General features: G+C 66.9%; 54 protein-coding genes and 1 pseudogene (1 of these 55 only partly in view). 31 read left to right on the forward strand and 24 right to left on the reverse strand.

Features of this window, described 5'->3' with window-relative positions:
* On the forward strand, positions 1 to 394 hold the 3' portion of the coding sequence (gene ppk2 / locus CRO39_RS10660; protein ID WP_097121920.1) for a polyphosphate kinase 2. It extends 389 nt beyond the left edge of the window; only the last 394 of its 783 coding nucleotides appear in the window; its start codon lies off the left edge, out of view; it ends in the stop codon at positions 392 to 394.
* A gap of 445 nt (positions 395 to 839) precedes the next feature.
* A complete protein-coding gene (locus CRO39_RS21340) occupies positions 840 to 2,900 on the forward strand; it encodes a glycosyl hydrolase family 18 protein (protein WP_425479681.1) in 2,061 nt (686 codons plus the stop codon).
* Positions 2,901 to 3,059: 159 nt separating this feature from the next.
* On the opposite strand, the gene CRO39_RS10670 is transcribed toward CRO39_RS21340, so the two are convergent.
* The 3 genes from CRO39_RS10670 to CRO39_RS10680 are packed head-to-tail and all read right to left on the reverse strand — an operon-like array spanning position 3,060 to position 5,203.
* The gene (locus tag CRO39_RS10670) at positions 3,060 to 3,326 is read right to left on the reverse strand and encodes an acylphosphatase (protein WP_097121921.1); all 267 of its coding nucleotides are present in this window, start codon (positions 3,324 to 3,326) and stop codon (positions 3,060 to 3,062) included.
* A gap of 3 nt (positions 3,327 to 3,329) precedes the next feature.
* Positions 3,330 to 3,929 (reverse strand): TlpA family protein disulfide reductase, encoded by a 600-nt coding sequence (locus CRO39_RS10675; RefSeq protein WP_097121922.1) that lies wholly within the window; start codon positions 3,927 to 3,929, stop codon positions 3,330 to 3,332.
* On the reverse strand, positions 3,926 to 5,203 hold the full coding sequence (locus CRO39_RS10680) for a YihY family inner membrane protein (protein WP_097121923.1): 1,278 nt from the start codon (positions 5,201 to 5,203) through the stop codon (positions 3,926 to 3,928). The genes CRO39_RS10675 and CRO39_RS10680 overlap by 4 nt, the downstream gene beginning before the upstream one ends.
* A 114-nt stretch (positions 5,204 to 5,317) precedes the next feature.
* Between CRO39_RS10680 and wrbA the strand changes: the two genes are divergently transcribed.
* From wrbA to CRO39_RS10700, 4 genes are read left to right on the forward strand one after another with little or no spacing between them, the layout of a single operon-like run.
* Positions 5,318 to 5,917: an NAD(P)H:quinone oxidoreductase gene (gene wrbA, locus CRO39_RS10685; protein ID WP_097121924.1), complete on the forward strand. Its 600-nt coding sequence runs from the start codon at positions 5,318 to 5,320 to the stop codon at positions 5,915 to 5,917.
* The gene (locus CRO39_RS10690; protein WP_097121925.1) at positions 5,914 to 6,258 is read left to right on the forward strand and encodes a DUF2069 domain-containing protein; all 345 of its coding nucleotides are present in this window, start codon (positions 5,914 to 5,916) and stop codon (positions 6,256 to 6,258) included. The genes wrbA and CRO39_RS10690 overlap by 4 nt, the downstream gene beginning before the upstream one ends.
* Positions 6,259 to 6,263: 5 nt before the next feature.
* A complete protein-coding gene (locus CRO39_RS10695; RefSeq protein ID WP_097121926.1) occupies positions 6,264 to 6,974 on the forward strand; it encodes a hypothetical protein in 711 nt (236 codons plus the stop codon).
* Between the two features lie 23 nt (positions 6,975 to 6,997).
* Complete coding sequence (locus CRO39_RS10700) at positions 6,998 to 7,486, forward strand: asparaginase domain-containing protein (protein WP_097121927.1); 489 nt, start codon at positions 6,998 to 7,000, stop codon at positions 7,484 to 7,486.
* A 45-nt stretch (positions 7,487 to 7,531) separates the two neighbouring features.
* Here CRO39_RS10700 and pip read toward each other — a convergent pair whose 3' ends face one another.
* On the reverse strand, positions 7,532 to 8,473 hold the full coding sequence (gene pip, locus CRO39_RS10705; protein WP_097121928.1) for a prolyl aminopeptidase: 942 nt from the start codon (positions 8,471 to 8,473) through the stop codon (positions 7,532 to 7,534).
* Between the two features lie 555 nt (positions 8,474 to 9,028).
* Here pip and CRO39_RS10710 point away from each other — a divergent pair.
* Positions 9,029 to 11,353 carry an alpha-L-fucosidase gene (locus CRO39_RS10710; protein WP_097121929.1) on the forward strand — a complete coding sequence of 775 codons (2,325 nt, stop codon included), beginning with the start codon at positions 9,029 to 9,031 and terminating at the stop codon, positions 11,351 to 11,353.
* Between the two features lie 144 nt (positions 11,354 to 11,497).
* Entirely contained in the window at positions 11,498 to 13,723 is a 2,226-nt protein-coding gene (locus CRO39_RS21095) for a GDSL-type esterase/lipase family protein (RefSeq protein WP_202926310.1), read from the forward strand.
* Positions 13,724 to 13,874: 151 nt separating this feature from the next.
* Here CRO39_RS21095 and prmC read toward each other — a convergent pair whose 3' ends face one another.
* Positions 13,875 to 14,714: a peptide chain release factor N(5)-glutamine methyltransferase gene (prmC, locus tag CRO39_RS10720; RefSeq protein ID WP_097121930.1), complete on the reverse strand. Its 840-nt coding sequence runs from the start codon at positions 14,712 to 14,714 to the stop codon at positions 13,875 to 13,877.
* A 404-nt stretch (positions 14,715 to 15,118) separates the two neighbouring features.
* On the opposite strand from prmC, the gene ahpC reads away from it, so the two are divergent.
* From ahpC to CRO39_RS10745, 5 genes are all read left to right on the forward strand, one after another.
* Positions 15,119 to 15,682, forward strand: a complete 564-nt coding sequence (gene ahpC, locus CRO39_RS10725; RefSeq protein WP_097121931.1) for an alkyl hydroperoxide reductase subunit C — start codon at positions 15,119 to 15,121, stop codon at positions 15,680 to 15,682.
* Between the two features lie 248 nt (positions 15,683 to 15,930).
* Positions 15,931 to 17,514 carry an alkyl hydroperoxide reductase subunit F gene (gene ahpF / locus CRO39_RS10730; protein ID WP_097121932.1) on the forward strand — a complete coding sequence of 528 codons (1,584 nt, stop codon included), beginning with the start codon at positions 15,931 to 15,933 and terminating at the stop codon, positions 17,512 to 17,514.
* A gap of 207 nt (positions 17,515 to 17,721) precedes the next feature.
* Complete coding sequence (gene oxyR, locus CRO39_RS10735) at positions 17,722 to 18,684, forward strand: DNA-binding transcriptional regulator OxyR (RefSeq protein ID WP_097121933.1); 963 nt, start codon at positions 17,722 to 17,724, stop codon at positions 18,682 to 18,684.
* 112 nt (positions 18,685 to 18,796) lie between these two features.
* On the forward strand, positions 18,797 to 19,225 hold the full coding sequence (gene rnk, locus CRO39_RS10740) for a nucleoside diphosphate kinase regulator (RefSeq protein WP_097121934.1): 429 nt from the start codon (positions 18,797 to 18,799) through the stop codon (positions 19,223 to 19,225).
* 209 nt (positions 19,226 to 19,434) lie between these two features.
* On the forward strand, positions 19,435 to 20,418 hold the full coding sequence (locus CRO39_RS10745; protein ID WP_097121935.1) for a transaldolase: 984 nt from the start codon (positions 19,435 to 19,437) through the stop codon (positions 20,416 to 20,418).
* Positions 20,419 to 20,593: 175 nt separating this feature from the next.
* Here CRO39_RS10745 and msrA read toward each other — a convergent pair whose 3' ends face one another.
* The 3 genes from msrA to CRO39_RS10760 all read right to left on the reverse strand — a co-directional run bounded on the left by msrA (position 20,594) and on the right by CRO39_RS10760 (position 22,265).
* A complete protein-coding gene (gene msrA, locus CRO39_RS10750) occupies positions 20,594 to 21,244 on the reverse strand; it encodes a peptide-methionine (S)-S-oxide reductase MsrA (protein ID WP_097121936.1) in 651 nt (216 codons plus the stop codon).
* Positions 21,245 to 21,258: 14 nt separating this feature from the next.
* Positions 21,259 to 21,531: a putative signal transducing protein gene (locus CRO39_RS10755; protein ID WP_097121937.1), complete on the reverse strand. Its 273-nt coding sequence runs from the start codon at positions 21,529 to 21,531 to the stop codon at positions 21,259 to 21,261.
* A 65-nt stretch (positions 21,532 to 21,596) separates the two neighbouring features.
* Positions 21,597 to 22,265, reverse strand: coding sequence for a glutathione S-transferase family protein (locus CRO39_RS10760; protein WP_097121938.1), 669 nt, complete (start codon positions 22,263 to 22,265; stop codon positions 21,597 to 21,599).
* A 174-nt stretch (positions 22,266 to 22,439) separates the two neighbouring features.
* Between CRO39_RS10760 and CRO39_RS10765 the strand changes: the two genes are divergently transcribed.
* The 7 genes from CRO39_RS10765 to CRO39_RS10795 all read left to right on the forward strand — a co-directional run bounded on the left by CRO39_RS10765 (position 22,440) and on the right by CRO39_RS10795 (position 28,769).
* Positions 22,440 to 24,149, forward strand: a complete 1,710-nt coding sequence (locus CRO39_RS10765; RefSeq protein WP_425479688.1) for a glutamine--tRNA ligase/YqeY domain fusion protein — start codon at positions 22,440 to 22,442, stop codon at positions 24,147 to 24,149.
* A 70-nt stretch (positions 24,150 to 24,219) separates the two neighbouring features.
* Positions 24,220 to 24,642 (forward strand): hypothetical protein, encoded by a 423-nt coding sequence (locus tag CRO39_RS10770; RefSeq protein ID WP_176520192.1) that lies wholly within the window; start codon positions 24,220 to 24,222, stop codon positions 24,640 to 24,642.
* Positions 24,642 to 25,202 (forward strand): nucleoside deaminase, encoded by a 561-nt coding sequence (locus CRO39_RS10775; RefSeq protein WP_097121940.1) that lies wholly within the window; start codon positions 24,642 to 24,644, stop codon positions 25,200 to 25,202. The genes CRO39_RS10770 and CRO39_RS10775 overlap by 1 nt, the downstream gene beginning before the upstream one ends.
* A 150-nt stretch (positions 25,203 to 25,352) precedes the next feature.
* Positions 25,353 to 26,393, forward strand: a complete 1,041-nt coding sequence (rlmM, locus tag CRO39_RS10780; protein ID WP_097121941.1) for a 23S rRNA (cytidine(2498)-2'-O)-methyltransferase RlmM — start codon at positions 25,353 to 25,355, stop codon at positions 26,391 to 26,393.
* A gap of 99 nt (positions 26,394 to 26,492) precedes the next feature.
* Positions 26,493 to 26,831 (forward strand): hypothetical protein, encoded by a 339-nt coding sequence (locus CRO39_RS10785; protein ID WP_097121942.1) that lies wholly within the window; start codon positions 26,493 to 26,495, stop codon positions 26,829 to 26,831.
* A 53-nt stretch (positions 26,832 to 26,884) separates the two neighbouring features.
* Positions 26,885 to 27,781 (forward strand): SMP-30/gluconolactonase/LRE family protein, encoded by an 897-nt coding sequence (locus CRO39_RS10790; RefSeq protein WP_238394630.1) that lies wholly within the window; start codon positions 26,885 to 26,887, stop codon positions 27,779 to 27,781.
* A 265-nt stretch (positions 27,782 to 28,046) separates the two neighbouring features.
* Entirely contained in the window at positions 28,047 to 28,769 is a 723-nt protein-coding gene (locus CRO39_RS10795; protein WP_097121943.1) for a hypothetical protein, read from the forward strand.
* 92 nt (positions 28,770 to 28,861) lie between these two features.
* Here CRO39_RS10795 and CRO39_RS10800 read toward each other — a convergent pair whose 3' ends face one another.
* From CRO39_RS10800 to ubiH, 3 genes are read right to left on the reverse strand one after another with little or no spacing between them, the layout of a single operon-like run.
* On the reverse strand, positions 28,862 to 29,977 hold the full coding sequence (locus tag CRO39_RS10800) for a Gfo/Idh/MocA family protein (RefSeq protein WP_097121944.1): 1,116 nt from the start codon (positions 29,975 to 29,977) through the stop codon (positions 28,862 to 28,864).
* A gap of 60 nt (positions 29,978 to 30,037) precedes the next feature.
* Entirely contained in the window at positions 30,038 to 31,216 is a 1,179-nt protein-coding gene (locus tag CRO39_RS10805; protein ID WP_097122024.1) for a UbiH/UbiF family hydroxylase, read from the reverse strand.
* Positions 31,213 to 32,421 carry a 2-octaprenyl-6-methoxyphenyl hydroxylase gene (gene ubiH, locus CRO39_RS10810; RefSeq protein ID WP_097122023.1) on the reverse strand — a complete coding sequence of 403 codons (1,209 nt, stop codon included), beginning with the start codon at positions 32,419 to 32,421 and terminating at the stop codon, positions 31,213 to 31,215. The genes CRO39_RS10805 and ubiH overlap by 4 nt, the downstream gene beginning before the upstream one ends.
* A gap of 100 nt (positions 32,422 to 32,521) precedes the next feature.
* On the opposite strand from ubiH, the gene CRO39_RS10815 reads away from it, so the two are divergent.
* The 10 genes and pseudogenes from CRO39_RS10815 (at position 32,522) to CRO39_RS10860 (ending at position 42,632) form a co-directional block, all read left to right on the forward strand.
* Entirely contained in the window at positions 32,522 to 33,124 is a 603-nt protein-coding gene (locus CRO39_RS10815; protein ID WP_097121945.1) for a hypothetical protein, read from the forward strand.
* A gap of 7 nt (positions 33,125 to 33,131) precedes the next feature.
* Positions 33,132 to 33,689 (forward strand): cob(I)yrinic acid a,c-diamide adenosyltransferase, encoded by a 558-nt coding sequence (locus tag CRO39_RS10820; RefSeq protein WP_097121946.1) that lies wholly within the window; start codon positions 33,132 to 33,134, stop codon positions 33,687 to 33,689.
* Positions 33,690 to 33,694: 5 nt separating this feature from the next.
* Entirely contained in the window at positions 33,695 to 34,603 is a 909-nt protein-coding gene (locus CRO39_RS10825) for a histone deacetylase family protein (protein WP_097122025.1), read from the forward strand.
* 125 nt (positions 34,604 to 34,728) lie between these two features.
* Positions 34,729 to 37,182: an LPS assembly protein LptD gene (lptD, locus tag CRO39_RS10830; RefSeq protein WP_097121947.1), complete on the forward strand. Its 2,454-nt coding sequence runs from the start codon at positions 34,729 to 34,731 to the stop codon at positions 37,180 to 37,182.
* A gap of 5 nt (positions 37,183 to 37,187) precedes the next feature.
* Entirely contained in the window at positions 37,188 to 38,522 is a 1,335-nt protein-coding gene (locus tag CRO39_RS10835) for a peptidylprolyl isomerase (RefSeq protein WP_097121948.1), read from the forward strand.
* Positions 38,523 to 39,518, forward strand: coding sequence for a 4-hydroxythreonine-4-phosphate dehydrogenase PdxA (pdxA, locus tag CRO39_RS10840; RefSeq protein ID WP_097121949.1), 996 nt, complete (start codon positions 38,523 to 38,525; stop codon positions 39,516 to 39,518).
* Positions 39,519 to 39,691: 173 nt separating this feature from the next.
* Positions 39,692 to 40,480 (forward strand): 16S rRNA (adenine(1518)-N(6)/adenine(1519)-N(6))-dimethyltransferase RsmA, encoded by a 789-nt coding sequence (rsmA, locus tag CRO39_RS10845; RefSeq protein ID WP_097121950.1) that lies wholly within the window; start codon positions 39,692 to 39,694, stop codon positions 40,478 to 40,480.
* 286 nt (positions 40,481 to 40,766) lie between these two features.
* Entirely contained in the window at positions 40,767 to 41,147 is a 381-nt protein-coding gene (gene apaG, locus CRO39_RS10850) for a Co2+/Mg2+ efflux protein ApaG (RefSeq protein ID WP_097121951.1), read from the forward strand.
* Positions 41,147 to 41,962, forward strand: a pseudogene (locus CRO39_RS10855) (symmetrical bis(5'-nucleosyl)-tetraphosphatase); the annotation flags it as partial. The gene apaG and the pseudogene CRO39_RS10855, both read left to right, overlap by 1 nt.
* A 49-nt stretch (positions 41,963 to 42,011) precedes the next feature.
* Entirely contained in the window at positions 42,012 to 42,632 is a 621-nt protein-coding gene (locus CRO39_RS10860) for a DUF1287 domain-containing protein (RefSeq protein ID WP_176520193.1), read from the forward strand.
* A 210-nt stretch (positions 42,633 to 42,842) separates the two neighbouring features.
* Here the strand turns inward: CRO39_RS10860 and CRO39_RS10865 are convergent, their stop codons facing one another.
* From CRO39_RS10865 to CRO39_RS10885, 5 genes are read right to left on the reverse strand one after another with little or no spacing between them, the layout of a single operon-like run.
* Entirely contained in the window at positions 42,843 to 43,352 is a 510-nt protein-coding gene (locus tag CRO39_RS10865; protein WP_097121954.1) for a dihydrofolate reductase, read from the reverse strand.
* A 4-nt stretch (positions 43,353 to 43,356) separates the two neighbouring features.
* Positions 43,357 to 44,151, reverse strand: a complete 795-nt coding sequence (locus tag CRO39_RS10870; protein WP_097121955.1) for a thymidylate synthase — start codon at positions 44,149 to 44,151, stop codon at positions 43,357 to 43,359.
* Entirely contained in the window at positions 44,148 to 45,026 is an 879-nt protein-coding gene (gene lgt / locus CRO39_RS10875) for a prolipoprotein diacylglyceryl transferase (RefSeq protein ID WP_097121956.1), read from the reverse strand. The genes CRO39_RS10870 and lgt overlap by 4 nt, the downstream gene beginning before the upstream one ends.
* 57 nt (positions 45,027 to 45,083) lie before the next feature.
* On the reverse strand, positions 45,084 to 45,818 hold the full coding sequence (locus CRO39_RS10880; protein ID WP_425479682.1) for a TerC family protein: 735 nt from the start codon (positions 45,816 to 45,818) through the stop codon (positions 45,084 to 45,086).
* Positions 45,819 to 45,839: 21 nt separating this feature from the next.
* A complete protein-coding gene (locus CRO39_RS10885; RefSeq protein ID WP_097121957.1) occupies positions 45,840 to 46,220 on the reverse strand; it encodes a diacylglycerol kinase in 381 nt (126 codons plus the stop codon).
* Positions 46,221 to 46,500: 280 nt separating this feature from the next.
* Here CRO39_RS10885 and CRO39_RS10890 point away from each other — a divergent pair, with 280 nt between their 5' ends.
* Positions 46,501 to 47,202, forward strand: coding sequence for an SGNH/GDSL hydrolase family protein (locus CRO39_RS10890; RefSeq protein ID WP_097122027.1), 702 nt, complete (start codon positions 46,501 to 46,503; stop codon positions 47,200 to 47,202).
* Positions 47,203 to 47,270: 68 nt separating this feature from the next.
* Here CRO39_RS10890 and CRO39_RS10895 read toward each other — a convergent pair whose 3' ends face one another.
* The 8 genes from CRO39_RS10895 to CRO39_RS10930 all read right to left on the reverse strand — a co-directional run bounded on the left by CRO39_RS10895 (position 47,271) and on the right by CRO39_RS10930 (position 55,024).
* Positions 47,271 to 47,648, reverse strand: coding sequence for a VOC family protein (locus CRO39_RS10895; protein WP_097121958.1), 378 nt, complete (start codon positions 47,646 to 47,648; stop codon positions 47,271 to 47,273).
* Between the two features lie 26 nt (positions 47,649 to 47,674).
* The gene (locus tag CRO39_RS10900; protein ID WP_097121959.1) at positions 47,675 to 48,307 is read right to left on the reverse strand and encodes an RNA polymerase sigma factor; all 633 of its coding nucleotides are present in this window, start codon (positions 48,305 to 48,307) and stop codon (positions 47,675 to 47,677) included.
* 3 nt (positions 48,308 to 48,310) lie between these two features.
* Positions 48,311 to 49,264: an isoaspartyl peptidase/L-asparaginase family protein gene (locus tag CRO39_RS10905; RefSeq protein WP_097121960.1), complete on the reverse strand. Its 954-nt coding sequence runs from the start codon at positions 49,262 to 49,264 to the stop codon at positions 48,311 to 48,313.
* Positions 49,265 to 49,343: 79 nt separating this feature from the next.
* Complete coding sequence (locus CRO39_RS10910) at positions 49,344 to 50,579, reverse strand: ABC transporter permease (protein ID WP_097121961.1); 1,236 nt, start codon at positions 50,577 to 50,579, stop codon at positions 49,344 to 49,346.
* The gene (locus CRO39_RS10915; RefSeq protein WP_097121962.1) at positions 50,576 to 51,364 is read right to left on the reverse strand and encodes an ABC transporter ATP-binding protein; all 789 of its coding nucleotides are present in this window, start codon (positions 51,362 to 51,364) and stop codon (positions 50,576 to 50,578) included. Before CRO39_RS10915 ends, CRO39_RS10910 begins: the two co-directional genes overlap by 4 nt.
* The gene (locus tag CRO39_RS10920) at positions 51,361 to 52,893 is read right to left on the reverse strand and encodes an efflux RND transporter periplasmic adaptor subunit (RefSeq protein ID WP_097121963.1); all 1,533 of its coding nucleotides are present in this window, start codon (positions 52,891 to 52,893) and stop codon (positions 51,361 to 51,363) included. The genes CRO39_RS10915 and CRO39_RS10920 overlap by 4 nt, the downstream gene beginning before the upstream one ends.
* Before the next feature lie 116 nt (positions 52,894 to 53,009).
* The gene (locus CRO39_RS10925; protein ID WP_097121964.1) at positions 53,010 to 54,281 is read right to left on the reverse strand and encodes a sensor histidine kinase; all 1,272 of its coding nucleotides are present in this window, start codon (positions 54,279 to 54,281) and stop codon (positions 53,010 to 53,012) included.
* 41 nt (positions 54,282 to 54,322) lie between these two features.
* Positions 54,323 to 55,024 carry a response regulator transcription factor gene (locus tag CRO39_RS10930; protein ID WP_097121965.1) on the reverse strand — a complete coding sequence of 234 codons (702 nt, stop codon included), beginning with the start codon at positions 55,022 to 55,024 and terminating at the stop codon, positions 54,323 to 54,325.
* Between the last annotated feature and the right edge of the window lie 209 nt (positions 55,025 to 55,233).

Below are 55,233 nucleotides of genomic sequence, written 5' to 3' on the forward strand. Positions count from 1 at the left end.
AGCCCTGGTCGATGACGGCATCCTGCTGTTCAAGTACTGGCTGGCGGTGGACCAGGCGCAACAGGAAAAGCGGTTTGCCGAGCGCGCCGACGAGCCGCTCAAGAGCTGGAAGCTCTCTCCCGTCGATCTGAAGGCGCGGGAAAAATATGCCGAATACACCGCCGCCCGCGAAGCGATGCTCAAGGCCACGCATACGCGCCACGCGCCATGGGCGCTGGTGGACTGCAACGAACAACGTACCGGACGGCTGACGCTGATCCGGCATCTGCTGGACCGCTTGCCGGACATCGCGGTGCCGCAGGAGCCGCTGGGGCTGCCGCCGCTCAAGCGCCGGCCGCTCAAGGAAAGCTACGGCGTACTCAAGCCCTTGCCGGCTTTCGGCGCCACCGGCTAGCCACCGCCAGGCCGTCGGCCTTGCCGAACGAGACTGGCGGGACAGGCGCTGGCCGGCGCCGGCAATACGCAGCCATGCGCTGACATCAGCGGACATCCTCGATGTCCGCAACTGCGCGGACGCCAGTCCCTTGCGACATCGGCATCCGCACCGGCTGTCCGCACGCGCGCCCATCGATGGTTGCCACTGACCGTTTCGCTACCCGCGCAGACGCTGCAAGTCGCATCCCTTTCCGCTACATCCGCTTACCTGGCCAACTCTTCCGTTTCAGGCACGCAATCACATTCCGGCCGATCCGCGTCAGGCATACATGGCCCCGCCTGGCAGAGAACACGGCGCGTTCCGGCATTGCGGACGCCGCCTCCGCACAGGCCGGACCGTGCCGACAGCCCCCCGCCATCGTCGGCTCCTGATTTCAACCCTGCTATGCAACGGGAGAAGCATCATGTTGGTGAGACTGGGAATACGAGGCCTGCTGGCCTGCGCGTTGGCGATGGCGTGGCTTTCGAGCGCATCGGCGCAAACCGTCAGTTGCGCCGGCGTTCCGGCCTGGAGCGCATCGGCCATCTACAACGCCGGCGATAGGATGACCTACCAGAACCGGCTGTACGAAGCGCTCGTCAACATCTGGAATGCGCCGCCCACGCACTGCCCCAGTTGCGGCTGGTACCAGGATCTGGGCGCATGCGGCACCGGCGGCGGCAACCAGCCGCCCAGCGTGGCGCTGACCGCACCGGCCAACGGCGCCACGTTCGCCGCCGGCGCCAACATCACCGTCTCGGCCAATGCCAGCGACAGCGATGGCAACGTGACCCAGGTGCAGTTCTTCCGTGGCGGCACCTCGCTGGGCGTCGACAGCAGCGCCCCCTACAGCGTGACCTGGAGCAACGCCGCCGCCGGCAGCTACGCGCTGACCGCGGTCGCCACCGACAACAGCGGCGCCACCGCCACGTCGGCCACGCGCAATATCACCGTCAATCCGCCGCAGACCGGCGATGTCACTCCGCCCAGCGTGCCTGCCGGATTGAATTCGCCCTCGCGCACGTCCAGCAGCATCACCCTGGCGTGGACGGCGTCCACCGACAATCCCGGCGGCAGCGGCATGGCCGGCTACGACGTCTACCGCAACGGCAGCCTGATCGGCTCTCCCACCAATACCGGCTATACCGACAGCGGACTGACCGCGGCCACCGCCTACAGTTACCGGGTGCGCGCACGCGACAATGCCGGCAACGCATCGGCACAAAGCGCTGCCGTAAGCGTCAGTACCGCGCCTGGCTCCGGTGGCGGAGGCAACAAGCGCGTGCTGGGGTATTTCGTGCAGTGGGGCATCTACGCGCGCAACTACCGGGTCAGGAACATCGACACCAGCGGCACCGCGGCCAAGCTGACCCACATCAACTATGCCTTCGGCAATGTGCGCAACAACCGCTGCGAGGTCGGCGTCACCGTGCCGACCAACGAGGCCACCGGTGCCGGCGGCGACGCCTTTGCCGACTACACCAAGGCCTTCAGCGCGGCCGAAAGCGTCGACGGCGTGGCCGATACCTGGGACCAGCCGTTGCGCGGCAACTGGAATCAGCTCAAGAAGCTGAAAGCCAGGCACCCGCAACTGAAGGTGCTGATCTCGCTGGGCGGCTGGACCTGGTCGCGCGGTTTTTCCGAGGCAGCCAAGCCGGCCAACCGGCAGGCGTTCGTGGCCTCGTGCATCGATGCCTACATCCGCGGCAACCTGCCGGTCACCGATGGTGCCGGCGGCACCGGAGCGGCTGCAGGCGTGTTCGACGGCATCGACATCGACTGGGAATACCCCAACGCCTGCGGCCTGAGCTGCGGCAGCGCCGAGGACCGCGCCAACTTCACCGCGTTGCTGGCCGAGTTCCGCAGCCAGTTGAATGCCGTGCGCCCCGGCCTGCTGCTGACCGTGGCGGTCGGCGCCGGCATCGACAAGATTGCCGCCACCGATCCGGGCCAGTACGCGCAGCACCTGGATTTCATCAACGTGATGAGCTACGACTTCCACGGCGGCTGGGAATCGCGCACCAACCATCATTCGGCGTTGTTCGCCTCGCCCAACGACCCGTCCACCGGCGATGTGCGCTACTACAACAGCAACGACGCCATCGAGGCATTCCTGCAGCGCGGCGTGCCGGCCAGCAAGCTCAACCTGGGCGTCGGCTTCTACGGTCGCGGCTGGACCAACGTGGCCAACGTCAACAACGGCCTGTACCAGAGCGGCAGCGCCGCGCCGGGCACGTACGAGGCGGGCATCGAGGACTACAAGGTGTTGAAGGACCGGCCGGGCACGGTCTACACCGACGCCAATGCGCGTGCGACCTGGAAATACGACGGCAACACATTCTGGAGTTTCGATACGCCGGCGCTGATCACCGAGAAAATGGGTTACACCAAGGCCCAGGGCCTGGGCGGCGCGTTCTTCTGGGAGCTGAGCGGCGACGATGCGCAGGGCACCCTGGCCAAGACCATGGCCGCGGGATTGGAGTAACCAGTGCCAAACACGGGGAGGAAGCGGCCACGCAGCGCTTCCTCCCCATGCCCTTGTAGGAGCGATCTCAGTCGCGACTGACGTCGCTCCTGCACAGGGAACCCGTAGGGTGCGGCGCGCCGCACCATCGCCCCAGCGCGCTGTGCGCCCTGGCGCACCTCAGCCCGTCACGAAGCCCTCGTTGACGGGGCCGTCCCAGGCGCTGCGCTCGACCCGCTCCACGCGCGCGGCCGGCGGGCCCTGGTGCAACCAGGCTTCCAGCGCGTCCAGCGCGGTAGCCCCGCCCTTGGCCACCACTTCCACCCGGCCGTCGGGAAGGTTGGTGGCGCGGCCGGACAGGCCCAGGTCCAGCGCGCGCTCGCAGGTGGAGGCGCGGAAGAACACGCCCTGCACTTTCCCTGCGATCAGGAAACGCGCCGCAGCCACCGCTTACGCCCCGGTCTTCGGACCGCCGGCGGCCTCGATTGCGGCTTCGATTTCGTGGGCCGTCACCGGCCCGAGAAACCGTTTGGCAAGCCTGCCATCCGGTGCGATCAGATAGGTCAGCGGCAACCCGCGCGGGGTGGCGAAGTCGGCCGGCGGATCGTAGACGTCGAGGATCGCGATCGGATAGACCACCGGCCGTTCCCGCAGGAATGCGCGCATCGCCTCGGGCTCGATTTCCTCGTAGGCCAGCCCGACCACTTCGATGTGCTCGCGCATCGCGTCCAGCGCCGACAGCTCGGGCATTTCCTTCAGGCATGGCGCGCACCAGGTCGCCCAGAAATTGACCACCACCCAGCGCCCGCGGCGTGCGGCCAGATCGTAGGTCTGCCCGTCCACCGTTTCGACCACCAGCGATGGCATGGCCGCGGTTTTCCCGGTCTCGCCCTTGCCGGACTCCGCCGCAGGCGCCGGCGATGACGGCCCGGCCGGGGCCTGCTGCGCTGGCGGCGTCGCTGGCTGCTGCTGGCAACCGGTGAACAGCGCGCCGGTAAACAGCATGGCCGCCAATGCCGGCGCGAGTCCTGTTGCCTGTCTTCTGCTCATGGATGTTTCCCGCCCGGTTCCCGGTAGATGTCGCTGACTTTCCGCTTCAGCAGCTCGCGCAATGGTACCCGCAGTTCGTCCAGCGCCAGCCGCGTCTCCACGCCCAGCGGGTCGCTGTGGCACGGCAGATGCGTTTCGGCGATAGGAATCCGCAGCTGGCAGGCTTCGTAGAGTTCGGCCAGGCTCATGTCGTCCAGGTCGCGCGACAACAACCACTCGCCGTCTTCGGCCCGCCGCAGCAGGTTGATGTCGGCCAGTTGGCCGAGCATCTGCTGGATCAGCGAATCGGTCAGCATCGGCTCCAGTTCCAGGATCTGATCGCTGTGCAGGCCGCGGCCTTCGGCGCGCGCCTGGTTGAAACGGCCCAGCATGCGCAGCAATCCGTACAGTTCGTAGCCCAGCGGCAAGCGCATCGCGACCGGCTGGTAGCGGAACGCGGCCATCGACGATGCCAGCGACGCGCCCAGCAGCACCGACACCCAGCACAGGTAGATCCACATCAGCAGGATCGGCGCGGAGGCGACCGCGCCGTAGATCTTCTGGTAGGTGTTGAAGCTGCTCAGGTAGAACCCCAGCGCCCACTTCATGATTTCCAGCAACACCGTGGCCAGCAGCGCGCCGGCCACCGCGTAGCGGATCTTGATGGTCCGGTGCGGCACCACCCGGTAGATCATCGCGATGCCGGCGAACTCGATCAGCACCGGCGTCAGGGTCAGCGCCAGCCGCTGCAGTACCTGGCCTTCGGCGGTAGCGAACACCGGCAGCGCAAAGAACTGCGCCGACATCGCCAGCGAAGCCGCCGCCACCAGCGCGCCCAGCGTCAACACGGTCCAGTACACCAGAAAGCGGGTGAACCTGGGCCGGCTGGAACTGACCCGCCAGATCCGGTTGAAGGTGGTCTCCACGCTGTTGAGCGTGATCAGCAGCGAAATCACCAGCACGATCACGCCGACCGCGGTCAGCTGGCCGGCGCTCTCGGTGAACCGGCGGAGATAGATCTCGGCCGAGCGCGCCGCGCTGGGCACGAAGTTGGAGAAGACGTAGTCGCTGAGTTCATTGCTCCAGCGTTCGAACACCGGGAACGCCGACAGCACCCCGAACACCACCATCGCCAGCGGCACCAGCGCGAACAGGGTCGTATACGCCAGCGCCGCCGCGGCCTGGAACAACCGGTCGTCGAGGAAGCGCTTGGCCAGGAAGCGGGCGAAGGTGCCGGCGCGCGCCCTGTCGCGGATGCGGTCGCTCCAGCGGTTCAATGAGTCCAGTGGCTCCATCGGGCGAAGGGTAACCGATGCGCAGATGCCTTGCCTGCCGCCACAGGCCTTCGCACTCACTCCGGGCGCCAACATCGCCGATACTACGCGGGTATTCATCGTTCGAGTGGGGACATGCCCGAAATCCTGGTGCTTTACTACAGCCGCGGCGGCTCGGTCGCGCGGCTGGCCCGGCAGATCGCCCGCGGTATCGGCGAAGTCGACGGCATGAGCGCGCGGCTGCGCACGGTGCCGCCGGTGGTGGCGGCCACCCAGCAGGCGCTGCCGCCGGTGCCGGAGGAAGGCGCGCCGTATGTGCAGGCGCGCGACCTGGACGAATGCGTCGGCCTGGTATTGGGCAGCCCCACCCGTTTCGGCAATATGGCCGCGCCGGTCAAGCATTTCATCGACGGCCTGGGTGCCCAGTGGGCCAGCGGCACGCTGGTCGACAAGCCGGCAGCGGTGTTCACCTCCACCGCCACGATGCACGGCGGCCAGGAGTCGACGCTGCTGTCGATGCAACTGCCGCTGCTGCATCACGGCTGCCTGATCGTCGGTATCCCGTTCACCGAGCCGCTGCTCAGCACCACCCGCAGCGGCGGTTCGCCGTACGGCGCCAGCCATGTCGCCGGCGGCGACGACGATCCGCAACTCAGCGACGACGAAGCCGCGCTGGCGCGCGCGCTGGGCCGGCGCGTGGCGGCAACCGCGCGCAGACTGGAAACGGTTCGATGAGCGGCACCGGCAGGCGCCTGTCGCGGGCCGTGCTGGGCACGGCGTTGTTCGCCTTGTCGGTGCTGTACTCGGTGTGGTTCCACGCCGACAAGCACTGGCTGGCGGCGATGCTGGTATTCGTCGTGCCGCCGCTGCTGATGCTGCTGGGCGTGTTGCGCGGCAGCGGCAAGGCCGCATTCTGGGCCGGCGTGTTCGGGCTGTTCTGGTTCAGCCACGGCGTCATGTCCGCTTACAGCCAGCCGGCATCGGCGCTGTACGCATGGCTGGAGATCGCGCTGGCGGTGACCATCGTCCTCAGCGCCAGCTGGCCGGGGCTGCGCGGGCGGTTCGGCAAGCGATGAGATTTATGTTCCGGAGCCTGTCGCTTGCCGGCGGGCTGATATGGTCGTGCGCCGCCGCAGCCGCCGGCGAACAGGCCTGTCAGCCGCAGCCCGGGCAGGGGGTGAAGAATGCCGACCAGTCCACCTTGTGGCTGCGCACCGAATGCCCGGAGCCGCACACGCGCGCCTACATCATCGAACTGAGCGAGCAGAGTGGCGGCCATCGCGATCGGCTGATCGTCGAACAGGATGTCGAGGAGGCGCCATGGGGCCATGCCAGCCTTGTCGATATCGACGGCGACGGCATGCACGAGGTCGAAGTCCGCGGCGCCTGCGGCGCCGGCCCCAACTGCATCGGAGACCTGTACCGCATCGATCGCGGCAACCGGCGCCTCTATCACTTTTTCAGCGGCGGCTATGCCGACCTGCAGGTCATCGACGGCCACCTGGTCGAAAGCGGCCGTGCCAGTTGCTGCTCCTGGGAATTCCACGGCTGGCGGCTGGACGAGCGCCCCGTTCTGCGCGACTACGACAACATGGACCTGATGGCCTGGGTCAGCGCCAGCGGCGACGAGGAAGGCAATGTCGCCGCGGTGGATTGCGCTTTCAGCCGGCGGAACGGCGATAATTGGCAGACGGTGCCGCCGCCCTCGCCCGCCTGGCTGCAGATCTGCCAGCACTATGGCCAGGCGTACCGGCTGACCACCCCCGAACAAGACAGGCAGAAGGCCGAGTGAGGCCTTTTGCGGGAGCTGACACGATGGAAGAACTGCTGATCGTCACCACCGGCGGCACGATCGACAAGATCTATTTCGACGACAAGTCCGATTTCCAGGTCGGCGAGCCGCAGATCGGCCGCATCCTGCAGGAACTTGGCGTGGCCTTCCGCTTCAACGTCATTCCCATCATCCGCAAGGATTCGCTGCACATCAGCGATGCCGACCGCGAGCTGGTGCGCGCCACCATCGCCGCGCAGGCCGCCCGCCATGTGCTGATCACCCATGGCACCGACAGCATGGTCGAAACGGCCAAGGTGCTGGCGTCGATTACCGACAAGACCATCGTACTGACCGGCGCGCTGAACCCGGCCCGCTTTCGCGGCTCGGACGCCGAGTTCAACATCGGCTGCGCGGTCGGCGCGGTGCAGTCGCTGCCGGCCGGCGTCTATATCGCCATGAACGGCCGCATCTGGGACCCGGCACGGGTGCGCAAGAACGTGGCGGCCAACCGCTTCGAAGCCATCGGCTGACGGTTTCCGTTCCGCCCGGCATGGCGCCGGGCGGATTTGCCCGGCTCAGGCGAACGAATCGGTCGCGCGCACCAGCGCGTCGATGTTCTCGGGCTCGAACGCCGAATGGCCCGAGGCCGGCGAGATTTCCAGCCTGGCCTTCGGCCAGGCCTTGTGCAGTTCCCAGGCGTTGGCGATCGGGCAGACCACATCGTAGCGGCCATGCACGATGACGCCGGGGATGTCGGCGATCTTCGGCGCATCGCGCAGCAGCTGATCCTCGACTTCGAAGAAGCCGCCATTGACGAAGTAGTGGTTCTCGATGCGCGCGAACGCCAGCGCGAACTCGGCATCCTCGTGGCCGCTGACGAAATCCTGGTCCACGTGCAGGAAGCTGGTGGCGCCCTCCCACACGCTCCAGGCCCGCGCGGCCGCCAGCCGCGTCTGCGCGTCGTCGGACGTCAGCCGGCGATGGAAGGCCGAAATCAGATCATGCCGCTCCACCGGCGGAATCGCCGCGATGTAATGCTCCCAGGCGTCCGGGAACAGCCGCGAGGCGCCTTCCTGGTAGAACCATTCCAGCTCCCAGCGGCGCAGCATGAAGATGCCGCGCAGCACCAGTTCGGTCACCTGCGCCGGATGGGCCTGCGCATAGGCCAGCGCCAGCGTCGAGCCCCAACTGCCGCCGAACACCTGCCAGCGGTCGATGCCCAGATGGCCGCGCAGCGTTTCGATATCCGCCACCAAGTGCCAGGTGGTGTTGTCGACCAGATCCGCATGCGGGGTGGAACGGCCGGAACCGCGCTGGTCGAACAGCACGATGCGGTACTTGGCCGGGTCATGGAAGCGGCGCATCTTCGGGCTGCAGCCGCCGCCGGGGCCGCCATGCAGCAGCACCACCGGCTTGCCGTTGGGATTGCCGCACTGTTCGTAGTACAGCGTGTGGCGGTCGTCGACCTTGAGGGTGCCGCTGTCGTACGGCTCGATTTCCGGGTAAAGAGTGCGCATAACTACTCCGTCAGGGCAGGCCGCTAGTTTAGCCGCTGCCAGGAGCACGGAAGTTCGGCCTGCCCCCCCTCCGCCTCCGCATGCCGACGGAGCGGCTCCAATCCCCGGACGCGTCCGCGCACCGCGGCGGTCGGTCAACGATGCAGCGGCGGAGTCCGTTGGCCGCTCGCTCCCACGAACAAGCGCTTGCTGATTTCCTGATTGCCCGCGAATACGCCACCGCCAGGCGCGAGCCGAAGCCGCTGCCGGGCTCCGCGCCACGCGTTGCAGCAGGTGGCGCCGACCCGTAATCGAATGTGAGGCCAAGATAGTCTGTTTCGATATGGAAATATGCCATCCCGCTATTGATGCGTCGCGACTTGACAGCGCTGTCAGCTTGACCCGATGGTGCCCATCACTATTGCTCGAAATTCGTCATCGTCCACGCGGCGAGGGTCCGCTGTCGCTGGCAGTCGCCTCGGCGTCCTGCCGTCTTCGCAACCAATGGCGCTGCGTTTCGGCGTCGGCTCGTTTGAATGACATGATCCTCCTGACTTGAGGCGACATATCCCCCGTATGAAACCGTTCGCATCCACTGCGCTGACCTTGGTCCTTGCGCTTGCTGCCGGCACGGCCGCCGCCGCGACGACAGCCCCCATCCCGTACGCCACCGAGCACGTCATCGCCGAAGGCGATTCGCCGGCCGTCATCGCCGAGAAGGCGGCGAAGGTGCTGCCACGGCCGAACCAGTCGGCCTGGATGCGGCTGGAGCGCACCTTCTTCCTGCACTTCGGCGTGAACACCTTCAACGAAGTGGAATGGGGAAGCGGACGCGAGGACGCCTCGATCTTCAACCCCACCGATCTGGATGCAAGGCAATGGTTGCGCGCCGTGCAGCAGCTCGATGGCAAGATGCTCGTGCTGGTGGCCAAGCACCACGACGGCTTCTCGATGTGGCCCAGCCGCTACACCACGCACTCGTCCGCCGCCAGCCCGTGGCGCGGTGGCAACGGCGATCTGGTGCGCGAGGTCGCCGATGCGGCCCGGGCCGCCGGGGTCAAGCTGGCCATCTATCTGTCGCCCGCCGACCTGTACCAACTCAGGACCAACCCCAAGAACCCGGCCGGCTACTACGGCAACGGCAGCCCGAAGCTGAAGTCGACCATTCCCACCGACCCGGCCAGCTTCAGCAGCGATCCATCCAGGGGCCGCACGCCACCCCCCGGCCTCAAGTCCTATACCTACGAGGTGAACGACTACAACCGCTACTTCCTCAACCAGCTCTACGAACTGCTGACCGAATACGGCCCCGTCCACGAGGTCTGGTTCGACGGTGCCAATCCCGACCCCAGCGTCCCCGAGACCTATGACTACGCGGCCTGGTACGACCTGATCCGCCAGTTGCAGCCGCAGGCCGTCATCATGGGAAAGGGGCCGGACGTGCGCTGGGTCGGTTCTGAAAGCGGCTATGGCCGCACTACCGAGTGGAGCGTGATCCCGCTGCCGACTTCGCCCGGGCACTTCCACTGGCCGGACATGCAGGGCGATGACCTGGGCGGCCGCGACAAGCTCAAGCCGGGAACGCACCTTTGGTGGTACCCAGCCGAGACCAACGTCACCCTGCTTGCCAACGGCCAGTGGTTCTGGGCCCGAAGCAAGCAACCGCGTCCGGTCACGCAACTGGTGGAAATCTTCTATGCCTCTATCGGCCGCAACGGCAACCTGCTCCTCAACCTCTCGCCCGACAATCGCGGACTGGTTCCCGACGACCAGGTCGCCGCGCTCGGCCAGATGGCAGAAATCGTCAACAAAACCTTTGCCAGGAATCTGGCGGGCGGCGCCCGCGTGACGGCGGACACTGCCGCGCCCGGGCGGCGCGCCACGGCGGCAAACGACGGCAAGCTCGATACCTGGTGGGAAGCGGCCCAGGGCCAGATCGGCGGCACGGTCACGCTGGAGCTGCCAGAGCCGGCAAGCTTCGACGTGGTGTCGCTGCAGGAAGCGGTGGATCATCGCGGCCAGCGCATCGAATCCTTCGCGATCGAGACCTGGAACGGCTCGGCCTGGGTGGCGGCCGAGCAGATCGCGTCCGACGAGCTGACCACGGTGGGCCATCGCCGGCTTATCCGGCTGAACTCGCCGGTGACCACAGACCGCTTGCGCGTGCGCATCAACGGCGCGCGCCTGGAACCCACGCTGGCCGAGGTCGGGCTATACAAGCAGTCGGTCGATCTGCTGCCGCCGACGATCGCCGACCGTGGTAGCGACGGCACGGTGCGCATCAGCCATCCGGCGGGCGGCAAGATCGTCTACACCACCGATGGAACCGCGCCCGATCCCGCCTCGCCCGTTTACAGCGCCCCTGTAGCGCTGCCGAAGAACGGCGTCGTCAAAGCCGCGCGGGTGCAGTCCGACGGACGGCTCGGCGTGATCGGCGCCCGCAACTTCGTCGCGCTGTCACCTGCCGGCTGGAAGGTCGTGGCCGCGGACAGCGAGGAAACCGCACAAGGCAGCAACGGCGCGGCGCTGGCCATCGACGGCGATTCGAACACCTACTGGCAAACCCATCGGGATGCGGATCTGAAACTGCCGCGCTCCATCGCGGTCGACATGGGCCAGACGCATCGCATCGCCGGCCTGGTGTACCTGCCGCGCCAGGATGGGCAGCTGAACGGCACGGTCGAGAACTTCCGCTTCGAAACCAGCGAGGACGGCGTGAACTGGGCCACTGCCGTTGAGCGCGGCACCTTCGCCAACGTGCGCAACAACCCCGATCTGCAGGAAGTGCGCTTCGCGCCGGTAAGAGCGCGCTACTTCCGCTTCACCGCACTGGACGATGTCTGGCGCAACGGTTGGACCAGTGCGGCGGAACTGTCCGTCATTCCGGCCGAGCCCGACTGAGCGGCCTGCGGGAATTCCATCGATGAACAGAGAGCACCGACAGCAAGCCGGCGGATACTTCGGATTCAACGCCGGTCGCTGTCGTCGTGCTGCATATGGCTCATTGAACCCCACTCCCATTCGTCGACCTTCTCCCATCAGCCCATGAACCCCATCACCAAGCTGCTGTTCGCCGCATCGCTGGTCGCCTGCGCCGTCGGTGCCCGGGCCGAGCCCGCCACCGATCTCGTCATCCTTCCCGCGCCCGCTGACGCCTGGCGCATCACCGTGGGCCACTGGGAGGGCCAGGCCGAACTGCGCGGCAATCGCGTGGCAGCGCCCCGCCCCACCGCCGAGTACGCGCGCGACAGCCATGCCGGCGCCAGCGCCGAAGGCCGCGACGGCCGCCGCGACGCGCTGCAGTTCGAGTGGAAGGATCTCTGGCTCGCCACGCTGCGCATCGAGAGCCCGCAGCCACTGGACCTGCGCCCTTACCTGGACGGCACGCTGGAGCTGGATCTGGACGTCGCCGACATGGCCCAGGGCGCAGTCAAGGTCAAGCTCGACTGCGGCCAGGACTGCGCGCGCAGCGTGAGCCTGATGGAGCAGGCGCGCACCAACGCCGGCGAGGGCCCGCAGCACGTCTCGCTGGCGATGGCCTGCTTCGTGCGCGAGGGCGCCGATTTCTCGAAGATAGCATCGCCGTTCCAGCTCGAGGGCAACGGCAGCGGCCGCGTCAGCGTGGCCAATGTGCGCCTGGTGCGCGACGGCAAGCCCAATACGGCCTGCCCCGACTACCGCACCGAATCGGTCACGCCATCGATGCTGAACGAATCGTGGGCGGTCGACTGGTGGCTGCCGCGGCATGAGGAGAAGCTGGCGCTGGCGCGCAAGCTGGTTGCCACCGGCCAGGGTCCCGAACTCGTCTTCATCGGCGATTCCATCACCCAGGGCTGGGAGAAGGAAGGACACGAAATCTGGCAACGCCACTACGCCGGCTACCACGCGTTGAACCTGGGCTTCGGCGGCGACCGCACCGAAAATGTGCTGTGGCGGCTGCAGCATGGCGCGCTCGATGGCCTCGCGCCCAAGGTGGCGGTGCTGATGATCGGCACCAACAACACCGGCCATCGCGCCGAGAACCCCGAGACCACGGCGGCCGGGGTCAAGCGCCTGCTCGCTGAGATCCGCCAGCGCCTGCCGGCCACCAAGGTGCTGCTGCTTGCCATCTTCCCGCGCGGCGAGAAAACGGACGATCCCCTGCGCAGCATCAACGAACGCGTGAACCGGCTCATCGCCGCCGAAGCGGACGGGCAAAGCGTGTATTTCCTCAACATCAATGCCGCGCTGACCAGCGCCGATGGCACGCTGTCGAAGGAGGTGATGCCCGACCTGCTGCACCCGAACGCGGAGGGCTACGCGATCTGGCAGCGGCAGATGCAGCCGCTGCTGCAGGAGCTTCTTGGCCAATCGCAGGACCTGGGCACCCCCGCGGCCGCCGGCGGCGGCGCGCAGGCCGGCACCGTCCTCGGGGCATCCGGGGAACGGACTCAGGAGCCGGGGCGCGAACGCGCCCAGGCCCGTTTCGGCCGCCCCGTCGTGCTTGCGGAAGACGACGTGCGCTTGTTCCCCGAGCCGCCGGCGGACTACCGCGTGCTGCCCGCCGCCGGCCTGCGCGGCCGCCTGGAGACCTTCGAATACGACTCGTCCGTCACCGCCACGCGCCGCAAGGCGCTGGTCTACCTTCCGCCCGGCTACTCGCCGGACAAGCGCTACCCCGCCCTCTATCTGCTGCACGGCATCGGCGGCAACGAACACGAGTGGACCGGCTACGTGAAAGCCGATGCCATCGTCGATAACCTCATCGCTGCAGGCAAGGCCGTGCCGATGATCGTGGTCATGCCCAATGGCCGCGCCCTGGCCGACGACAGTCCCGGGGAAAATCCTTTCGTTGCGGAGAAAGCAGTCGGATTCGCCAGGTTCGAACGCGAACTCCTGGACGACCTGATACCGGCGGTGCAGGCGAAATACGCGGCCTACACCGACCGGGATCGCCGTGGCCTTGCCGGTCTGTCGATGGGCGGCGGGCAGACGCTCAACTTCGGTCTGGGCCACCTCGACACATTCGCGTGGATAGGCGCGTTCTCCGCGGCGCCCAACACGCTGCCACCCGAACAGCTGGTGCCCGATCCGTCCGCCGCGCGGGCGCAGCTCAAGCTGCTGTTCATCGCCTGCGGCAACCAGGACGGACTGATCGACGTTTCGCAGGGCGTGCACCGCCACCTGCAGGTGCACGATGTGCCGCACCTGTGGCATGTCGATGACCACGGTCATGACGGCGAGGCCTGGGGCAGCCACCTCTATCACTTCGCCCAGCGCATCTTCCGCTGAACCTGCTCGCGGTTCCGCATCCGCCCACCCGCCCCAGCGCGAAGCGGCGGCCGGCCGCAAAAACCATGCGATAGGAATCTGGGCGCGACGCGGGTCGCCATTGCTCCCGGCAGACGGGGACGGGGAAAGCGTCCCGCCGCATCCGCGGCCGCTACCCCGGCCAGCGCCCCAGGCTGACGCGGTCGCGTTGCTCCAGGTCCTGGGCGGTGGAGACTTCGACAAAGCCCGACTGCGCCAGCAGCGCGCGTATGGCCTGGCCCTGCTCCCAGCCGTGTTCCAGCAGCAGCCAGCCTTGCGCGTTCAAATGCCGCGGCGCGCCGGCGGCGATCTCGCGGATGGCATCCAGGCCGTCCGCACCCGACGACAGCGCCGCTGCCGGTTCGAAACGCAGGTCGCCCTGCTGCAGATGCGGGTCCTGCTCGGCGATATACGGCGGATTGCTGACAATCACATCGAAACGCCGCCCCGCCAACGGCGCCAACCAGCTGCCGCTGTCGAATTCGACATTGCCGATATCGTTGGCGACCGCATTGCGGCGCGCCAGCGCCAGCGCAGCTGCGCTGATGTCGGTTGCCAGCACCCTCGCCTGCGGACGTTCGCTGGCGATGGCCAGCGCGATGGCGCCGCTGCCGGTGCCCAGGTCGGCCACGCGTACCGGCTGCCCGGGCGCAATCCGCGCCAGCGCCAGTTCGACCAGCAACTCGGTTTCCGGCCGCGGGATCAGCGTGTCCGGAGTGACCTGCAGGTCCAGTGTCCAGAATCCCCGGCTCCCGGTCAGGTAGGCGACCGGTTCGCCGGCAGCGCGGCGCGCGACCAGGTCAGCAAACCGTTCGGCCGTCTCGGCCGTGGCCGGTTCCCGCCCATGCATGAACAGCCACGCCCGCTCCCGGCCCAGCGCATGCAGCAGCAGCGGTTCGGCCTCGTGGCGGCCGATGCGGTCGCTGGCCTGGCGCAGCAACTGGTCGAGAGAAGAAGCCGGAAAGCTTGTCACAGCGAAGTACCAGACCTGTTAATGCTATCGGGACAGCTCACGCCCGCAACGGGTGCGTGCGGGAGGCAAAGAACGCGGAAGTGTATGTCGATATACCTCGGGCGAGGCGCGGTACCGCGCGCGGTGCCGGCAAACGGCTTGGCCCGTCTGCCACTGCGCCGCGGGCAATCACCTGACGACCGCGGGAAGGCAACGCAATCCGTCCCGGGCGTCAACAGCCTGGCGGCGCGGGATCGCCACTACCGGCAAGCTGTACTGGTGCGGCGCAGCAAAGAGCCAGTCTTTTCGAGTAATAGGCTAAAGCTATCGATTCAATTCCATTAATCAATTTGAAGAATCAATCGATGCTCCCTATCATTGCCCTCGTTCCGTTCCCCCCTTCTCCAACCACCAGAGGAAGCTCGATGTCCCTGATCAACACCCAGGTCCAACCCTTCAAAGCCACCGCCTTCCACAACGGCGAATTCGTCGAAGTCACCGACGCCACGCTGAAGGGCAAGTGGTCGGTCCTGATCTTCATGCCGGCGGCCTTCACCTTCAACTGCCCGACCGAGGTCGAGGACGCGGCCAACAACTACGCCGAGTTCCAGAAGGCCGGCGCCGAGGTCTACATCGTCACCACCGACACCCACTTCTCGCACAAGGTCTGGCACGAAACCTCGCCGGCCGTGGGCAAGGCGCAGTTCCCGCTGGTCGGCGATCCGACCCACCAGCTGACCCGCGCTTTCGGCGTGCATATCGATGCCGAAGGCCTGGCCCTGCGCGGCACCTTCATCATCAACCCCGAAGGCACCATCAAGACCCTGGAAATCCACGACAACGCCATTGCCCGCGACGTCTCCGAGACGCTGCGCAAGCTCAAGGCCGCCCAGTTCGTCGCCGCCCATCCGGGCGAGGTGTGCCCGGCCAAGTGGAAGGAAGGCGAAAAGACCCTGGCGCCGTCGCTGGACCTGGTCGGCAAGATCTGATTGCCGCGCTTCCGATTCGGATGCTGTTGATTGACCGCGACCTGCGATAGCGGGTTCGCGTAGCCGCACGGCCGCGGTATCCGGGCGCCCCGCCCGGATACCGCCGGTTCTCTCCGGATGCTTGCAGCAGCGGCTTGTGCCGCGACCGGACATCCCCCGACCGGCTCTCTCTCCCCGGTCCAAGCCGCTTCTGCAAGCGTCTTCGCAACACCCTTCTCTCCCCTCTCCCACCTTCCCGGAGCCGACCCATGTTGGATGCCAATCTGAAGACCCAGTTGAAGGCCTACCTGGAAAAGGTCGTCCGACCGATCCATATCGTCGCCAATCTCGATGCAAGCCCGAAATCCGGCGAAATGCAGGAGCTGCTGCGCGAACTGGCGCAACTGTCGGACAAGATCGCGCTGGAAGAACAGCAGGGCGGCAACGAACGCACGCCATCGTTCGCACTGACCTCGCCGGGCCAGGACATCCACCTGCGCTTTGCCGGCATCCCGATGGGCCACGAGTTCACTTCGCTGGTGCTGGCCCTGCTGCAGGTCGGCGGCCACCCGTCCAAGGCCGCGCAGGACGTGATCGAGCAGATCAAGGGCCTGGACGGCGACTACCGCTTCGAAACCTATTTCTCGCTGTCGTGCCAGAACTGCCCGGATGTGGTGCAGGCGCTGAACCTGATGAGCGTGCTGAATCCCAACGTCCGGCATGTGGCCATCGACGGCGCGCTGTTCCAGCCGGAAGTGGACGCGCGCCAGGTGATGTCGGTGCCGACCGTCTACCTCAACGGCGAAGTGTTCGGTGCCGGCCGCATGGGCGTAGAGGAAATCGTCGCCAAACTGGATACCAACTCCGCCGCCCGCGAAGCCGCAAAAATCCAGGCCAAGGCGCCGTACGACGTGCTGGTGGTCGGCGGCGGCCCGGCCGGCGCCGCGGCGGCGATTTATGCGGCGCGCAAGGGCATCCGCACCGGCGTGGCGGCCGAGCGCTTCGGCGGCCAGGTGCTGGACACGATGGCCATCGAGAACTTCATCTCGGTGCAGGAAACCGAAGGTCCCAAGCTGGCCGCGGCGCTGGAACAGCATGTCCGCAGCTACGACGTCGACATCATGAACCTGCAACGTGCCGAAAAGCTGATCCCGGGCCAGCAGCACGTCGAAGTGCAACTGGCCAATGGCGCATCGTTGAAGGCCAGGACGGTGATCCTGTCCACCGGCGCGCGCTGGCGGCAGATGAACGTGCCCGGCGAGAACGAATACCGCAACAAGGGCGTGGCCTACTGCCCGCACTGCGACGGCCCGCTGTTCAAGGGCAAGCGGGTGGCGGTCATCGGCGGCGGCAACTCCGGCGTGGAAGCGGCCATTGACCTGGCCGGCATCGTCAGCCACGTCACCCTGCTCGAGTTCGACAGCCAGTTGCGCGCCGACGCGGTGCTGCAGCGCAAGCTGCACAGCCTGCCCAATGTGCGCGTCATCACCAGCGCGCAGACCACCGAGGTGCTGGGCGACGGCCAGAAGGTCACCGGCCTGGTCTACAAGGACCGGGTGGGCCATGACGATCACCGGCTGGAGCTGGAGGGCATCTTCGTGCAGATCGGCCTGCTGCCCAACACCGAATGGCTCAAGGGCACGGTGGCGTTGTCGCCGCGCGGCGAGATCGAGGTCGACGCGCATGGCCGCACGTCGGTACCGGCGGTATTCGCCGCCGGCGATGCCACCACGGTGCCGTACAAGCAGATCGTCATCGCCATGGGCGAAGGTTCCAAGGCCGCGCTGAGCGCGTTCGATCATCTCATCCGCAGCAGCGCGCCGGCCGAAGCCGACGCCGCGGTGGCGGCCTGAGAAGCCGTGAAGTCGCCCGCGCAGCGGACGGCAAATGGTCGAGCCGGCGGCTTCGCCGCCTGCGAATGGGGGACGGCGGCGCAGTCTTGAGCTTTTCCGTTCTCCATTTACAGCGTCGAAGGCGCGACTTTCCGCCTCGCCGCCCGCGCAGCGGGCGGCTTTACCGTTTACAGTTGCCCCAGGCGGCTCACGAGGGAGGGCCCCAGCATGAATCTCCGCGATTTGAAGTACCTGGTGGCGCTGGCCGATCACAAGCATTTCGGTCACGCCGCCGCCGCCTGCTTCGTCAGCCAGCCGACCCTGTCCACGCAGATCAAGAAGCTCGAGGACGAACTGGGGGTTCCGCTGGTCGAGCGCGCCCCGCGCAAGGTCATGCTGACGCCGGCCGGGCGAGATGCCGCCGAGCGCGCGCGCCGCATCGTGGCGGAAGTGGAACAGATGAAGGAAGCCGCGCGGCGCAGCCAGGACCCGGAAGCCGGCACCGTGCGCCTGGGCATCTTCCCCACTCTTGCGCCGTATCTGCTGCCGCATGTGATCCCGCAGCTGCGCCAGCGTTTCCCCCACCTGGAGCTGCTGCTGATCGAAGAAAAGAGCGACGAGCTGCTGGCGCGGCTGCGCGAGGGCAAGCTGGACGCGGGACTGCTGGCGCTGCCGGTCCATGACGACCAGTTGCACGTCGAATTCCTGTTCGAAGAACCGTTCCTGTTGGCCGTACCGGAAAGCCATCCGCTGGCCGAGCGCGATTCGCTGACCCTGGCGGAGTTGTCCAACCAGCAGTTGCTGCTGCTCGAGGACGGCCATTGCCTGCGCGAACAGGCGCTGGACGTATGCCGCATTTCCGGGGCCAACGAGAAATCGGAGTTCCGCGCGACCAGCCTGGAAACGCTGCGGCAGATGGTCGCGGCCAATGTCGGCATCACCCTGCTGCCGGCATTGGCGGTCAAACCGCCAGTGGCGCGTTCGCAGAATATCCATCTGCTGGGGTTCAGCGATTCGGCGCCCAGCCGCCGTATCGCCATGTTGTGGCGCAAGAGCTCGGCGATGAGCGGCTTCTTGCTGCAGCTGGCCCAGGTGTTCCAGCAACTGCCTCAGGAGCTGTTCATGCCGGAAACGGCGGTTCCGCCGCAGATTCCGCCGCCGTTGGACGCCGCCAAACTCAGCGCGGCTTGAACCTGCCGCAGCAAGCGGCTACGGTACGGAAACAGAAAAAAACACGGGCGACGCGGCAACGCGGCGCCCTTTTCCTTATCGGCGCTTCACCGCCTTCAACGAGAACCTCGCAATGAACATCAGCACCAGCGGCCTGCCTCCCCCCATCGTCGTTTCCGATGGCGATTTCAATCGCCTGGAGCGGCTGCTCGATTCGCCGGTGCTGCGGCGGCTGCCGGCCGCGGTGGCGCTGATGGAAGAACTCAACCGCGCCGAAGTGCTGCCGGCGGAGCGGATGCCGGAAAACGTGGTCACTATGCATTCGACCCTGGAGTGCGAGGACGAGTTGACCGGCGAACACCGCGAACTGACCTTGGTATACCCGCATGAGGCCAATGTCGACAGCGGCCGGGTATCGGTGCTGGCGCCGGTCGGCAGCGCGCTGCTGGGGCTGGCCGTCGGCCAGAGCATCGACTGGCAGGCACCGGGCGGACGCCCGCTGCGGCTGCATGTGACCGCCATCCGCTACCAGCCCGAAGCGCACGGCGATTTCCACCGCTAGAACCGGTTCAAGCCCTTGCCGCGCTGGCCGTGTGGCGCGCGAGACGCGCTCGCATGCTCACATACCGCTGCCTATGCCGCCCATTCTGCGCCCCGCCGGCCCGCGACCTGGCCGCGCCCGCGGCGGACTTCGAACCGCTCCTGAGAGCTGAAGCAGGCCGGATTCCGGGGCATACTTGGCCTCCCCCCGCCCAACGTTGAAGAGTTCCGATGACTACCGCTGCAACACCTTCCAAACTGGACCAATTGCGCGAACTGTCCGTCGTGGTTGCCGATACCGGCGACTACGACGCCATCAAGCGGCTCAAGCCGGTCGATTGCACCACCAACCCCACGCTGGTGCGCAAGGCGCTGGATCTGCCGGTCTATGCGGACCTGATCGAACGCGAACTGGCCTGGGCGCGGGCGCAGGGCGATGCCGGCGAAGCGGTGGTCAACGAGGTGGCCGACCGCTTGACCGTCGGCGTCGGCAGCATGCTCAGTGCGCTGATCCCGGGCCGCGTCTCGACCGAGGTCGACGCCGATCTGGCCCACGACACCGCCGCTACGGTGGCCAAGGCGCACAAGTTCATCGCCATGTATGCCGAGCGCGGGATCCCGCGCGAGCGGGTGCTGATCAAGGTCGCCTCCACCTGGGAAGGCGTGGAAGCCGCGCGCCAGCTGCAGGCCGACGGCATCGACTGCAACCTGACCCTGATCTTCAACCGGACCCAGGCGCTGGCCTGCGCCGAAGCCGGCGCGTTCCTGATTTCTCCGTTCGTCGGCCGCATCCTGGACTGGTACGTCGCCAACGGGCAGATCCCGGCCAATATCGACGAAGACCCGGGCGTGGTGTTCGTGCGCGGCGTCTACGATGCGTTCAAGCGCCGCGGCCACCCGACGGTGGTGATGGGCGCCTCGTTCCGCTCCACCGCGCAGATCGAGGCGCTGGCCGGCTGCGACCGGCTGACCATCTCGCCGGATCTGCTGGAAAAGCTGGCCGCCGAAACCGGCGATCTGCCGCGCAAGCTGTCGCCGGCCGCCGCCGAAGCGGGCCCGGTCGCCGCAGTCACAGCCGAAAGCTTTGCGCTTGCGCTGCAGCAGGACCCGATGGCCAGCGAGAAACTGGCCACCGGCATCGAAGCCTTCGCCAACGACCTGCAGGCGCTGCGCGAAACCATCGCCAAGCGGCTGACCGAAACCGCAGCGGCCTAAGCGGCGGCCGGGGTGTTCCCTTGTAGGAGCGACGTGAGTCGCGAAGAAATAAAGGACAGGTTTCCTTCACCGGACCGCTGATGGAGGATTCGCATCTCTCTCTGCCCGGTGAGGCAGCGGTCGCGACCTACCGGTGCCGGCATGCCGGCACCACTCCTACAGGTTGGAAGGCGGCTCAGGCATCCAGGCCGATCGCGCAGCTCACTCCGGTGCCGCCGATGCCGCAGTAGCCGCCCGGATTCTTGGCCAGGTACTGCTGGTGGTAGTCCTCGGCGTAGTAGAACTCCGGCGCCGGGTGCAGGATTTCGGTGGTGATGGCGCCGTAGCCGGCGGCGCGCAGGCGCTGCTGGTAGGCATCGCGGCTGGCGATGGCCGCTTGGTACTGTTCCTGGCTGCTGCAATAGATGGCCGAGCGGTACTGGGTGCCGGTGTCGTTGCCCTGGCGCATGCCCTGGGTCGGGTCGTGGTTTTCCCAGAACACCTGCAACAGCGATTCGAACGGGATCTGCGCCGGGTCATGCACCACCAGCACCACCTCGGTGTGGCCGGTCTGGCCGGAACAGACTTCCTCGTAGGTAGGATTCGGCGTGCCGCCTCCGGCATAGCCTGCCGCAGTGGTAAACACGCCCGGCAGCGTCCAGAACTTGCGTTCGGCGCCCCAGAAACAACCCATGCCGAACTGCACCTGCTGCAGGCCGGCGAACGCGTCGCGCAGCGGGTGGCCGTTGACGAAGTGCGCGTTGTGCAACGGCAACGGTATCGGCCGCCCCGGCAGGACTTCCTGCGGCCGCGGCAGGCGTTGCTTGAAAGCGCCAATTCCCAACATGTCCGGTCTCCTGATCAGGCGGGGAACATCCCCAGGTCGCCGTCGGCGTCCGCATCCGAAATGGGGTCCGCGCTGACCGCATCCAAGTCCAGGCCGGCGATGACGTCCTGCGCCTGTTCCTGCGCACCATCGGGCACGCACACCCGCAACACGCCGAACAGCGGCAGTTCGCCCATGCCGCCGACCAGCGACTCGCCGAATACGAACGCCGGCAGGCCGGCGTCCTCCAGCGCGTGCTTGACCAGATGGGCATCGAACAGATTGTTGGCGCGATAGACGACCTGCATGGGCGTTCCTTTTGCCTGGGGGCTGTTGGCGCCCCCAGCATACGCCGGCAGGCGGTGAACGCAGGCTATCCGGGGCTGCGCAGCGCCTCGGTGGCGGCAATGGATTCGGTCTCCTGCGCCGCCGCCTCACGCCATTGACGCATCGCCGGCAGAGCGAACAGCGTTTCGACATAGGCCGCCGCGGTCTGCTCCAGCGCCACCCCGTAGCCGGCGAAGCGGATCGCCACCGGCGCGAACATCGCATCGACGATGCCGAACCGCCCGCACAGGAAATCGCCGTGCGCGCGGTTGTCCTGACGCAGGCCGCGCCAGAGTTGCTGGATACGCTGGATGTCGGCCTCGGCCGCGGCGTCCCAGCGGTAGCCGTCCGGCGCGCGCCGGCTGTTCATCGGCAACTGGGTGCGCAGCGCGGCAAACCCCGAATGCATTTCCGCCGCCGCCGCGCGCGCCTGCGCCCGCAGCGCCATATCGTCCGGCCAGCCCTGGCCTTGCAGCCAGCGCTCGTTGGCGTATTCGCAGATCGCCAGCGAATCCCAGACCGTCAGCGTGCCGTCGCGCAGCACCGGTACCTTGCCGGTCGGCGAATGGCGGCCGATCTCGGCGAAGAAGGCGTCGGTATCCAGGTTCAGCCGCAGTTCGTCGAATTCGACGCCGTGATGGCGCAGCAGCAGCCATGGCCGCAGCGACCAGGAGGAGTAGTTCTTGTTGCCTATCACCAGGACGGGTTTGTTCATCTTTACGGAGACTCGTGGCGGGAAGGGGCACAAGGATAGAACCTCAGGCCCTGCGCAGCGGCCGCCTCGGCTAAACTTGCGGTTTACCCTGCGTCAGCCCGCCCCATGTCCGAGTCCCCCGTTCCCGCCATCGCCACCGAAAGTCCAGACAACCGCGCCTCCAATGCCCCGGCAATGGCAAAACAGGATTTCATCCGCCAGATCGTCCGCGACGACCTGGCCGGCGGCAAGCACACCGCCATCAAGACCCGCTTTCCGCCCGAGCCCAACGGCTACCTGCATATCGGCCATGCCAAGGCGATCTGCCTGAACTTCGGCATCGCCGGCGAATTCGGCGGCGTCTGCAACCTGCGCTTCGACGACACCAATCCGGCCAGGGAAGACCCGGAGTACGTGGCCGCCATCCAGGACGACGTGCGCTGGCTGGGCTTCCAGTGGAACTCGCTGCGGCACGCCTCGGACTATTTCGAGGTCTACTACCGCGCCGCCGAAAAGCTCATCCGCAACGGCAAGGCCTTCGTCTGCGATCTGAGCGCCGAACAGGTGCGCGAATACCGCGGCACCCTGACCGAACCGGGCCGCAATTCGCCCTACCGCGACCGCAGCGTGGAAGAGAACCTGGATCTGTTCCGGCGCATGCGCGCCGGCGAATTCCCCGATGGCGCGCGTACCGTCCGCGCCAAGATCGACATGGCCAGCGGCAACATCAATCTGCGCGACCCGGCGCTGTACCGCATCAAGCATGTCGAGCACCAGAACACCGGCAACGCCTGGCCGATCTATCCGATGTACGACTTTGCGCATGCGCTGGGCGATGCGATCGAAGGCATCACCCATTCGCTGTGCACGCTGGAGTTCGAGGACCACCGCCCGCTGTACGACTGGTGCGTGGACAACGTCGATCTGGCCGGCAACGCGGAGCTGCTGCAGCCGCTGCTGGACAAGGGGCTGCCGAAGGAAGCCGCCAAGCCGCGCCAGATCGAATTCTCGCGGCTCAATATCAACTACACGGTGATGAGCAAGCGCAAGCTGATGGCGCTGGTGACCGAAGGCCTGGTTGATGGTTGGGACGATCCGCGCATGCCGACCCTGCAGGGCCTGCGCCGGCGCGGCTACACGCCGGCGGCGATGCGCCTGTTCGCCGAGCGTGTGGGCATCAGCAAGCAGAACTCGCTGATCGATTTCAGCGTGCTGGAAGGCGCGCTGCGTGAAGATCTGGATGCCGCCGCGCCGCGCCGGATGGCGGTGATCGACCCGGTCAAGCTGGTGCTGGCCAACCTGCCGGAAGGCCATGAGGAGACGCTGATCTTTTCCAACCATCCCAAGGACGAATCGTTCGGCAAGCGCGAAATTCCGTTCTCCCGCGAGTTGTGGATCGAACGCGAGGACTTTGCCGAAGTGCCGCCCAAGGGCTTCAAGCGCCTGATACCTGGCGGCGAAGTGCGCCTGCGCGGCGCCGGCATCGTCCGTTGCGACGAGATCATCAAGAACGATGCCGGCGAGATCGTCGAACTGCGCGGCTGGCTGGATCCGGAATCCCGCCCCGGCATGGCCGGCGCCGACCGCAAGATCAAGGGCACCATCCACTGGGTCAGCGCACAGCGCGCGGTGCCGGCAGAAATCCGGCTGTACGACCGCCTGTTCTCGGTGCCCGATCCCGATGACGAATCCGAAGGCAGGACCTACCGCGACCACCTGAATCCGGAATCGCGACGCACCGTGCAAGGCTATGTGGAGCCGGCGGCGGCCGCCGCCGCGCCGGAGCAATCGTTCCAGTTCGAGCGCAGCGGCTATTTCGTCGCCGACCGCCGCGATCACAACCCCGGCAAACCGGTGTTCAACCGCAGCGTCACCCTGCGCGATACCTGGGCCAGCAAGGGCTGACGATGCGGCGGGTTCACCCGCCGCTGTCGCGCCGACGTTAAGCTGTGCCCATTCAACCAGGAGAACCGCCATGCACCGCATCGTGTTGATTCTCGCCCTGACATGGCTGGCGCTGGCCGGCTGCGCAGCACCTGTATCGGTATCTTCAACGGCCGGCGACGGCAACCAGACGGGCGAAAGCGCGCCGCGGCCGGCTCCGCCGATGAGTTCGCCGACCCCGCCGCGCCAGGTACAGGCGCCGGTCGAGGTCGACTACAGCTGCCGCAGCAATGCCGACTGCGCGGTCAAGGATGTCGGCAACTGCTGCGGTTCGATGCCGGCCTGCGTTAATCGCAACAGTCCCACCAACCCGCAGGCGGTGCAGGCGCAATGCAGCGCGCGCGGCCTGGTCGGCGTCTGCGGCTTCCAGGAGATCTCCGCCTGCCAGTGCGTGTCCGGACGCTGCCAACCCGATCCGGCTTCCGATGCCTCGCAAAAGGTCCCTGTCCAGTAATGCTGCTCCAGCAAGTCCATCTCACCCTGCCCGCCTGGGCGCATGACGCCGTCGATACCGCCGCCACTTACGCCAGCGATGAGGAAAAGGTCGCTCTGGCGATCGAACTGTCGCGCCGCAATGTCGAGGCCTGCAGCGGCGGCCCGTTCGGCGCTGCCGTGTTCGGCCCGGACCACCGCATCATCGCCATCGGCGTGAACCGGGTGCTGCCGCATACCTGTTCGCTGGCGCATGCCGAGAACATGGCCTACATGCTGGCGCAGCAGCGCCTGCAGACGCCACGCCTGAACGAACGCATCGCCCCGGTCACGCTGGCCACCTCGTCGCAGCCGTGCTGCCAGTGCTATGGCGCCACGGTCTGGGCCGGCATCGACCGCCTGCTGATCGGCGCACGCGCCGAGGACGTGATGGAACTGACCGAGTTCGACGAAGGCCCGCTGCCGGCCGACTGGATCGGCGAACTGAACAAGCGCGGCATCGAAGTGGTGCGGGATCTGCGCCGTGAAGACGCGCGCGCGGTGCTGCGCGCCTACGGCGAGATGGGCGGTGACCGTTATTGACGGATCATTGCCAGGCAGGCGCGGTGCCGGCACGTCGGCACCTGTCAGTCGCGGACGCGCATCCGAAGCGCGTTTGCCTGCTTATTCGCCATCCGTACGCGCCGCGGCGCGGTCTTCATCACCCATGCTGGATGGCTATCGGGGCGCACCGTGAGCGGCCTGTTCTGCTACTGCCGCCAGGGTTTCGAACCGGAACTGGCCGCCGAGCTGAGCGAGCGCGCCGCGCTGGCCGGCCTGCCGGCCTATGCCAAGGCCAGTCGCAACGATGGTTATGTCGCCCTGATCGGCGACGATGGCGCCGCGCTTGACCGCGCCCTGCCATGGCGCGAGCTGATTTTCGCCCGCCAGAAGCTGCGGCTGATCGCCGAGTTGCGCGATATCGATCCCAAGGATCGCATCACTCCGATAATGGCGGCGCTGGCCGGCGGCCGTTACGGCGAGCTGTGGTCGGAGCATCCGGATTCGGACGCGGCCAAGCCGTTGGCCGGGCTGGCGCGCAGTTTCGCCAATGCGCTGCGGCCGGCATTGCGCAAGCAAGGGTTGCTGAGCGAGCAGGACGATCCGGATCTGCCGCGGCTGCATGTGGTGTTCGTGCAAGGCAATCATGTCTTTCTGGCCCGCAGCGATGCCCGCGACAGCGCGCCCTGGCCGTTGGGCATTCCACGCCTGAAGCTGTTGCCGGATGCGCCGTCGCGTTCGGCTTTGAAGCTTGAAGAGGCCTTGTTGGTGCTGCTCGATAACGACGAGCGGCAGCGATTGCTGAAACCGGGCATGACCGCCGCCGATCTGGGCGCCGCGCCTGGCGGCTGGACCTGGGTGCTGACCCGCCAGCATCTGCGCGTGGCAGCGGTGGACAACGGGCCGCTGCGCCAGCATGTACTGGACACCGGCCTGGTCGAGCACCTTCGCGCCGACGGTTTCCACTGGAAACCGGCGCAACCGCTGGACTGGATGGTCTGCGACATGGTCGAACAGCCGCGCCGGGTGGCCGAACGCATGGCAACCTGGCTGCGCGAAGGCTGGTGCCGGCACGCCATCTTCAATCTCAAACTGCCGATGAAGAAGCGCTGGGATGAAACCCGTTTGTGCCTGGACCTGTTCGCCGAACAGACGCAACGGCCGCTGAAGGTGCGCGCCAAGCAGCTGTACCACGACCGCGAAGAAATCACCGTGTTCGCCACGCCCCGATGACTCTTCCGGAATGATGTCGGTCGCGACGCGCTTTCCCGGGAAAGCTCTGTCGCGACTGACATCGCTCCTGCAACGTTTTCCTCCGATACGGAGCACCGCATGGCCGCCACCTGGATCACCATTGCCGCCTCCTCGCTGCCGGAAATCATCCGGTTGGCCCGCCCGCTGTTCACCCGCACGCCGCCGCAGATCGACAACAGCCAGCAACTGCGGCTGGACATCGTCGGCGAGCAGATTGCCGAACTGCAGAACGCGGCGACCCAGAACGCCGACTCGATCAACAAGCTGGCCACCGACATGCAGAAGACCATCGAAGTGCTGCAGCTCGGTGCCGAACGGATGCAGCGGCAACTGATCCGTTCGCACCGGCTGGCGCTGGTCTCGGCCACCGTGGCGGTACTGGCTTTCGTGGTGGCGCTGTATGCGCTTGGCAAATGATGCCAAGAAGCGCGCCTGCTGCTGCCGTGGCGGTCATCGCGGCCATGGCGCTCATGGCGACGCTTTCGCTCGCCTCATGCGACCGCACCGGCAACCTCCGCGACGCCAATGACGAAATTCCGTATGTGGCCCGCGATTATGTCGACGATGGCGTATTCACCGCCGGCATCGAAGGCCCGGCGGTCGGCCCGGACGGCGCGCTGTACGCGGTCAACTTCGGCCGCGAAGGCACCATCGGCAGGGTGACCACGCAGGCCGACGGCGGCGGCCGTGCCGAACTGTTCGCCGAACTGCCCGAAGGCAGCATCGGCAACGGCATCCGTTTCGACGCCGATGGCTTCATGTATGTGGCCGACTACACCGGCCACCGGATCCTGCGGGTCGATCCGCGCGATCGTTCGATCGGCGTGTTCGCCGCGTTGCCCGGTGCGCATCAACCCAACGACATCGCGTTCGCGCCCGACGGCATGTTCTATGCCAGCGATCCCGACTGGCGCGAAAACAGCGGCCAGCTGTGGCGGATCCTGCCTGACGGCCGCGCAAGCCTGCTCGCATCAGGCCTGGGGACGACCAACGGCATCGAAGTCAACCCTGACGGCAGGCGCCTGTATGTCAACGAGAGCGTGCAGCGGCGCGTGTGGGCCTACGACCTGGATGGAAGCGGAGAAATCTCCAACAAGCGCCTGCTGATCGAATTCGACGACCACGGTCTGGATGGCATGCGCTGCGATACGATGGGCAACCTGTATATCGCCCGCTATGGCGCGGGCAGCGTCGCCATCGTTTCGCCGGCCGGCAGGTTGCTGCGCGAAGTGAAACTGAAGGGCCGGAAGCCGACCAATATCGCATTCGGCGGCATCGACGGCCGGACCGTCTACGTCACCGTGCAGGAGCGTGGTGCCATCGAAGTTTTCCGTACCGAATATCCGGGCCGCGAAAGCGGACATTGAGGTGCACCGACCATCTCCGCTTCACCAAGTGGATTGTAGGAGCGATGTGAGTCGCGACCAGAGGAAGTCATGAACTTTGGGGTGAGTGCGTAGGCCATCTCAAAGTCGATAGCAGCCGCCAAGATTTCCCGGTATACATCCCCATCGCGACTCAGGTCGCTCCTACACCACCATCAAGGCATCACGACACCCTGCCTGCTGCGCGCGCGGTCTCAGGCCCTGACATCGCGCTATGGCAAGATGACAATCCGACAAGGAGCCTGCCATGCTGCCGCTCGAACTCAAGGACCCCGCCGCCTTCGGCAACGAATTCCTGCGCCTGACCCTGCTGCAGGGCTTCCAGTCGCTGACCAAGCGCGATCTGGAACTGCTGATCTTCGTGCTGCTCGAGCGCGATGGCGCCATCGAACGCAGCGAATCCAACTTCACCGTGGCCGGCAAGCTGCGGGTCACCCCGGCCAAGGTCCGGGCGCTGCGCCGCGACGGCTATGCGCGCTGGCGTGCGCTGGTACCGGAGGATCGCGACGACGCCCTGCAACGCATCGTCGCCACGGTGCTGACCGAAGCCAATTTGCGCGCCGGCGCCAAGCACGCCAGCGAGCGCAGCCGCAAGGAAGGCTTCCTGGCGGTGCGCATCGAGCACCCGGACGATGCGCAGCAGTTCGAACAGGCCATCCTGGACGTCGGCGCGCTGCCGGTGTACGAACGCAATCGCGAAGTAGTGGCGGTGCGCTTCGATACGCTGCTGGCCATCGCCGAGCGCTGGGGCTACCTGCAGCAGGATCCGGCGGCGGTGGTCGCCGAGCTGAAGCGGTTCGTGCCCACCGCCGAGGAGGTGACCGACCTGCTGAAAAAAGACGTAAGCAAGCTGCGCTGGCAGGACGTGCGCAATGCGCTCAACAGCCTTGGCGCCAGGGCGGTGGCCAGCACCGCCGAGGGCGGACTGCGAGGTCTGCTGAAAATCGTGTTTCCCTTTATTCCCGGCTGACGCCCGCCAGAGCGGAGCTTGTTACATCCCCTTGGGGGCTCCGCTACTTTTCACCAGCGCCAATGCTGGCCTGACCGGCAAGGGATGGCACCCTAGATCTCGACGCGCCTGCCGCTACGCGCCGAAGCGAAGATCGCATCGACCACCCGCATGTCGCGAAGGCCTTCCTCGCCGGGAACCCGCGGCGGCGTGCCATGCAGAATCGCCAACGCGTCGTTGTCCATCTGCCGCGCCTGCTGATGCGGCGTTGCGCCAAGGCTGGCGTCCAATTGCTGGCCATCGCTGGTGCGGCCCTGGATGCCCTCATAGGACTGGAACGGGGACAGTTCGTACCAGCCGTTCTCGCAGTCGGCGCGCAGCCGGTTGACGTTCATGCCGAAACTGGTGACGCAATCGGCCACGGTTTCGTCGGGGAATTCCAGCCGGAAACGCATGGTCTCGTCGACGCCGCGGAAAATCTCGGGGCGGTGGATTTCCTGGGTGGCGGTGACCGCAATCGGCTCCTGGCCGGAGGTGTAGCGCGCCGCGTTCAACGCATAGACGCCCATGTCGTACATCGCGCCACCGCCGCGCGCCGGGTCCAGCCGCCAGACGTCGCTCCAGCCGTCATTGAATCCCTTGAAGCCGGCCTCGGCGCGGATGCCGGCGATGCGCCCGTAAGGCCGCTCGCGGGCGAAACCGATGATGCGCTCGGTGTTGGGTTCGTGCTGCATGCGGTAGCCGATGGTCAGCTGGACGCGGTTGCGTGCGCAGGCATCGATCATCGCCTGCGCCTCGTCGGCATTCATCGCCATCGGCTTTTCGCACCAGACATGCTTGCCGGCCGCCGCGGCCCGTTCGGTGAACGGCTTGTGCAGATGGTTGGGCAGCACGACATAGACCGCGTCGATGTCCGGATTGTCGGCGATGCGATCGAAATTGTCGTAGTCGTAGACGTTGCCATCGGCAATGCCGTACTTCTGCTGCCACGGCTCGATTTTTTCCGGCGACCCGGTGACGATGCCGGCCAGCCGGCAGTGCCGGGTCAGTTGCAGCGCCGGCGCCAGCAGCTCGCGGCTGTAGTAACCCAGCCCGATCAGCGCCACGCCGATCTTCTTCTTCGCAGCGCCGGCGGGTTTGCGCGCCAGCGCCGGCGATATCGCAGCGGCCAGTCCTGCGCCGGCCATGGCCTGCATCATTGTCCTGCGCGAGAAGGAAAACCGGTTCATCGTATTCGTCTCCTGGGATGGGGGAACGGCCGCAGCGAGGCCGGGATTACCCTAACGCAATCACTGTCCGGAAGCCCGCCGCCACAGCGCATCGGCCAGTCCCGGCAAACGGCCGGCCAGCCCCAGCAGCGGTCCGCGCAGCAGCGTGGCGTGCATTTCGTCGTTGGAGAACAACCGGTTGATGCCCTCGAACGCATAGGCGGCGGCGGCATTGTCGCTGCGCCGCTGGCGCGACCAGCGCTGCAGCCGGTGCGGCGTGTCCCAGTCCACCCGTCGCGACTGTGCCGCGGCGATCGTTTCGCTCAACGCCGACACGTCGCGCAAGCCCAGGTTGACGCCCTGCCCGGCCAGCGGATGTACGACATGCGCCGCATCGCCGACCAGCAGGACGCGGCCGGCAACATAGCTGTCGGCGTGCTGGCGGCGCAGCGGAAATGCGGCCCGCTGCGAGACCGCGCGCATCGGCCCTAGCCGCGCGCCGAAGGCCGCGGTGAGTTCGCGGCCGAACGCATCCTCGTCCAACGCGACGACGCGGGCGGCCTCGTGCTCCGGCAGGGTCCAGACGATGGAGCTGCGGCCCCCGGCAAACGGCAGTACCGCCAGCGGGCCGGTGTCGAGGAAGCGCTGCCAGGCGGTGTCCTGGTGCGGCTGCGCGGTTTCGATGAAGGCCACTACGCCGCTCTGCCGGTAGTCGTGGCTGGCCACCTGCAGACCGGCCAGCGTGCGCAGCGTCGAGGCCGCGCCATCGGCGGCGATGGCCAGCCGCGCGTCCAGCCGGATGCCGTCATCCAGCCGCAGGCGCACGCCCGTTTCGTCCTGTTCGCACGCCTGCAGCCGGGCCGGGCAGTACAGCCTGACGCCAGCGCCCGGCAGCGCCGCCCACAGGCGGTCCACCAGCAGATTGTTTTCGACAATCCAGCCCAGTTGCGCGTGACCCAGCGAATCGGCATCGAAAGCCAGCTCGCCGCCGCCGGCGGCATCCCACACCCGCATGCGCCGGTACGGTTGCGCACGCGCGCTGCGAACCGCCTCCCAGACGCCCAGGCGGGCAAGCGTTGCCGCGTTGTCGGCGGCGAATGCGTACACGCGCAGGTCCGGCGCATCCGCCGACCACGGCTGCGGCTGGCGTCCTTCCACCAGCGCCACCTCCAGATCCAGCGCCGCCAGCGCCAGCGCGCAGGCGGCGCCGACCACGCCGCCACCGACGATGACCGCATCCAGCTGGCCGCGGCGACTCATCGCGCGGCCTCCCGGCACAGCGCCGGCACGTCGCCGCGGAATCCCATCGCTCCACCGACCAGAAACGACTGCAGCCAGGGCATGCTGTCGCTGGCCATCAGGCCAAGGCTGCGTAGCGGACGCAGCAACGGCGCGCCGTTGGCCGTCAGCCGCGCCAGTCCGTCGGAAAACGCCAGCGTGCGCTGGCGATCTTCGTGCCGGCGCTGGGCGTAGGCCGCCAGCAGTTCATCCGCGCCGATGTCGACGGCACCGTCGAGCAGTTCGGCCAAGGTCAGCGCATCGCGCAGCCCCAGATTGAATCCCTGCGCGCCGATCGGATGGATGGTCTGCGCGGCATTGCCCAGCAGTACCGCACGCGGCGCGGTCAAACGCTCGGCCACGAGCCGCGCAATCGGATACGCGCTGCGTTCGCCGGATGCCAGCAGGCGCCCCACCCGCCAGCCGAACGCCTGCTGCACGCGCGCCAGCCAAGCCGCTTCATCCATCGCAGCGACTTGCCCGGCGTCTGCGTTGGCCACCGCGTGAACCACGCCGAAGTGGCGATCGCCTCGCGGCAACAGCGCAGTCGGCCCGTGATCGCCAAAACGCTCGTATGCCGTCCCGTCCGGCGCGCGCTCGGCGCGCACCCGCGCCACGAACAGGGTTTGCGCGTAGTCGTATTCCTGCGCCCCTACCCCCAACGCAGCACGCACCGCGCTGGCGGTGCCGTCGGCGGCCACCAGCAGGCGCGCGCCGATCTCGCGTTCGCCGTCTGCGGTGGCGGTGCGCACCGTCCTGGCGCCATCGGCCGCATCGGAGACGCCGACAAAACGCGCAGGGCGATAGCGGGTCAGTCGCGGCAGCTCCTGCAGGCGCGTTTCCAGCGCTCCGCCGAAGTCGCGCGCCACCACCACCTGGCCGAATGCTTCGCGTCCGTAATCGGCCGCGTCCAGCCGGACCCGGCCGAAATCGCCCTGGCGGCTGACATGGATGCGCCTGATGGGCCCGGTCGGCGCGCGCAGTTTCTGCATCACCCCCAGCGCGGTCAGCGCGTTGACGGTAGCCGCGGCAAAACTCAGATTGCGCTGGTCGAACACCGCCGGCATCGTGCCCGGTGCGGTGGCCTCGATCAGGCCCACATCCAGGTCCAGCCGTTCCAGCGCTATCGCCAGGCTGGCGCCGACCAGGCCGCCCCCCACTATCACCACATCGTGCCGTTCAGTCATGCCGCCCATGATACCGGCTGGCCTGCGGCCATCGGCCGGGCCGCCTCATGTCCGGCCCGCGTCCGCTAGAATGTCGGCCTGAGCCTCCGGAACTGCCCGTATGAACAACGCTACCCAACGCGCCGTCGTCCTGCTGCTGATCGTCGCGCTGATGGTCTCCACCCGCCTGCACCTGCCGACCTCGCTGACCCATTTCGGGCCGGTGCCGGACGCCTCCTGGGCGGCCTTCTTCATTGCCGGCTTCTATCTGAGCAGTTGGACCCGCTGGGCATTCCCGTCGCTGATGGCGCTGGCGGTGCTGGTCGACTACCTGGTCATCAGCGGACAAGGCACCAGTTTCTGGTCCCACTACTGCATGTCGCCGGCGTACTGGTTCCTGATTCCCGCCTATTTCGCGCTGTGGGCCGGTGGCCTGCTGCTGCGGCGCCACTACCGCGGCAGCGACGGCAAGGCGCTGGCGGTGCTTGCCGCCAGCCTGGTCGGTTCGGTCGCGGTCTGCCACCTGCTGAGCCAGGGCAGTTTCTACTGGCTCAGCGACAGCGTTCCGCAGCCGGCCAGCCTCGCCGGCTGGTGGAAGAACTACAGCGACTGGTTTCCGTCCTATCTGCGCGTTACCGCGATCTACGTCGGTCTGACCGTCATCGCGCATGTCGGCGTCCAGCAGGCGGTGCGGCTGCGGGCCTGGGCCAAAGCCAGGCACTGAGCCGACCGTGGGCAACCGCCTTTCCAGGATTTACACCCGTACCGGTGACGACGGCACCACCGGCCTCGGCGATGGCAGCCGGGTCGGCAAGGATTCGGCCCGGGTCAATGCCTACGGCACCGTGGACGAGGCCAATTCGGCGATCGGCGTGGTGCTGGCGGCGCCTTCGGTACCTGACGATATCCGCGCCCTGCTGACCACGGTGCAGCACCAGTTGTTCGACCTGGGCGGCGAGTTGTGCATCCCCGGCCATGCGGCCATCCATGCGGCGGATGTGGATGCGCTGGAAACCCAGCTGGACCGCTACAACGACGCGTTGCCGCCGCTGAAGGATTTCATCCTGCCAGCAGGCGGCGAGGCGGCGGCGCGCTGTCATCTGGCCCGCACCATCGTCCGCCGTGCCGAACGCGAGACCGTCAGCCTGGGCCGGCACGACGCGGTGCGCCCCGAGGCCATCCGCTACCTCAACCGCCTGTCCGATCTGCTGTTCGTGCTGGCGCGGGTGCTGGCGCGCGCGGAGGGCCAGGGCGAGGTGCTCTGGAACCACCAACGCCGGCATGGTTGAGCGGCGTGATCATCTTCACCCACGCCGCCTGTCTGGCGCACGATCCCGGGCCTGAACACCCCGAGCGTCCGGCGCGGCTGCAGGTGGTGCTGGAAGCCCTGCGCGCCGCCCATGGCGACCTGGATTGGCGCGAGGCGCCGCGGGTCAAGCTGGGCGACCTGCGCCGGGTACATGGCGAGCAGTTGATCGAATCGGTACTGGACGCCGACTTCACCGGTTACCGGATGCTGGACCCGGACACCGTCATGGTCCCGGCTTCCCGTGCCGCCGCCCTGCACGCCGCCGGCGCCGGCATTGCCGCCGTCGATGCGGTCATGCATGGAGAGGCGTCCACCGCCTTCTGCGCCGTGCGTCCCCCCGGCCACCATGCCACCGCGGATGCGGCCATGGGTTTCTGCCTGTTCAACAACATCGCCATCGCCGCCGCCCACGCCTGCGAGAAGCATGGGCTGGAACGCGTGGCGATCATCGATTTCGATGTCCACCATGGCAATGGCAGCCAGGACATCTTCGTCAACGAACCGCGCGTGGCCTATTTCAGCACCCACGAATCGGGCATCTATCCGCATAGCGGAGCTCCCTACGAACGCGGGGTCGGCAATGTGTTCAACGCGCTGCTGCCGCCCGGCAGCGGCGGCTTCCGCTTCCAGAACACCTGGGAGGACCAGTTGCTGCCGGCGCTGGACGGCTTCAAGCCGCAACTGCTGATGATCTCGGCCGGCTTCGATGCCCATATGCGCGACCCGCTGGCCGACCTGATGCTGGAAACCAGCGATTTCGTCTGGCTGACCCGGCGCCTGCGCGACATCGCCCGTCGCCACGCCGGCGGCCGGGTGGTCTCGATGCTGGAAGGCGGCTACGACCTGGAAGCCTTGCGCGAATGCAGCGTCGCCCATGTCGACGAACTGCGTTGAAGCCGCAAGCCCTTGGCCCATAATGAACCAGGCCCGAAACCGGCAAACGGTTTTCATTGCCGGCATGCATGGGATGCGGCAAGCTAGCGGCCGCTTTTGAGCCCATTCACGGAGCCCTGCACCGCGTGCGCCCAGTCCTTCGCCTGCTGCCATTGCCATTCAGTATTGCGCTGTGCCTGCCGGCAATGGCCGACGACAAGCCCGAGAGCTGGGCGCTGTGCCCGGTGCAGGATGTGATTCCCTCCTTCGACGGCAGCGCCGGACCCGAACCCGGCGCCAGCGCCCAGGCCGCGCGCGCGGACCGCGCCGAGCAGTCCACCACGATCGAGGGCGACCAGCTGGGCGGCACCGAGCAGAACCTCGAGTACCAGGGCAATATCGAGATGCGCCGCGGCGACCAGTTCCTGGGCGCCGACAACCTGCAGTACGACCAGGAAGCGGACACCTACGTGGCCGACGGGCATGTGCGCTACCAGGACGCCGGCATCCGCATCGTCGCCGACCGCGCCCGCGGCAACCAGGAAACCGACAGCCACCAGATCGACAACATCCGCTACCAGTTGGTCTCGCGGCGCGGCAATGGCGGCGCCGACCGGATCGACATGAAGGGCGCCGAAGGCGCGCTGCTGCATTCGACCTATTCCACCTGCGACCCCGAAGACCGGCGCTGGGAACTGCGTTCGCGGCGCATCGACTTCGATACCGACGCCGGCTGGGGCGTGGCCCATGGCGCAACGGTGCGGCTGGGCAAGTTCCCGGTGCTGTACGTGCCTTATCTGAAGTTTCCGATCGATGACCGCCGCCATACCGGGCTGCTGTACCCGTCGGTCAGCCTGTCCGGGCGCAACGGTTTCGACTACGAGCAGCCGATCTATTTCAACCTGGCGCCCAACTACGATGCCACCCTGTACCCGCGCTACATGAGCGACCGCGGCGGGCTGCTGGGCGCCGAGTTCCGCTACCTGTACCCCAAGGGCAAGGGCATTCTGGAAGGCAGCTGGATGCCCAGCGACGACCTGCTGAAGGAGCGCGCGCTGGAGCCGGATTTCAATCCGGCCGTCAATCCGGACCCCGACGACAGCCGCGGCATGTTGCGCTTTCGCGGCAACCACAACATCAACCGCAGTTGGCAGGCGCGTGCCGGTCTGACCTGGCTGAGCGATTCGCGCTACACCGAGGATTTCAGCAACTCGCTGTATGGCCTGTCGGCCACCTCGGTTGCCAGCACCGCAGGCATCTATGGCCTGGGCAAGCATTGGAGTGCCGGCCTGATGGCCGAGTACTGGCAGCTGTCCGACTACACCGTCAGCGAGGCCAGCCTTCCCTACAACCGTCTGCCGCGAACCTACCTGAACTGGGAACAGCCATTGGGGCGCTGGTTCACCGCCGGCGTGGACGCCGAAGCGGTCAAGTTCCAGCACGACGAAAAAGCCGGCGGCAGCCGGCTGGACGTCAAGCCCTTCGTGTCGATGCCGCTGCGGGGCGCTTCCTGGTTCCTGCGGCCGACACTGGCCTGGCGACATACCGAATATCGCCTGGATGCCGGCCTTGCCGATTCGACCGCTCGCAATCTGGCCGCATCGGCATACGGGATTCCAGCCGCGCAGGTAACGCCAGCCATGCTGGCCGAGTTTCGTGACGATGCGCCCAGCCGCAGCCTGCCGATCGCGTCGCTGGATGCCGGGCTGTACTTCGACCGCGAAACCGAGATCAAGGGCAGCCGTTTCCTGCATACGCTGGAGCCGCGGCTGTTCTACCTGAATGCGCCGTACCGGGATCAGAACGGTATTCCCATCTTCGACACTCGTGCCTTCACCTTCAGCTGGGGGCAGATGTTCCGCGACAACCGCTACACCGGCGCGGACCGCCAGACCGATGCCAACCAGCTGACCCTGGCCCTGAGCACCCGCTTCCTGCGCCAGGCCGACGGTTTCGAGCGGCTGTCGGCCAGCATCGGCCAGATCCGTTATTTCGAAGACAGCCGGGTGACGTTGAACTCCAACGAAACGCCGGTGGAACAGGGCAAGTCGGCCTGGGTGGTGGACGCCAACTACGCGCCTACCGACCGCTGGACCGTCGGCGCCTCCTACCAGTGGGACCCGAAGTTCCGCCGCGAGGATCTGGCCAGCGTGCGCGCCCGCTACCTGTTCGGCGACGATGGCGTGGTCAATCTGACCTACCGGCATCGCCGGGATCTGCTGGAACAGGCCGATTTCTCGTTCCTGTACCCGGTCACGCCGTCCTGGAGCGTGGTCGGCCGCTACTACCACTCGTTCTACCGCGACGCCAACAGCGAACCCGGCCTGCTGGAGGGCATTGCCGGCGTGCAATGGGACAGCTGCTGCCTGGCCGTGCGTGCGCTGGTACGCCGCTACGTCCGCAGCCGCGAAGGCGAGATGAACACCGCCTTCCAGGTCGAATTCGTCCTCAAGGGTCTCGGCTCGGCCGGCCAGAACACCGAGCGCACCTTGCGCCGTGCTATTCTCGGCTACTACCGAGACGACCTCTATCTCGTCCCGCCGAGCAACACCACGCCCGACCCGGACGACAACATCAACGATCCGGATCCGATTCTATGAAAACAATGAGTTTCCGCCTTCTTCTGGCCGGATTGCTGGCCACCGTCGTGGCCGCGCCGCTGGCCCGCGCGCAATCGCTGCAGCCGCTGGATCGCATTGCCGCCATCGTCAACGAAGACGTGGTGCTGCAGAGCGAACTGGATCGTGCGGTACAGAACGTGACCAGCCAGTACGCCGACCGTCCCGGCCAGCTGCCGCCGCGCGCGGTGCTGGAACGGCAGGTGCTCGAGCGCCTGGTGCTGGTCAAGCTGCAGGTGGCGCGCGCCGCCGAAACCGGTATCCGCGTCAACGATCAGGAACTGAACGCCGCCGTCGCCAGTGTCGCCCAGCAGAACGGCGCCACTGTCGAACAGCTGCGCCAGCGCTTGGAAAGCGACGGCATGTCGTTCGCCGACTTCCGCGCCTCGCTGCGCGATGAAATCGTTGTCCAGCGCCTGCGCCAGAGCTTTGCGCAGAGCCGCATCCAGGTCAGCGAGGGCGAAGTGGATGCGGCCCTGGCCGCACAGGCCAGCAGCGGCGTGCAATACCACCTGGCGCACATCCTGGTCGGCCTGCCGGAAGGCGCCACTGCCGAACAGATCGCCACCGGCCAGCAGAAGATCGATGGCGTCAAGGGGCTGGTCGACCGCGGCGAGTTGGACTTCGCCGCTGCGGCCGTGCGCTATTCCGACGCCCCCACCGCCCTGGAAGGCGGCGATCTGGGCTGGCGCAGCGTCGACGAGATTCCGACCGCATTCGCCAACCTGCTCAAGGACATGACGCCCGGCCAGATCGTCGGCCCTCTGCGCGGTCCCAGCGGCTTCCAGTTGCTCAAACTGGTGGAAACCCGCGATGCCGCGCAAGCCGCGGCGCGTACCGTCACCGAATACAACGCCCGCCACATCCTGGTCCGGGTCACCGAAGTGCAGGATGCTGCCGCGGCCAAGGCCAAGATCGATACCCTGCGTGCGCGCATCGCCGGCGGCGCGGACTTCGTCGAAGTCGCCCGCGAATCCTCGGAAGACGCCAACAGCCGCGGCGACGGCGGCGATCTGGGCTGGTTCCCGGCCGACGCCTATGGCCCGGCATTCGGCCAGCAGGTCGCCAGCGTGGCCGACGGCGGCGTCACCTCGCCATTCCGGACCGATGCCGGCTGGCACATCGTGCAGCGCGTGGCCTCCCGCCAGACCGACGTTACCAACGCCAACCAGCGTGCGCAGATTCGCGAAACCATCGGCCGGCGCAAGCTGGAAGACGAGTACAACCGCTACCTGCAGGAACTGCGTGGCGAAGCCTACGTCAGCTTCCGTAGCGGCGACCGCGCCGAGGGCGATCGCGCTGAGAACAGCAGCGGCAGCTGAATGAAGCCCCGGCTCGCTCTGGTTCCGGGCGAGCCGGCCGGGGTCGGTCCCGAACTGTGCGTGCAGCTGGCGCAGCGGCCGCGCAGTGATTGCGAACTGATCGCCTTCGGCGACCCCGGCAGCCTGTTAGCCGCCGCGCAGGCCCTCGCCCTTCCCCTGCAACTGCTGGACGAACATCAGCCCGTCCGATCGGCCGGCGATCTACGACTGCGCCCGGTCGCCAATGCGGTTGCCAGCCATTTTGGCCAGACCGATCCGCGCAACGCCGGCGCCGTCATCGGCGCCTTGAACGCGGCCTCCGATGCCTGCCTGCGGCGCGAGTTCGATGGGCTGGTCACCGGTCCCGTCCACAAGGCCGCCATCAATGCCGGCGGTATTGCCTACACCGGCACTACCGAACTGCTGGCTGCGCGCGCCGGCTGCGAAGTGGTCATGATGCTGGCCAACACCGTGGTGCGCGTTGCGCTTGCGACCACCCACCTGCCGTTGCGAGCCGTGCCCGACGCAATTACCGTCGCCGGCCTGACACGCACGCTGCGCATCACCTGGCAGGCGCTGCAGCAGGACTTCGGCATCGATGAGCCGCGCATCGCCGTGCTCGGCCTGAATCCGCACGCCGGCGAAGCCGGTCATCTGGGCGATGAGGAAATCGCCGTCATCGAACCGGCGATGCGCAGTCTGCGCGAACAGGGCATGCAACTGATCGGCCCGCTGCCGGCCGATACCGCGTTTCTGCCGCAGAAACTGGCCGGTTTTGACGCAGTGCTGGCGATGTACCACGACCAGGGATTGCCGGTGCTCAAGTACAGCGGCTTCGAGCAGGCCGTCAATCTCACCCTCGGGCTTCCGTACCCGCGCGTTGCGGTCGATCACGGCACTGCCCTGGACCTGGCCGGCAAGGGCACTGCCGATCCCTCCAGCCTGTTCGCCGCAGTGGAAACCTGTGCGCGGATCGCCAGGCGGAGGCAAGAACGGGCGGCAGGAAACGGAAAATGAAACAACCAACGTTTTGTCGGCATCCCGCACGGCCGCGCCGCCATAGCAGGCCAGACCCGCCACGCGGGCTGATGCCCGAATGCGACCGCTCAGCAAGCGCATGAGGCTGACGCCGCGGCGAATTCGCCCCTCGCTCCTCACTCCTGGCCCCCTGTTCCCCGCATAATGCGCGCATGTCGCATTTCAAGGCACCACCCAAGAAATCCCTCGGCCAGCACTTCCTGACCGACCGCGGTTATATCGACAAAATCGTATTGGCGGTGGATCCTCAGTCCGGCGATCGTCTGGTCGAGATCGGCCCCGGGCAGGGCGCCATTACCCTTCCGCTGCTGAGGAAGCATGGCGAGCTGACCGCCATCGAATTCGACCGCGACCTGATCACCCCGCTGATGGCGTCGGCCGAAGGCGTAGGCCGCTTGACCATCATTCACAAGGACGTGCTGAGCGTGGATTTCGGCAAGCTGGCTGCGGGCGAACCCGTGCGCCTGGTCGGCAATCTGCCCTACAACCTGTCCTCGCCGATCCTGTTCCATGCGCTGGAGCATGCGGAAGTCATCCGCGACATGGTCTTCATGTTGCAAAAGGAAGTGGTCGACCGCATGGCCGCCGGTCCCGGCAGCAAGGTCTACGGCCGCCTGAGCGTGATGCTGCAGGCCTACTGCACGGTGACGCCATTGTTCGTGGTGCCGCCGGGCGCATTCCGGCCGCCGCCGAAAGTCGATTCGGCGGTGGTACGGATGGTGCCGCTGCCGGCGGAAAAACGGCTGGTACGGGACCCGCAGCGCTTCGCCGCCGTGGTCAGGGCCGCCTTCGGACAGCGACGCAAGACGCTGCGCAATGCGCTCAACGGCGTCTGCACGGTGGAACAACTGGAAGCCGCCGGCCTGCGCCCGGATCTTCGCGCCGAACAGGTGGAAGTGGCCGCCTTCATCCGCCTGGCCAATCTGGAGGATGGGAACTGAGAGGGGGCTCGGGATTCGGGATTCGGGATTCGGGATTCGGGATTCGGGATTCGGGATTCGGGATTCGGGATTCGGGAAAGGCTCGCGCTTGTCCTTTGTCCAAACCATCCGGCGGATGGGCGCAGATGGAAGCCGGCGCCAATCAGGTTTGTCAATGGAGGATTCACGGCAGCTTGCTGCTGCTTCCGCGCTTGGAAAGCTGCCATCCGCTTGCACGGTCCTTCGCTGAAGGGGCTGCATGCCTTATCCGATCCCCAATCCCGTCTGCATTGCATACACTGTCGGCATGAATGATGCCGACTACGCCATCGATATCGACGTAGCCACCCGCTTCCTCGACGATCGCTCACTGCCCGAGGACGGGCGCTACGTGTTCGCCTACACCATCCGCATCCGCAACTGCGGCCGGGTGCCCGCACGGCTGCTGGGCCGGCACTGGGTCATCACCGACGCCAACGGCAAGGTCCAGGAGGTGACCGGCGAAGGCGTGGTCGGCGAACAGCCGTGGCTGCGTCCGGGCGAGGATTTCCGCTATACCTCCGGCGCCGTCCTGGAAACCCCGCAAGGGACGATGCAGGGCAGCTACGACATGCTGGCCGACGACGGCACCCGCTTCGACGCGCCCATTCCGCAGTTCACGCTGTCCGTACCCAGGACGCTGCACTGATGGCGGTCTGGGCGATCGGCGATCTGCAGGGATGCTACGACGCCACCCAGCGCCTGCTGGAAAAAATCCGTTTCGACCCGGCTCAGGACAGGCTGTGGTTCTGCGGCGACCTGGTCAACCGCGGCGGCCAGTCGCTGGAAACCCTGCGGCTGGTGCACTCGCTGCGCGAACGCAGCGTCGTGGTGCTGGGCAATCACGATCTCTCGCTGCTGGCCATCGGCGAACGCAGCCCGGACGAGCAGCGCAAGGTCAACCAGGATCTGCAACGGGTGGTACTGGCCGATGACGCACGTCCGCTGTTGGACTGGCTGCGGATGCAGAAGCTGCTGCATGTCGACCGCGCCCTGGGCTGGATGATGATCCATGCAGGGCTGGCGCCGAAATGGACCACCACGCTGGCCGAAAAGCACGCGCGCGAGGTCGAGCAGCAACTGCATGGCAATGGCTATCGCAAGCTGTTCCGCAACATGTACGGCGACAAGCCCGGCTGGTCGCCGGGTCTGACCGGCTACGAACGCTCGCGGGCCATCATCAATCTGTTCACCCGCATGCGCTACTGCACGCCGCGCGGGCGCATGGCAATCGAAGAAAAGGGCGCGCCGGGCACCCAGGCGCAGGGCCTGTACCCGTGGTACGAAGTTCCCGGCCGGGCGCAGCGGGATCTGAAGATCGTCTGCGGGCACTGGTCCACCCTGGGCCTGATGATCGGCCATGGCGTGCACGCCATTGATACCGGCGCGGTCTGGGGCGGCAAGCTGACCGCATTGCAGCTGGATACCGACGAACTGCGCGTGCTCCAGGTCGCCGGCCGCGACACGGCTGCGCTGGGCTGAGCCGATGCGCCCGGATAGCGCTGCAAGCCTTATGCGGTTGCTGAGCGCGCGGCTGATACTCGCCCTGGCCGTGGCGCCGGGCATTGCTCCGGCGCTGCTGGCGCAACCGGCGACTGATGCGCGTACCGCCGCCGTACCGGCCTGGGTCGGGGCCGCCAGAAGCCAGATTGGCGTCACCCGCCACTACGACCCGGCTTATGTCGAACTGACCTACCCCGGCGGCGATGTCGCCACCGACCGCGGCGTCTGCACCGACGTAATCGTCCGCGCATTGCGTGGCAGCGGACTGGACCTGCAGCAAGCCATCCACCAGGACATGCGCGGCAATTTCGCCGCCTATCCGCAACAGTGGGGCCTGAAGAAGCCCAACCGCAGCATCGATCACCGGCGCGTGCCCAACCAGATGCGCTGGTTCCAGCGCCAGGGCTGGTCGCTGCCGATCAGCGCCGCCACCAGCGACTATCGCGCCGGCGACATCGTCGCCTGGAAGCTGACCGGAAGCGGTCTGCTGCACATCGGTATCGTGTCGGATCGGCGCACGCGCGCAGGCGTGCCGTTGATCCTGCACAACATCGGTCGCGGCACGCAGGAAGAAGACCTGTTGTTCGCCCACGCCATCATCGGCCACTACCGCCCGCCGGCGTCCTTGTAGGAGCGACGTGAGCCGCGAGAACACATGCAAACGAATTGGCCGCGGACAAGAGCCAGTCAACGCGAATCCTAAACTGAAACGCCGTCCGATTGGCGTCGAACTCTGCCTTGAAAATTCCGGATAAACGCAGCTGGTGCTCGATCCCAAGATGCGTCTTCGGGGCATGCGGTCGCGACTTACGTCGCTCCTACACGTCGCTCCTACAGGAAGTCAGGCGTCCGGATTCGATTGGCGCAGGTAGTCGATGAACTCGAAAGCGAAGACATGCTTCGCATCGGCCGGATGCGGCTGGCGCGCAACCGCCACCCATTGCGCAGCGTCGAATGCCGGAAAGAACGCGTCGGCATCTTCCACCACGGTATCGACGTGGGTCAGGTACAACCGGTCGGCCTGCGGCAGCATCAGCGCATAGATTTCCGCGCCGCCGATAACGCACAGTTCGGCGCTTCCCTCCGATTCCGCAATCGCCATCGCCTGCTCGACCGACGCAACGCCATGCATGTCCTCAAACGGCACCTGCCCGGTTCGGCTCAACACCAGATTCAGACGCCCTGGCAGCGCACGACCCAGCGATTCGGCGGTCTTGCGTCCCATCAGCACCGGCTTGCCCAGCGTCAACGCCTTGAACCGCTTCAGATCGTCGGGCAACCGCCACGGCAATTCGTTACCGCGCCCGATGGCGTTGCCGCGATCCAGCGCGGCGATCAGAGCGATGCGCATGCAGTCACACCGCTACCGGCGCCTTGATCGCCGGATGCGGGTCGTAGCCGTGGATCTGGATATCGTCGTAGACGAATGCGAACAGATCGGTCACCTGCGGATTCAGCTGCAGCCTCGGCAATGGCCGCGGCTCGCGTGCCAGCTGTTCGCGCGCCTGTTCGTAGTGGTTCGAATACAGGTGCGCGTCGCCCAGCGTGTGCACGAAATCGCCCACGCCCAGCCCGGTCGCCTGCGCCACCATGTGGGTCAGCAGGGCGTAGCTGGCGATATTGAACGGCACGCCCAGGAAGATGTCGCCGCTGCGCTGGTACAGCTGGCAACTGAGCCTGCCGCCGACGACATAGAACTGGAACAGGCTGTGGCACGGCATCAGCGCCATCTGCGGCAGCTCGGCCACGTTCCAGGCGCTGATCACCAGCCGGCGCGAATCCGGGTTGCGCTTGATTTCATCGATCAGCCACTGCATCTGATCGACCTCGCCGCCATCGGGCTTGGCCCAGTGGCGCCACTGCTTGCCGTAGACCGGGCCGAGTTCGCCGTTCCCGTCGGCCCATTCGTCCCAGATGCTGACCTTGTTTTCCTTCAGGTAGGCGATATTGGTTTCGCCTTTCAGGAACCACAGCAGCTCATGGACGATCGAACGCAGGTGCAGCTTCTTGGTGGTCACCAGCGGGAAGCCTTCGTTCAAATCGAAGCGCATCTGCCAGCCGAACACGCTGCGCGTGCCGGTGCCGGTGCGGTCGGATTTCTCGGCGCCCTGTTCCAGCACATGGCGCAACAGTTCCAGGTATTGCCTCATGACGCTTCCTTCGCCGGCAACGCCGGCTGCAGGGTTGGCGCGCGCCGCGACAGCCACAGCAGGAACACCCCCAGCGCGATCAGCGGCGTGCTCAGCAGCTGGCCCATCGTCAACCAGCCGAACGCCAGATAATCCAGTTGCTCATCCGGCACGCGGACGAACTCCACCGCAAACCGGAACGCGCCGTACAGCAGCGCGAACAATCCGGAAACCGCATAGCGCGGGCGCGGCGTGCGCGAGAACCACCACAGCGCCGCGAACATCAGCACGCCTTCCAGGAATGCCTGGTACAGCTGCGACGGATGGCGGGCGAACTGCTGCAGCGCGCCGGCGGCGTATTGCGCCTTCAGTTCCGCCGCCGACAGCTGTGCCAGCGCCGGGTCGGTCGGGAAGATCACACCCCAGCCGGCATGGGTGTACTTGCCCCACAGTTCGGCGCCGATGAAGTTGCCGATGCGGCCGAACCCCAGTCCAAGCGGCACCAGCGGGGCGACGAAATCCATCGTGTCGAAGTAGTGCAAGCGCTGCTTGCGGGTCCACCACCACGACGCCGCCATCACCCCCAGCAGCCCGCCATGAAAGCTCATGCCGCCTTCCCAGACCTTGAAGATGGACAGCGGCTGCTGCACGAACGCGGGAAATCCGTAGAACAGCACGTAGCCGATGCGGCCACCCAGCACCACGCCAAGCATCGAGTAGAACAGCAGGTCCGAGAACGCATTGGCATCCACCCCCGGCAGGCGGCCGGCGGCCACCCGCCTGCGGCCCAGCCACCAGGCCGACAGGAACGCCAGCAGGTACATCAGGCCGTACCAGTGAAGTTTCACCGGTCCCAACGAAAGCGCGATCGGGTCGATCTGGTGGAGATAGATCATGTGCTGCCGCTTACCTTTGTCTGGTGATTGTCCACGCCTCGCCCGTCCCGGCTGCCGTCAATCGGGCAGGCTGCGCAGGATGGAACGCTTCCTGGCCCACAGGTTGAGGCATTCCACCGCTGCCGAAAAGCCCATCGCGGCGTACAGATAGCCCTTGGGAATCGCCAGCCCGAAACCGTCCAGCAGCAGGTAGGCGCCGACCAGCACGATGAAGGCCAGCGCCAGCATCTTGATGGTCGGATTGTTGTCGATGAAATGGCCCAGCGGCCGCGCCGCCAGCAGCATTACCGCCACCGCCAACAGGATGGCCGCCACCATCACCGGGATGTAGTCGGCAATGCCGACCGCCGCGATCACCGAATCCAGCGAAAACACGATGTCGATCACCGCGATCTGCGCGATGACGCCGGCAAAGGACACCGCCGGCCGGGTGTGCACGTCTTCGGAATCGGGCACGCCCTTGACCAGTTCCAGGATTTCCTTGGTGCCCTTCGCCAGCAGGAACGCCCCGCCCAGGATCAGCACCAGATCGCGAATCGATATACCCACGCCGAACAGGCTGAACAGGTCGTTGGTCAGCCCCGCCAACCAGGCCAGGGTCAGCAACAGCCCGATCCGGGTGATGCAGGCGACCGCAATGCCGAACTTGCGCGCCACTTCGCGCCGCTGCGGCGGCAGCTTGCTGACCGCGATGGAAATGAACACCAGATTGTCGATACCCAGCACGATCTCGATGGCGCTCAGCGTCACCAGCGTGATCCATACCTGCGGATCGGAAAGCATTGCCATCATCGGTAGAGCATCCTCTCAATCTCAGAAAAAGCGCGGCGCCAGAATCAGGCCCCAGCACAGCACTACGTTCACCATCAGCACGAACACCGCCGCCGAGCCCATGTCCTTGGCGCGCCCTGCCAGTTCGTGGAATTCCGGGCCGTAGCGTTCGATCACCGCCTCTACCGCCGAATTCAGCAGTTCCGCCGCCAGCACCAGCAGGCAACTGCCGATCAGCAGCGCGCGTTCCAGTCCGTTGTCGCCCAGCCACAACGCCAGCGGCGCCAGCACGATCAACAGGTAGACTTCCAGCCGGAACGAGGATTCATGCAGCCAGGCGGCACGCAGTCCCTGCAGCGACCAGATCGTGGCCTTCAGGATGCGGCCGGGACCGCGCGGCAGATGCCCGGTCTCATCCGCCATGGTGCTTTCCGGGACGCCAATGGCGGGCCATCGGGCCCGACGTTCGCTGGTTTGGCGACAGCGGGCCGGGAATCAACGCGAGACAGGCGGGCATGGGGGAGATCTGGGACGACAGGGCGCCAATTTTGCCACACAAGCGCAATGCCCAAGCGACTCGACAACCGGTTTGCGGTCCCCGGTAGGGGCTGGTTCAATAGCCATGCGATGGTCTGGCGGGCGAGCCGCAAGGCCGCGCCTGCCCCAACCCCTGTTCATCGCACCGGGATACCTCATGATGCCGATGTTCCATGCGCTACCGCGATTGGCGCTGCTGCTGCTTCTGACCGCCTGCGCCGCGGCGGCGGAGTCGTTGCCCACTGCGACGCCACAGGTGCCAGAACAGGTATCCGATGCCGGCTGGGAACAGGACATGCAGCGGTTTGCGGCCGAAGACGCAACGTCGCCGCCGCCGGCTGGCGCGGTGCTGTTCATCGGCAGTTCCTCGATCAGGCTCTGGGACACGCTGGCGGCCGACTTTCCCGGCGTTACCGTCATCAACCGCGGCTTCGGCGGCTCCGAAATCCGCGACAGCACCTGGTATGCCGACCGCATCGTGGTGCCGTACCGGCCCCGGCTGATCGTGCTCTACGCAGGCGACAACGATCTCAACAGCGGCCGCAGTCCCCGACAGCTGCTGCAGGATTTCCGCGATTTCGTCCTCCGCGTGCGCCGCGACCTGCCCGATGTCCGCATCGCCTATATCGCCAGCAAGCCCAGCCCATCGCGTGCGGCCCTGCTGGACACCCAACGTCAGGCCAACGCGCTGATCCAGGCCGAAGCGGCACGCCAGCCCCACCTCGATTTCATCGACGTGTTCACTCCGATGCTGGATGCCAGCGGTCAGCCGCGCGAAGAGCTGTTCATCGCGGACAGGCTGCATATGAACCGCACCGGCTATGCGCTATGGCAGCGGCTCATCGCGCCGTACCTGCCGCCCCGGTAGTGCCGTCGGGCCCCGCCGTCCCCGGCGCAGGCCGCAACAACGGGACGGCGGCCCTTCGGGACCGGCAGCTACTTCCGCCGCGCTGCACCCGCCGGCTGGTACAGACTCAGCGCATTGCGGTCAGGGTCGACGAAATCCAGCGACAGCCCGCCGTCCGGCGCCTCGCTGACCGGTACGACGATTTCCACCCCGCGCGCGGCCAGCGCATCGGCGTAGTCGTCGATGCCGCCATCCAGGCTGAATACCACCACCGGCGTGTCGCCGGCCCTGGCCGGGCGCGGAATCAACACCAGGGTCAACTCCCCGACCTCGCCCATCGCCCACGGGCCGTCGTGGCCATCCAGGGACTGCATCGGCAATCCCAGCGTGTCGCGGTAGAAGGCCAGCGAACGGCCCAGGTCGGTAACGAAAAAAACGATGGCGCCTACTTTGCAACCGGTCAGCATGGGAATTCCTCCTGTGTTGGTCCCACCTATCTGTTGCCGCGCAGGCCGGAAGTGTGAGCACGGGCATCGATGAGGATCAGATGGCCATCGGCATCGTGGGTGCCCAGGCCCTCCCCTACCCGCATCGCCGCCTTCAGCGCCCGCCGCACCAGGCCAAACTGCAGGTCCGCGCTGCGCGCCGGATCGCGCACATACGCCAATGCGAGGCTGTCGGCGCGCAGTTCCGGCGGCAGTTGGCCCAGCCGCCGGCGGATGCTGGTCAGGCGCTGGCGGAATGCAGCGGCAGGAAGCCGCAGGATCCAGCGGATTTCGTCGGCCGACAGGCCGTGCAGCGCCAGTACCGCGACCTGGCGCGCGGCCGCCGGCAACTGCTGCAACCAGGTGCGGGTGTTGGCGCCGCCGGCGGACTCTGCCGCTGTTGCCGGCTGGACGGTTTCCGCGCCGGCCGCGGCCAGTTCCTCGCGCTTGCGCCGCCGCATTGCCGTGCGCGCGGCCAGTGCCGCCTGTCTGCGCAATACCGCCGCCAGCCAGGCAGGTTCGCTACGGCCGGCTTCCAGCGCCGCCAGCAGGGTGTCCTGCAGCAGGTCCTCGGCCTCGTCGGCACGCCGGCTCAGGCGCAGGGCCTGCGCCCGCAACTGGCGATAGCCGGCCAGGTCCATGCCCTAGGACCCGTAGATCGCGGTGCCGCGCGTCCCATCCGGACGAATCCAGCCGCGGTACATGCCGGACGTGCTGAACGACATCGCGATATTGCCGTGGCGGTCCAGCGCGATGGCACCGCCGTCGCCGCCCAGCTCCGGTACCACCCGCAGGATCACCTCGTCGGTGGCAGCGGCTATCGCATCGCCGCGGTAGGCGACGCGTGCGGCGATATCGTGCGCCACCGCGTTGCGGATGAAGAATTCGCCCCAACCGGTGCCGGAAATGCCGCAGCGCTCGTCGGCCCAGGTCCCGGCGCCGATCAGCGGCGAATCGCCGACCCGGCCCCAGCGCTTGTTGGTCATGCCGCCGGTGGAGGTGGCCGCGGCGATGCGGCCGCGCCCGTCCAGGGCCACCGCACCGACGGTGCCGAAATACTTGCCGCGCAGATTCTGGCTGTCCTGCCATTGCGCCTGTTCGCGCGCCTGCGCCTGCCGCAACTGCTGCAGGCGGGTCTCGGTATCGAACCAGGCATTGGGCACGCGCTCGATGCGCGGCTGGGTGTCGGCGAACTGCTCGGCGCCATCGCCGATCAGGAACACATGCGGGGACTCGTCCATCACCACCCGCGCCAACCGGACCGGGTTGCGCACGGTGCGCACGCCAGCTACCGCACCGGCGCGGCGGGTATGGCCTTCCATGATCGAGGCGTCCAGTTCGTGGCCACCGCCGGCATCGAACACCGATCCCTTGCCGGCATTGAAGTGCGGCGAATCCTCCAGCGCCGTCACCGCCGCTTCGACCGCGTCCAGCGCGGAGCCGCCGGTGGCCAGCACCGCGTGGCCGCTGTCCAGGGCCCTGTCCAGATCCGTCAGGATGGCGCGTTCGTCCGCCTCACCGAGTTGCCCCGGCTCGATGACTCCCGCCCCCCCGTGAATCACCAGGGCCAGCGGCCCGGAAACCTTGCGCACAACCATTGCAACCTGCTTGCATCGAACGACAAGGACCAGAGGATACCGCTGGCAGCTTGCGCTGTCGCTGCGACGGCTGCGCCGGCTATTGCGACCGTAGCGCCTCGATCGGGTCCAGCTGCGAGGCCTTGCGCGCCGGGTAATAGCCGAAGAACAGCCCGGTGGCCACCGAGAAGCCGGCCGCCAGTGCGATCACCTGACCGTTCAACGCCACCGGCAGATCGCTGAACCTGCTGACCAACAGCGCACCGGCGATACCGATGGCGATACCCAGTGCGCCGCCGATCAGCGAGATCAGCATCGCCTCGGCCAGGAATTGCCGTTGCACATCGCTGGGCCCTGCCCCCACCGCCATCCGCAGGCCGATCTCGCGGATGCGCTCGGTCACCGATACCAGCATGATGTTCATGATGCCGATGCCGCCGACGATCAGCGAAATGGTCGCCACCGCGCCGAGCAGCAGCGACATCAGCCGGGTGGTGGCGGTGCGGGTGGCGACGATCTCGGAGATGTTGCGCACCTGGAAATCATCCGCCTCGCCCGGACCGATACGGTGGCGCTGGCGCAACAGCGCTTCCACTTCGCCCTGCACGTACGAAAGATCGCGCGCATCGGCCACGGTCAGCGCAATCTGCATCACCGCACTTGGCGGCAGGCCCATCGATCCCAGCAGACGGCGGCGCCCGGTTTCCAGCGGCACCATGATCACATCGTCCTGATCCTGGCCAAACCCGCCCTGGCCCTTGGAACCCAGCGTGCCGACCACGGTGAACGGCACCCGGCCGATACGGATGGTCTGGCCGACGCCGCTGTCTTCGCCGAACAGTTCGCGCCGCACCGTCTCGCCCAGGATCACCACCTTGGCCGCGCTGCTGTAGGCCTGGCTGTCGAACGCCTCGCCGTTGGCGATGGTCCAGCTGTTGATGTCGAAGTAGTCCGGCTGCACGCCCTGCCAGCTGGTGGCCCAGTTGTTTTCCGCATAGACCACCTGGCTGCTGCCGCGCAACGCGCCGGCCACGTACTGCACTTCGGGAATCTCGTTGCGGATCGCGTCCACATCGCCCTCGTTGAGGGTGAAGAAACTGCTGGCGCTCATCCGCACGCCGCCCTGGCTGCGGTTGGAGCCGGGAGAGATATCCAGGCGCTGCGAGCCCAGGCCGGAGACCAGCTTGTCGATTTCCGCCTGGGTGCCCTGGCCCACCGATACCATCACGATGACCGCGGCAATGCCGATGATCACGCCCAGCGAGGTCAGCGCGCTGCGCATCCAGTTGCCGCGCAGCGCAAAGATGGCGGTGCGCAGGATGTCGGAAAACTTCATGACGTCGATTCCTCGGGCCCCGGGGTTGCAGCGGCAGCGGTTTCCACCGGTCCCCGGTCCCTGGTCCCCGGTCCCTGTTCTTCATGCAGCTCGCCATCGCGCATGACCAGGATGCGGTCGGCATGCGCGGCCACTTCCGCATCGTGGGTGATCAGGATGACGGTATGGTTGTCGTCGCGCAGGCGCTTGAACAGCGCCAGGATCTCTTCGCCGGTCTTGCTGTCCAGCGCGCCGGTGGGTTCGTCGGCCAGCAGGATCGGCGGCTGGTTGATCAGCGCGCGCGCGATGGCCACGCGCTGCTGTTGGCCGCCGGAAAGCTCGTTGGGCCGGTGGCTGGCGCGCTCGGCCAGTCCCACGGCGGCCAGCGCGGCCTGCGCGCGCGCGCTGCGCTCCTGCACGGGCACCTGCGCGTAGCCCAGCGGCATCGCCACGTTTTCCAGCGCGCTCATCCGCGGCAGCAGATTGAAACCCTGGAACACGAAACCGATCTTGTCGCGGCGCAATTCGGCCAGCATTTCGGCGTCCAGCGTCGAAACGTCGATGCCATCGCAGCGGTAGCTGCCGGACGACGGCGTGTCCAGGCAACCGATCAGGTTCATCAGCGTCGACTTGCCGGAACCGGACGGTCCCATGATGGCGACGAAATCGCCGCGATGGATGCGCATGTCCACATCCTTCAGCGCGACCACTTCCGCCTGGCTACCGGGCGAATAGACCTTGCCCAGCCCGCGGGTCTCGATCACCGGCACCGCATCGGCGCGTGCATCTGCGGCAGCCGCGCTCATTCGCGCGCCCGTTCGCCGATCACCACGACATCGCCTTCTCGGATGTCGCCGGAAACCTCGGTGCTGGTGCCGTCGCTGGCGCCGATGCGCAACTGCGCCATCTGCGGTTTGCCGGCGACCAGCTTGTACAGCGGCGCCCGTTTGGCGCCCAGCAGGTTCTTCAGCTCACCGTCCCAGCGCGCGGCCTGCGCCTGGCCCAGCGTTGCGCGGAAGGCGGCAAAATCCTGCTGGAAGCGCTCGGCCATGCGCTGGCGCATCTGTCCCTGCTGGTTGCCGCCGGCGCCACCGCCCATCACGATGCGAGGACCGCCGCCGCCGGGACCGCCGCCGAACATGCTGGCACCGCCCTGCTGGACCTGCGCGATGCGCGCTGCCTGGCGTTCGCGGATGACGCCGGCCGCCGCGTCGAAAGCCGCCTGCTGTTCCGGCGTGAGCCGCAATTCCTTCGCGACCACGGCAAGATCGTCGATGACGCCGCCGCCGCGCTGCATGGCCTGCGGACCGGCCGCAACCGCGCCGGCGTCTTCCTCGGCCTTGGGCTTGTAGCGCAGCGCCGCATTGGTCACCTTGAGCACGTTGTCGCGCCGGCTGACCTCGATCTCGGCATTGACGGTCAAGCCCGGCAACAGCGTCTCGTCGCTGTTGTCCACGCTGACCACCACCGGATAGGTGACCACGTTGCTGGTGGTGGTGGCCGATAGCCGGACCTGCTCGACGGTACCGCGGAACTGGCGATCGGCAAACGCGTCGACGGTGAACGACACGCTCTGCCCCTGCTTGACCTGGCCGATGTCGGCCTCGTCCACCGCCAGTTCGATCTTCATCTTGCGCAGATCCTCGGCGATGGTGAACAGCTCCGGGGCCTGCAGGCTGGCGGCGACGGTCTGCCCGGGTTCGATGGTCCGGGTCAGCACCACGCCATCGACCGGCGAGCGGATCACGGTCCTGTCCAGGTTGATCCGGGTGGTCTGGGTGGCGGCGGTCTGCTGGCGAATCTGCGCCTGCGACGAATTGACCTGCGCGCGCGCCTGGTCCAGCGCGGCACGGGCCAGGTCCACATCGCTCTGCGCGACCAACTGCTGCCTGCCAAGGTCCACTTTGCGCTGGTAGTCCAACTCGGCATTGCGCAGGGTGGCCTGGTATTGCCGCAGCGACGCTTGCGCGCTGGCGATCTGCGCCGAACCCTGCTCGATCTGCGCCTCGTAGCTGCTGGGGTCGATCCGCGCCAGCACGTCGCCCTTCTTCACCGGGCTGTTGAAGTCCACCAGCACATCGGTGACCTGCCCGGAAATCTGGCTGCCGACGATGACCGTCGAGGTGGCGCTGAGGGTGCCGGTAGCGGAAATGGCCACCCGGATGTTGCCGCGTTCGACCGTGGCGGTGCGGTAAGCGCTTTCGGCCGCCGCCTTGGCGCGTTGCTGCCAGAACCATCCCGCGCCGGCCAGCAGCGCCAGCGCAACGGCGGCGATAAGGAGACGCGGAATCAGGGATTTGCGGTTGCGGGGGACACTGCGATGGGGCTGGCTCATGCGGTGAGTCGGCTGGGAGGGGAGTCGGAGGGATTAACGCACGGCGGCTGCGGTCGTTGACAACGCATCGGCACGTTCGGTTCCCTGCCGCTCAGCTTGCCTGCCCGGCAGCGGCCCTACAGCACGAACCGGATCGACGCCGTCGTCCCTTCGCCCAGCACGCTGTCCAGTTCCACCTTCCAGCCGAAGCGGTCGCACAACCGGCTGACGATCGACAGCCCCAGTCCGCTGCCCTGCGGCCGCGACGGATCGGCGCGGTAGAACGGCTCGAACACCCGCGTCATCGATTCGGCCGACATGCCGATGCCGGTATCGCGCACGATCACCCGGTCCGCCTCCAGAATCACGTCGATGCGGCCCTGATCGGTGTAGCTGCAGGCATTGCGCAGCAGGTTGCTGACCACCACCTGGAACACCCGCGGCGGCGCATGCAGGCGCGGCTTGGCGTTGCAGGTGACTTCCAGGTCCACCGGCTTGCCAATCAGCAACGCGCGCGCATTGTCGGCCTCGTCCAGCAGCACATCGGCCACATCGAAATCCTCGCGCTGCGGCTCCACCTCCGCCTCGCGGGCCAGGATCAGGAACGCATCGATCACCGCCTCCATGTCGCGGCCGGCGCGCTGGATGCGCTGCAGCGCGCGCGCCACCCGCGGCGGCGAATCCTCGGCCATGGCCATGTCGCTGGCCACCCGGATCACCGTCAACGGCGTGCGCAGCTCATGGCTGGCGTCGCGGGTGAAGTCGCGCTCGCGGGCCACGTGCGCGCTGACGCGCTGGGCCAGGCCATGCAGCGCGGACGCCAGCTGGCGCGCCTCGCCCTGCACTTCCACCGGCAGGCGCTCGGCCGCCAGCGCGCTGACATCCGGGCGCCGCGGGTCCCACAACGCCACCTGCCGGGCCAGCCAGCTGACCGGCGAAATCAACCGCTTGGACGAACGATAGGTCAGCCACGAGACCAGGTAGATCGCGATCAGGGTCAGGATGATCGGCAGCGTTCCGAAATAGAACGCCATCCGTTCGGCCTGCGAGCGCAGGAACACCAGGTACAGGCGCCCGGGCGGTTGTTCGTCGACCAGCACCAGCAGGTCGTCCTGCTTCAGTTCGTGGAAACCGGGCCGCAGGTTGCGCAGGTTTTCCGGCAGCACCAGGCTGGAATGCCCCTTGACCACCAGGTAGCCGCGCAGGTTGTGGGTGTTGGGCGGCGGCTGCGAGGTCGATGCGCTGTAAAGCTGCCAGAAATGCGAGGCCTCTTCCTGCAGTGCGGTGTTCATCAGGCTGTGCTTGATGACCGCCGAGACCAGATAGACGCCCAGCACGATCGCAAGACTGACCAGCACCGCCTGCACGATGAAGGCGATCCGGAGTTTGCGTGGCAGGCCTTGCGGCATCGGCGCGCTCGTCGGGCGGAACCGGGATTATGCCGCGCGGCTCAGCCGATGTCCGCGATGCGGTAGCCTGCGCTCTGCACGGTGTGCAGCAGCGGCTTGTCGAACGGTTTGTCGATGATCTTGCGCAGGTTGTACAGATGGCTGCGCAACGTATCCGAGTCCGGCAGGCCATTGCCCCAGATTTCGCGTTCTATCTCCTGCCGGGTGACCACGCGCGGCGATTCGCGCATCAGGATGGTCAGCAGGCGCAGCCCTATCGGCGACAGCATCAGTTCGGTGCCGCCGCGGGTGGCGCGCATGCTGACCGGGTCCAGCACCAGATCGGCGACCTTCAATACTTCGGAGCCGACCTGGCGCCGCTCGCGCCGGATCAGCGCGCGCAGCCGCGCCTCCAGTTCCTGGATGGCGAACGGCTTGGTCAGGTAGTCGTCGGCGCCGGAGCTCAGGCCGGTCAGTTTGTCGTCCAGGGTGTCGCGTGCGGTCAGCATCAGTACCGGCGTCGACTTGCGCGCTTCGGTGCGCAGCTTCTTGCAGACTTCCATGCCGTCCAGCCGCGGCAGCATCAGGTCCAGCACCAGCACGTCATAGCTGTTCTCGACCGCCAGCCGGTAGCCGTCCAGACCATCGGTGGCGTAGTCGACCTCGAAGCCGCGACCTTCCAGGTATTCCCCGATCATCTCCGAGATGTTGCGGTTGTCCTCGACCACCAGCACCAAGCCGGCCGTTTCCTGAGTGTGGCGCATAACGTCTCCTTGGGTCTTCAGCTTTGTGAAGCTAACCCGCTCCTGGTGCAGATCGCGTGAAGACGGTCACGCTGTTCAGCCACCAGTGGCTCACCCAGGCTCCAGCCGCAGGCCTCGGGCCTTCCCAACCCTCGCTGCGCGGCCGTGGCAGACTCCGCACCCGCCCAAAACCCCGCAACACCCTCTAAACTTGCGCGCCGCCCGCCCTC

The organism is Pseudoxanthomonas wuyuanensis (assembly GCF_900215535.1).
GTDB classification, from domain to species: domain Bacteria; phylum Pseudomonadota; class Gammaproteobacteria; order Xanthomonadales; family Xanthomonadaceae; genus Pseudoxanthomonas_A; species Pseudoxanthomonas_A wuyuanensis.

What these genes read in the sequence shown, in the direction of transcription:
- CRO39_RS10785 (WP_097121942.1), top strand. Translation starts at nt 26,493, where the DNA reads ATGGCCGCCACCTGGATCACCATTGCCGCCTCCTCGCTGCCGGAAATC.
- CRO39_RS10675 (WP_097121922.1), bottom strand. Translation starts at nt 3,929, where the DNA reads ATGAGCAGAAGACAGGCAACAGGACTCGCGCCGGCATTGGCGGCCATG.
- CRO39_RS10795 (WP_097121943.1), top strand. Translation starts at nt 28,047, where the DNA reads ATGCTGCCGCTCGAACTCAAGGACCCCGCCGCCTTCGGCAACGAATTC.
- CRO39_RS10745 (WP_097121935.1), top strand. Translation starts at nt 19,435, where the DNA reads ATGACTACCGCTGCAACACCTTCCAAACTGGACCAATTGCGCGAACTG.
- CRO39_RS10890 (WP_097122027.1), top strand. Translation starts at nt 46,501, where the DNA reads ATGTTCCATGCGCTACCGCGATTGGCGCTGCTGCTGCTTCTGACCGCC.
- CRO39_RS10765 (WP_425479688.1), top strand. Translation starts at nt 22,440, where the DNA reads ATGGCAAAACAGGATTTCATCCGCCAGATCGTCCGCGACGACCTGGCC.
- CRO39_RS10915 (WP_097121962.1), bottom strand. Translation starts at nt 51,364, where the DNA reads ATGAGCGCGGCTGCCGCAGATGCACGCGCCGATGCGGTGCCGGTGATC.
- CRO39_RS10790 (WP_238394630.1), top strand. Translation starts at nt 26,885, where the DNA reads ATGGCGACGCTTTCGCTCGCCTCATGCGACCGCACCGGCAACCTCCGC.
- CRO39_RS10920 (WP_097121963.1), bottom strand. Translation starts at nt 52,893, where the DNA reads ATGAGCCAGCCCCATCGCAGTGTCCCCCGCAACCGCAAATCCCTGATT.
- CRO39_RS10680 (WP_097121923.1), bottom strand. Translation starts at nt 5,203, where the DNA reads ATGGAGCCACTGGACTCATTGAACCGCTGGAGCGACCGCATCCGCGAC.
- CRO39_RS21095 (WP_202926310.1), top strand. Translation starts at nt 11,498, where the DNA reads ATGAACCCCATCACCAAGCTGCTGTTCGCCGCATCGCTGGTCGCCTGC.
- CRO39_RS10870 (WP_097121955.1), bottom strand. Translation starts at nt 44,151, where the DNA reads ATGAGGCAATACCTGGAACTGTTGCGCCATGTGCTGGAACAGGGCGCC.
- wrbA (WP_097121924.1), top strand. Translation starts at nt 5,318, where the DNA reads ATGCCCGAAATCCTGGTGCTTTACTACAGCCGCGGCGGCTCGGTCGCG.
- apaG (WP_097121951.1), top strand. Translation starts at nt 40,767, where the DNA reads ATGAATGATGCCGACTACGCCATCGATATCGACGTAGCCACCCGCTTC.
- CRO39_RS10690 (WP_097121925.1), top strand. Translation starts at nt 5,914, where the DNA reads ATGAGCGGCACCGGCAGGCGCCTGTCGCGGGCCGTGCTGGGCACGGCG.
- CRO39_RS10895 (WP_097121958.1), bottom strand. Translation starts at nt 47,648, where the DNA reads ATGCTGACCGGTTGCAAAGTAGGCGCCATCGTTTTTTTCGTTACCGAC.
- ahpC (WP_097121931.1), top strand. Translation starts at nt 15,119, where the DNA reads ATGTCCCTGATCAACACCCAGGTCCAACCCTTCAAAGCCACCGCCTTC.
- CRO39_RS10860 (WP_176520193.1), top strand. Translation starts at nt 42,012, where the DNA reads ATGCGGTTGCTGAGCGCGCGGCTGATACTCGCCCTGGCCGTGGCGCCG.
- CRO39_RS10695 (WP_097121926.1), top strand. Translation starts at nt 6,264, where the DNA reads ATGTTCCGGAGCCTGTCGCTTGCCGGCGGGCTGATATGGTCGTGCGCC.
- pdxA (WP_097121949.1), top strand. Translation starts at nt 38,523, where the DNA reads ATGAAGCCCCGGCTCGCTCTGGTTCCGGGCGAGCCGGCCGGGGTCGGT.
- CRO39_RS10815 (WP_097121945.1), top strand. Translation starts at nt 32,522, where the DNA reads ATGAACAACGCTACCCAACGCGCCGTCGTCCTGCTGCTGATCGTCGCG.
- CRO39_RS10710 (WP_097121929.1), top strand. Translation starts at nt 9,029, where the DNA reads ATGAAACCGTTCGCATCCACTGCGCTGACCTTGGTCCTTGCGCTTGCT.
- rnk (WP_097121934.1), top strand. Translation starts at nt 18,797, where the DNA reads ATGAACATCAGCACCAGCGGCCTGCCTCCCCCCATCGTCGTTTCCGAT.
- ubiH (WP_097122023.1), bottom strand. Translation starts at nt 32,421, where the DNA reads ATGACTGAACGGCACGATGTGGTGATAGTGGGGGGCGGCCTGGTCGGC.
- CRO39_RS10865 (WP_097121954.1), bottom strand. Translation starts at nt 43,352, where the DNA reads ATGCGCATCGCTCTGATCGCCGCGCTGGATCGCGGCAACGCCATCGGG.
- CRO39_RS10885 (WP_097121957.1), bottom strand. Translation starts at nt 46,220, where the DNA reads ATGGCGGATGAGACCGGGCATCTGCCGCGCGGTCCCGGCCGCATCCTG.
- CRO39_RS10775 (WP_097121940.1), top strand. Translation starts at nt 24,642, where the DNA reads ATGCTGCTCCAGCAAGTCCATCTCACCCTGCCCGCCTGGGCGCATGAC.
- ahpF (WP_097121932.1), top strand. Translation starts at nt 15,931, where the DNA reads ATGTTGGATGCCAATCTGAAGACCCAGTTGAAGGCCTACCTGGAAAAG.
- oxyR (WP_097121933.1), top strand. Translation starts at nt 17,722, where the DNA reads ATGAATCTCCGCGATTTGAAGTACCTGGTGGCGCTGGCCGATCACAAG.
- CRO39_RS10925 (WP_097121964.1), bottom strand. Translation starts at nt 54,281, where the DNA reads ATGCCGCAAGGCCTGCCACGCAAACTCCGGATCGCCTTCATCGTGCAG.
- CRO39_RS10930 (WP_097121965.1), bottom strand. Translation starts at nt 55,024, where the DNA reads ATGCGCCACACTCAGGAAACGGCCGGCTTGGTGCTGGTGGTCGAGGAC.
- CRO39_RS10770 (WP_176520192.1), top strand. Translation starts at nt 24,220, where the DNA reads ATGCACCGCATCGTGTTGATTCTCGCCCTGACATGGCTGGCGCTGGCC.
- pip (WP_097121928.1), bottom strand. Translation starts at nt 8,473, where the DNA reads ATGCGCACTCTTTACCCGGAAATCGAGCCGTACGACAGCGGCACCCTC.
- CRO39_RS10760 (WP_097121938.1), bottom strand. Translation starts at nt 22,265, where the DNA reads ATGAACAAACCCGTCCTGGTGATAGGCAACAAGAACTACTCCTCCTGG.
- CRO39_RS10900 (WP_097121959.1), bottom strand. Translation starts at nt 48,307, where the DNA reads ATGGACCTGGCCGGCTATCGCCAGTTGCGGGCGCAGGCCCTGCGCCTG.
- CRO39_RS10905 (WP_097121960.1), bottom strand. Translation starts at nt 49,264, where the DNA reads ATGGTTGTGCGCAAGGTTTCCGGGCCGCTGGCCCTGGTGATTCACGGG.
- CRO39_RS21340 (WP_425479681.1), top strand. Translation starts at nt 840, where the DNA reads ATGTTGGTGAGACTGGGAATACGAGGCCTGCTGGCCTGCGCGTTGGCG.
- CRO39_RS10700 (WP_097121927.1), top strand. Translation starts at nt 6,998, where the DNA reads ATGGAAGAACTGCTGATCGTCACCACCGGCGGCACGATCGACAAGATC.
- CRO39_RS10755 (WP_097121937.1), bottom strand. Translation starts at nt 21,531, where the DNA reads ATGCAGGTCGTCTATCGCGCCAACAATCTGTTCGATGCCCATCTGGTC.
- CRO39_RS10805 (WP_097122024.1), bottom strand. Translation starts at nt 31,216, where the DNA reads ATGAGTCGCCGCGGCCAGCTGGATGCGGTCATCGTCGGTGGCGGCGTG.
- rsmA (WP_097121950.1), top strand. Translation starts at nt 39,692, where the DNA reads ATGTCGCATTTCAAGGCACCACCCAAGAAATCCCTCGGCCAGCACTTC.
- msrA (WP_097121936.1), bottom strand. Translation starts at nt 21,244, where the DNA reads ATGTTGGGAATTGGCGCTTTCAAGCAACGCCTGCCGCGGCCGCAGGAA.
- CRO39_RS10835 (WP_097121948.1), top strand. Translation starts at nt 37,188, where the DNA reads ATGAGTTTCCGCCTTCTTCTGGCCGGATTGCTGGCCACCGTCGTGGCC.
- CRO39_RS10880 (WP_425479682.1), bottom strand. Translation starts at nt 45,818, where the DNA reads ATGATGGCAATGCTTTCCGATCCGCAGGTATGGATCACGCTGGTGACG.
- CRO39_RS10800 (WP_097121944.1), bottom strand. Translation starts at nt 29,977, where the DNA reads ATGAACCGGTTTTCCTTCTCGCGCAGGACAATGATGCAGGCCATGGCC.
- lgt (WP_097121956.1), bottom strand. Translation starts at nt 45,026, where the DNA reads ATGATCTATCTCCACCAGATCGACCCGATCGCGCTTTCGTTGGGACCG.
- CRO39_RS10910 (WP_097121961.1), bottom strand. Translation starts at nt 50,579, where the DNA reads ATGAAGTTTTCCGACATCCTGCGCACCGCCATCTTTGCGCTGCGCGGC.